This window comes from Muricoprocola aceti, assembly GCF_025567005.1.
In the GTDB taxonomy this organism is placed as follows: domain Bacteria; phylum Bacillota; class Clostridia; order Lachnospirales; family Lachnospiraceae; genus Marvinbryantia; species Marvinbryantia aceti.
On record NZ_JAOQKE010000003.1, the window covers coordinates 178,091 to 235,761 of the forward strand.

Consider the following 57,671-nt stretch of genomic DNA (forward strand, 5'->3'; position numbering starts at 1 on the left):
GATGGAACATATGGAAATGGTGGAAAAATTACGGGAAAAAGCCAATATCACAATTGAGGAAGCAAAAGTAGTTCTGGAGAAAAACAACTGGGATATGCTGGATGCGCTGATTGAACTGGAGCGTCAGGGAAAAATCGCAGATGGAGTGAAGATGTCCACGGAAAATCAGAACAGCGCCGCGTATGAAACGGTCAGTCCGACTGTCACCGGACAGGCATTTGAGGGGGAGGCAGAGGGAAGCACCGCGGAGAAAAAGAACAGAGGTAAAATCAAACGTACTCTGAAACAGATCCTTCGTATGAGCATTGATAACAGTTTTGTAGTAAAGCGAAATGGAGAAGTACTGGTTCGAGTGCCGGTGCTGATACCGATTGTATGTGCGGCAGCATCCTTCTGGATCACAGCCATTGTATTATTTGCAGGATTGATTTTTGGACTGAAATATTCTTTTGAAGGAAAAGAACTTGGAAAAGACACCATTAATGATACAATGGAAAAGGCAAGTGATTTTGCGCAGAATATTGTGGATGAGATCAAAGAATAAGGAGACAGGAATGGCTGCAATTTTAATTGTAGAAGATGAAGAGAAAATTGCACGTTTTGTGGAATTGGAACTACAGCATGAAGGATATGAAACAGGAAAGGCAACTGACGGGCTCAGTGGCCTTTCTCTTGCGGAAAGCGGCAAGTATGATCTGATGATTCTGGATATTATGCTTCCGGGCATTAACGGACTGGAAGTGCTGAGGCGTCTCCGGAAAACATCAGACATGCCGGTGATCCTGCTGACTGCCAGAGATGCCGTGATGGATAAAGTAAGCGGTCTGGAAATGGGAGCGGATGACTATATGACGAAGCCGTTTGCCATAGAAGAACTTCTGGCAAGAATCCGGGTTGCACTGAGAAAAGCAGCAAAACAGAAGGACAGGGCAGTGGAAACGGTGCTTTCCTGCAAGGGCGTGGAACTGCGCCCTGATGCCCATGAAGTGGCGGTGTGCGGAGAAAAAGTAGAACTGACTATCCGGGAGTTCACTTTACTGCAGACATTGTTGGAGCACAAGAATATTGTGCTGTCCAGAGATACACTGATTGATCAGGTATGGGGCTATGATTATTATGTGGAAACTAATATTGTAGATGTGTATATCCGGTATCTGCGTCATAAGATTGATGACCGGTTTCAGATTCATCTGATCAGTACAGTCAGAGGAATCGGCTATGTGATCAAGGAAGACTAATGGAGGAATGGTATGGAACAGAAGCCAAAGACATCATCGGTAATCTGGAAAATCAACCGTTCCATTCAGTGGAAAAGACTGAAAACCTATATTTTATGGGACATACTGTTTGGAATCGGAGCCATTCTGAGTGCATGTGCAGCGGCAGAGAGCAGGTATGGTGCACTGGAACTGGCAAGAGAGCGCAGCGCCACATGGAAAGGATATCTTCCATTCTGGCAGAGACTGGAAAGCTGGCAGTATGTGTGTAAGATTGGAAACCAGGATGTTACGGTGGAGATCGGACAGATGGCAGTGGTTGCCTGTACAGTGATTGGCGTGGTATTTTGTATACAGTTTTTAAGCTGGCTGATAGACTGGTCCTCCCAGAACCACCGACTGAGAGAATATATGCGCCCTATCGATGAACTGGCAATGACGGCGGAAAAACTGTCTGTGCAGGGCATTGATGAGGAACGTATTCAGAATCTGGAAGAAGCCATTGATCAGCTTACCGCATCAGAAAATAATATCAGTACCGGGGATTCGGATCTGAAGGGAATTGAGAATGCGATCAACAACCTGTTAAAGCGTCTACAGGCAAGTTACCGGGAGCAGACCCGTTTTGTGGATGATGCCAGTCATGAGCTGCGAACCCCGATTGCAGTGATTCAAGGGTATGCATCTATGCTGGAACGCTGGGGAATGAATGACCGTGCCACACTGGAAGAAGCGGTACATGCTATCAGCGAAGAATCTGCTCATATGAAAGAACTGGTGGATCAGCTCCTTTTCCTGGCGAGAGGAGACGGAGGACGGCAGCAGTTCCATCCGGAGCCGATTCAGGCAGAAGAGCTGATGAAGGAGATCTGTGAGGAATCAGAGATGATCGATCATCGACATCAGTATATGTTGGTACAGAAATGGGACGGATACATTCAGGCAGATGTGGCAATGATCAAACAGGCAATCCGGATACTGGTGGACAATGCAGCCAAATATACTCCGGAAGGAGGAAAAATCACCCTGCGCCTGGAGTTATGTGAGGATAGCAGGGCAGGTCTTGGTGTACAGGATGAAGGAATCGGACTGAAGGCAGAAGAGGCAGCCCATATGTTTGAACGTTTTTTCCGTGGAGATGCAGTTCGGGGAACCACACAGGGAAGCGGACTGGGACTGTCCATTGCCAAATGGATCGCAGACCGTCATCATGCAGTGATTGATGTGGTTAGTTTTAAAGGCGTGGGAAGCCGGATTACTGTAAAATTACCGATATATGATAAAGATAACAGAGACAGAGTTTAGAGGTATAAAATACTCTAAATGCTGTCTCTGTTTGTATTTTGCAGCCAGGCGCGCAATGGGGACGGAGTTTTCTGGCTCTTTAGAGCCAGAAAACTCCGTCCCCATTGGCCGAGGCATAACCGCCGGGTGTGTTTCTCGTTGTTTACAATTTAAAATTCAGGTTTTATAATAAACCTGTTGAAAAGGAGACTGATATTATGATAAATAAATGGCAGATTACGATTCCGGAGCTGTCCGGTGAAGAAAAACGCAACGTCTATCTTTATCTTCCGGAGTCTTATTCATACGAACAGGAAAAACGATATCCGGTATTATATATGTTTGATGGACATAATGTATTTTTTGATTCAGATGCAACCTATGGAAAATGCTGGGACATGAAGGAGTATATGGATCGTACCGGCAGACAGTTAATCATTGTTGCTGTGGAATGCAGTCATGATCCGGATAATGGGCGTCTTAAGGAGTATTCTCCGTTCCCGTTTACTGCACCGAATATTGGAAAAATCCCGGCATGGGGCAAACAGACCATGGAATGGATGATTCATACACTGAAAGCACAGATCGACCGAGATTACCGTACACTTCCAGATCGGGAGCATACATTTATTGCAGGAAGCTCCATGGGAGGACTGATGAGTCTCTACGCAGTGCTTGCTTATAATGACGTTTTTTCGAAGGCAGCAGCGCTGTCACCGTCTATCTGGACGAATATGACTCAGATTAATAAGCTGATTCGGGAAGCGGAAATTGTACCGGATACAACGGTCTATATGGATTATGGCGCTAATGAGATCAATTTCCATGCTGTGATGCGAAAACAGTTCCGCAAGGTAACAGATCTGTTACTTTCCAGAGACGTTCTGCTCACCAGCCGGATTGTGCCAAATGGGGATCACTGCGAAGCCTGCTGGGAAAAGCAGATTCCATATTTTATGGATGCCCTGTTTTATCCTGAGACCAGATAACAGAAAGAAGAATATAAGTATGAGAACACAGTATTTTAAAGAATATAGTCCCGCCCTTGGGCGGGAGATGGAATGGAAGGTCTATGGGCACGGCGGTCGACCGGTGTTGTATATTCCATGTCAGGATGGCAGATTTTTTGACTTTGAGGATTTTCATATGACGGATGTATGGGCACCGTGGATTGATGCGGGTCAGGTATGTGTATTTTCCATTGATACTATTGATCGTGAAACCTGGTCCGATACCTGGGGCAATGCAGAGTACCGCAGTCAGTTGTATGAAAACTGGATCCGCTATATTACAGATGAGATGGTACCGTTTATACGTAAGATGGTTAATGAGATGAACGGCTGGACCGGTTATCCGGGCATCATTGCATTCGGATGCAGCTTGGGTGCAGCCCATGCGGCAAATCTGTATTTCCGCAGACCGGATCTGTTTGACGGACTGCTGGCATTGAGTGGTGTATACAGCGCAGAATACGGATTTGGAACCTTCATGAACGATCTGGTGTACCAGAATTCACCAGTACATTACCTGTCTAACATGCCATACGACCATCCGTATATACAGCTTTACAATAAGAAAAAAGCCATTATCTGTACAGGACAGGGACCATGGGAACAACCGGAATATACCAGACAGCTTGATCGTATCCTACATGCAAAAGGCATCAACGTCTGGGTAGATTACTGGGGATACGACTGCTCCCACGACTGGCCATGGTGGTACAAACAGGTTACCTACTTTGTACCATATCTGTTAAATGTTTAAGAGGAGAATGATATTATGAAAAACTTTATCTTTATCTCACCAAACTTCCCGACAAATTATTGGATGTTTTGCCGGGAACTGAAGAAAAACGGGCTGAATGTCCTTGGAATCGGGGACCAGCCTTATGATGAACTGGATTATAATGTGAAAGAGAACCTGAATGAATATTATAAGGTCAGCACTCTGGAGAATTATGAGGAAGTGTACCGTGCGGTAGCATTTCTGATTTTCAAATATGGCCGTATTGACTGGCTGGAATCCAACAATGAATACTGGCTGGAGAGAGACGCCAGACTGCGTACAGAATTCCATATCACCAGTGGATTCCAGGAAAGTGATATCCCACGTATCAAGTTCAAATCTAAAATGAAAGATTATTATAAAAAAGCGGGAATTCCGACAGCACGTTTCCACATGGTAGATACGGAAGAGAATTGTCTGGCTTTTGCAAAAGAAGTGGGCTATCCGGTAGTAGCCAAGCCAGATAATGGAGTAGGAGCTTCCCATACCTTCAAGATTACATCCGATGAGGAAATGAAGACATTTTTTGAGGAAAAATGGCCGGATACGGTATACATTATGGAAGAATTTATCTGGGGCGAAGTAAATTCCTATGATGCCATTATCGATTCCCACGGAAAGCCGATGTTCGAGACTGGCAATGTTTCCCCGGTTTCCATTATGGATATTGTGAACGAACAACAGAGTTCCCTGTTCTATATTTTGAAAAAGCTGCCGGCAGATACCAGAAAAGCAGGGCGGGCTACCGTAAAAGCCTTTGGCGTAAAGAGCCGTTTTGTTCATTTTGAATTTTTCCGTCTGCAGAGAGATCAGGAAGGTCTGGGAAAAGCCGGGGATCTGGTGGCACTGGAAGTCAACATGCGCCCAAGCGGCGGCTTTACCCCGGATATGATTAACTTTGCACACAGCACGGATGTATACAAAATCTGGGCAGACATGATTGCTTTTGATGAGACCACAATGCCGGCAGGAGCAAGTGCTTACTGTGCATTTGTGGGACGCCGTGACGGAAAAGATTATGTGCTGGATGATGCTGCACTCAGCGGAAAATATTCCAAACAGATCTGCATGGAAGATCGTATGCCGGACGCACTTTCCGGAGCCATGGGAAATCGTATGTACATTGCTACATTTTCCACAGAAAAACAGATGGCAGCATTTTATAAGGACGCGTTGACCTGTAGATAGAATATGATATAATAGTTAGCGTATACTAACAAAATCGGAAGTGAGGTTATCATTTATGCATACAGAACAACTGGAACGCCATATCATTGACACCATCAAAGAATGGCAAATGAAGATTGGCTATAAAGAAGAAAATATGCGGCTGTATTACCCGGATGTATCCCTGATTGGGATGCTGGAGCTGCCGGATGGTACAACCGAAAAAGAACTGAAAAAGAATCTGGCCATTTTTGCAGAGATCGTCAGTGAACGTCTTGGCCAGATCGAGATCTCCAATGTGGGAGAGCGCTACTGTCTGAATGTTCCGCCAGAAGGCTGTAAGTACATTTCAGAAAAAATACCGGATTCAGAACTGTTAAAGAACCTCCTGGTAGTCTTGAACAGGCGGGAAAATGACATGGATCAGGTACGCAAAGTCTTTGAAGACTATGCAGCAGAGCATCAGGGAACCTGTGTGGAAGAAGACCATGAAAGTGAAGGACTGGGACTGGTATTCTACTACACATCCGAAGAAACAGATCCATATGTATACTGCATGGAGCAGGATGATTTCGGAATTACCTATCACCGATTCTCCAGACCAGACTATAACAAACTGGTCAGCGAAGACAATGAGATCAAGCATAATGCACAGGAATGTATTATGTGTAAGTAAACTTAGTCAGGTAACTATAAATGAGCAAATTTGAAAAATCACAGAAAACGATGTTACGTATTTCATAAAGTTGATAAGGATACATTGGTACTGAGGAAAGCCCGCAGTGCTTTGGGATTCCCAAATGCATCTTCAATCGGATGCAGAGCCTGTGACTCTGCATCCTGAATGTTGTACTCACAGTTTCCTTTAAAATAAAAATAGTCCTCCTAATATTTTTTCTTTGTATGTAAAATGAATAACATAATTAATAAAATAGCTGGAAAAATAAGACCAATTCCCATTCCGACCTGAATATTATTACCAGCACTCTGAGTGATATGACCTACAATACCTGGTCCAATACTACCGCCCAAATCTCCAGCCATAGCAAGCAATGCAAACATTGCTGTTCCTCCAATAGGAAATTCTTTAGATGAGATGCTTATTGTTCCAGGCCACATAATTCCTACAGAAAACCCACATACAATACAACCAATCAAACCAAGTATTGGATTCAATGATAATGCAGTAAGCAAGTAACAGATTACACATAAGATTCCGGAACTTGCCATAAATTTCATTAAATCTATTTGTTCTCCATATTTCCCGAAAATTACACGACTTATACCCATTGCGATAGCAAACATGCATGGACCAGCCAGATCACCTATTGTTTTTGATAACCCAAGTGCTGCTTCGGCATAGGCAGAAGCCCATTGTGCCATTGCAAGTTCTGATGCACCGGAACAGATCATCAGACAAATGGCAAGCCAGAATAAAGGTTTTCTAAATAGTTCAGTTACTTTCATTCCGCTTTCTTCATCTACCAGATATTCAATGGGACAGGTCGCAAAATTATAGATATTTACAATTGGAATAAGTGCCCATAATACAGCAAGCCATTTCCAATTTTCGATTCCCAATATTAGGAAAAATATGGTTGAGATCAATATGGTTCCTACAGCTCCCCAGCAATAAAAAGAATGAAGAAGGCTCATGGTTGCTTCTTTGTTATCAAATGGGCATGCTTCTATAATAGGACTGCAAAGCACTTCAATCAATCCGCTCCCCATTGCATATAAAATAACGCTGCACAGGATTCCGGCAAAAGGATTCGGGAGAATCTCCGGCAAAAATGCCAGTCCGATTAATCCAGCAGCAGAACACACTTCAGAAGCTACAACACAGACACGGTATCCGATTTTGTCAACAAATTTAGCACAGAACAGATCGATCAGAAGCTGGGTAAAAAAGAAACAGGTAGATATCCACGCAATATTTCCTAGCGAAATCTGATAATCATGATGAAATTTTAAAAATAACAGGGGTGCAAAATTAGCTGCAATAGCCTGAGTGATAAACCCAAGATAACATGCAATTTTTGTTTTTTGATAGTTTGGCGTTGTCATGATGATTCAAAAGTCCTTTCCTGGGATTTGTAACAGATCGTTATTACATTTTTGTCATCATACAAAAAGCAGCCTTCATAGTTTTCAGATATATAACATGGTTCATAATTAACAATAAATCCAGCATCCATCAAGGCTATCATCAATTCATTAACCATGTTTTTATTGTCTACATATATAGTCAGGCTTTTTCCTGATTTATATGGTTGAGTTGTTATTGTTGCATTATACATAAGCTAAAACCTTTCTGTAATAGATGGTGATCTGTAACTTTTATTGAATTATAAAGTATAAATAATGTATTTTCATTGCTATATATCTGATTTTTATTGTATAATATCGTAAATTACATACAAAGGAGTCAAGAATGGAAACAATAGAGCAAGCCTATAACAAGATCCTGACAGATGAAAATCTGATGGAATCGATTACTCACGGCACAAACAGATATCCATTTGATTTTTTCTATGATGATCTGGCATTATTTGATTTTAATTGTATTGAATGGCACTGGCACACAGAATTGGAGTTTGTTTATGTTGAATCTGGAACTGTAACTTTTTGGAGTGGAGAGAAACATTTTGTCCTTTCAGAAGGAAATGGAGTGTTCATTAACTCGAAAATTTTGCATCGATTTCATTCTCCTGATGGGGCAATTATTCCCAATTTTTTATGCATGCCTTGTTTCATTTCTCCTGAAGACAGTCTGATTTATTCAAAATATATCCAACCGGTTATTTCGTCTTCACTCACTTTTTAAGTTTTTATAAAGAAATTGTCTGGCAGGCAGAGATATTGGAAATTATAAAAAAAATTATTTCTGTTCAAGATGAGAAGAATGTTCGTGAACTGGCAACATCGGCTCTGATGCAAGAAATATGGCTGAATTTATGCAAACATGTAAATATCAAAAATGAGGATAATTATTCATACGTGTCGGCTTCTACGCAGGCAAGATTACAATTGATGATGCAGTATATTCAACAAAATTATCGTAGTAATATTTCATTAGATAATATTGCAGATTATGCAATGTTGAGCAAAAGTACAGTCCTGAATTATTTTCGGAAATATTTACATACGACGCCGATAAATTATTTGATAAACTATCGACTAAATGAGGCAGCAGTACTGCTCAGGAAAACAGAAAAGAAAATTATTACAGTTTCAAATGAAACCGGATTTAATAATGTTGATTATTTTTGCAAATTATTCAAAAAGCACTATCATCTTACACCGACTGAATATCGAAAAAAATAAAGATTATATTGTGAACGCAATCATCACTTCGGCATATCTTATGTACCGTACACAATAGGTCTGACAGGACTGACTCATGCAGACTTTCTACTGGGTAAGGAATATTAATTTTTAAAAACCACTTCAAATATCACCTTCGTGGCACCTGCAGCTCTGGCTGCGATGGTGCCATGATGTATTTCTACGATATTTTTGGCAATGGACAGTCCCAGTCCATAGCTACCGTCAGACTTCCGAGATTCGTCAGCCCGGTAGAATCGGTCGAAGATAGCAGAAAAATCGCAGTTCTCCACATCCGGGAAATCGTTCGTGATGGCCAGACGAATCTTGCTGTTTACAGTATGCAATTCCACATGGACTGTACCCGATTCTTCACAATACTTGGCAGCATTATCGATCAGAATCGAGATCAGTTCCCGTACCAGCTTGTTCATACGCTGTACCTGTCGGTCGATGCCGTCAAACCATTCACTGTCTCCATAGGTCATCCGGGCAAGTTCACTGTTGGCAGAGATGACAGTCAGTGGGGTCTTCAGTTCATGTCCCGCATCCGTAATAAACTGATGCTGTTTCTGATAGCTTTCGATCAATGGCTGAATCGCCCGTCGGGAAGCCATGATGATCAGCAGTAAAATGATGAGGAAAGTAGCCAGTCCGATGATCATGGAAATCACCAGCAGGGACATAATGGAATACAGAGTCGGTGATGCATTGATAAACGCAATACAGATCTGTTCATTTCCATCGGTGTCTTTATTAGTGATGACACGGTACTTTATAAACTGATTCCATCCGTGGTCTTTTCCTCTTTGCCGGATGACAGAAATATAGTTTCCCAGATCCTCGTCAGAAAAGGAATCCTCGATATTCTAACGCACAGTCTGAATGGTATAGTCACTGTCTAGAATTACGACACAGCAGGCAGAAGAACTCTGCATATTCTGGTGCAGCAGCGGGAAAATGTCAAAAGGTGAGGTGGTACGTTTTTTTCTCGGAGCTTCCGCAGTAGGAGCGTTTTCCTGTTTTGGCCTGTTCTTGATATCATCGTCTTTGCTGGTATGACGAATCAGCATGTCCTCCAGTTTGCTATCCAGGAGCTGATTGCATTGGTAAAGAAAGACACCGTTAATTGAAGCAGCCACAATCAGGATAACTGACAACAACGCCAGTGCTGCAATGCGGATAAAATTTCTCTGTAATTTTTTAATCATAGTTCCCTGCCCTCTATCTTGATTCTTCCATGCAGTATCCCACACCGCGGACAGCACGGATGGAGACGGAAGTATTCAGCTGCTGCAGCTTTTTGCGCAGATTAGAGATGTAGACCCAGATATTATTGACAGATACTTCACTGTCCCAGCCCCATACCTGTTCCATCAGAGTATCGGATGTGACGATGTCTGTCGGGGTACACATGAGCATTTCCATGATCTGATATTCCCGGCATCATAATATCCAGAATGATGCCATCGTACTGACCTCTGGACGCAAAGGCATAAGTATCCGTGCCATTATCCGTCTCATCTGCGGTATAATTATTCTTCTGAAGCAAAGCCACCAGAGCTCTGCGAATATCATTATCATCTTCTGCAATTAACAGTCGCATAAAAATCTCCTTTTCGTATCTGTTTCGTAACTGTTCAGAGCCAACCTCCAAAATGCTGCGCATTTCGTCGGTGTGGCATATCCGCCAAATAAAATTTGTCGGCTACAGTATAACATGGAATAAAAGTGGGAATAAAGCAAAAAGGGAACTTTCACAAAATCTTCAGATTTGATTTAGGCTGTTTTTAGGGTGGCATGGTAGCATAACAGGGTATCAGTTTGAACGGAAACAATATGAGGAGTGGGAATGAAGAAGATTACAGCAATTATCTTAGCGGTGGTGGTGTTGATCGGTGGATTTGGCGCAGGAAATGCATATCGTTCGATTTGCAAGGCTGAAGCGGTGACACAGGATAGCACAGAATCAGATGTAGAAAAAGAAGTAATATATAACAGTGATGATCAGCAGGGAGAAAAAGCCGGTTCTTATGAAGTAACAGAAATGGAATCTGAAACACAGTCGGAAACGGTGGCTGTGGGACTGGAGAGCACGCAGATTTCCGCAGAAGTGAAGAAAAGCAACAGCGCAACCCAGTTGACGGATTTTGATATTATCGAGCAGTACCCGGAACTGCCTACTGGATGTGAGATTACGGCGCTGACTATGGTGATGAATTATTATGGATATCAGGTGAATAAAGTGACCATGGCGCTGGACTATATGCCAAAAGTGCAGGCAGAATTTTACCGCAGTGAGGATGGCCGGCTGATGGGACCGGATCTGGAGAACTTTTTTGTGGGAGATCCAACGGAAGAGACGGGATATATCTGCGGAACCGGAGCAATCGTCACGGCGGCCAACGCCTATCTGACGGACGTGGGAAGTGATATGACTGCTGTGGCTATGAAAAATGCACAGCCAGAAGAACTTTATGATTTGATTGATCAGGGAACGCCGGTGGTGATCTGGTGCACGATCAATATGGAAGATCGTGCAGAGACAGACAGCTGGTACCGTGAGGATGGCACTTACATGGAATGGAGCACCAACGATCATGGAGCTGTGTTGATCGGATATGACGAAGATACGGTTACAGTAGCCGATCCGATCTACAGCCGTATTACCGTCAGCAGAGTACAGTTTGAAAAGATCTTTGCCGAGCGGGGTGGTCAGTGCGTGATCCTGACAGAATAAAATGAGTAAAAAGAAGTGAGAGATTTCACGGTCAGTTTTACTGTGTTACCGTATAGAAGTCAGTCAAAACCGGGAGTATGTTCGAAAATCGGACATCCTTCCGGTTTTGTTCATTGTAGAAAGTGAAAATAGCAGGTAAGATATGTGTATAAATCGGGAATAGTAAAAATGAAGTAACTGTTCAGAACCCACTGCCCCGCGAAGTGTTTTGGCATATATCAGTGCAGGGACTGAACGGATACGATTCACAGGAAAGGTGGACAATATTATGGCAAAGAAAAAACATTCTGCATTAGGCGTAGCAGTAGCAGCGGCAGCAGGTGCAGCCGTTCTTGCATCGAAGAATCGTAAAGAAAAGGAAAATGTAAAAGTTCACGCAGATCCAAATTACCGCAATACGGAACGTGGCAAACAGGAGAAGAATAGCAAAGGTATTTATTATACAAATGGAAATTATGAAGCATTTGCCCGTCCGGAAAAACCAGAAGGCGTAGATGATAAACATGCCTATCTGGTGGGAAGCGGCCTGGCTTCTCTGGCAGCAGCCTGCTTCCTGGTAAGGGATGCACAGATGCCGGGAGATCATATTCACATTCTGGAAGCAATGGATATCGCAGGTGGTGCCTGTGATGGTATTTTTGATCCGACCAGAGGGTATATTATGAGAGGCGGACGTGAGATGGAGAATCATTTCGAATGTCTGTGGGATCTGTTCCACAGTATTCCATCTCTGGAAAAACCGGGTGCATCCGTGCTGGATGAATATTACTGGCTGAATAAGCATGATCCGAACTATTCTCTGTGCCGTGCTACGGTAAAACAGGGACAGGATGCACATACTGACGGCAAGTTTAATTTAAGCCAGAAGGGCTGCATGGAGATCATGAAGCTGTTTTTCACTAAAGATGAAGATCTGTACGACAAGACGATTGAGGATGTATTTGATGAAGAGGTATTGAACTCCACATTCTGGTTATACTGGCGGACTATGTTTGCATTTGAAAACTGGCACAGTGCCCTGGAGATGAAGCTGTATATCCAGCGTTTCATTCACCATATTGGTGGGCTGCCTGATTTCAGTGCACTGAAGTTTACAAAATACAACCAGTATGAATCCCTGATTCTTCCGATGAAAAAATATCTGGAAGAGGCTGGTGTGGAATTCCGTTTTAATACGGAAGTAACGAATGTATTGTTTGATATTAAGGGTGGCAGAAAAGTGGCAACCCAGATCGAGTGCAAGGTGAAAGGTCAGGAAGAAAGAATCATGCTGACAGAGGATGATCTGGTATTTGTCACCAATGGAAGCTGCACCGAAGGCACCATTTACGGTGATCAGAACCATGCACCAAATGGGGATGCCGAAGTGCGTACCAGCGGATGCTGGAGCCTGTGGAAAAACATTGCAAAGCAGGATCCGTCTTTTGGACATCCGGAAAAATTCTGTTCCGATATCCAGAAGACCAACTGGGAATCTGCAACGATTACCACACTGGATGATAAGATCATTCCATATATCACTAACATCTGCAAACGTGATCCGAAGAGTGGCAAGGTAGTAACTGGTGGTATCGTCAGCTGCCAGGATTCCAGATGGCTGCTGAGCTGGACCATCAACCGTCAGGGACAGTTCAAGGATCAGGATAAAGACAAAGTCTGCGTATGGGTATACAGTCTGTTTACCGATGTGCCAGGCGATTATGTCAAGAAACCGATGAAAGACTGTACCGGTAAAGAGATCACAGAAGAATGGCTGTATCATCTGGGTGTGCCGACAGATCAGATCGAAGAACTGGCAGATCACAGTGCAGTCTGCGTACCGACCATGATGCCATACATCACCGCATTCTTCATGCCAAGAGCAAAAGGAGACAGACCGGATGTTATCCCGGATGGCTGCGTGAACTTCGCATTCCTTGGACAGTTCGCTGAGACACCGAGGGATACTATCTTCACCACAGAATATTCTGTACGTACAGCAATGGAAGCTGTTTACGGACTGCTGGGCGTAGATCGTGGCGTACCGGAGGTATGGGGCAGCGTATATGATGTGAGAGAACTTCTGGATGCCAGTGTGAAGCTGATGGATGGTGTATCTCCATTGGAGATTCCACTTCCGGGACCACTGAATCTGGTGAAGAAACCATTGCTGAAAGCGGTAAAAGGAACGGTAGTAGAAAAAGTACTGAGGGATCACAATGTGATCAAAGACTATATGATGAAATAAAATATGAAATAGAAATAAAAAAATATTCGAATGGGAGCTGTAAACTCCCATTCGAATATTATAAATTTAATATAACTGTGTAATAATATCCACACATTTGTCAATTCCCAGTGTTCCGCTGTCCAGGCACACATCGTAGTGTGCGGCATCGCCCCATTTACGGTCGGTGTAGAACTGGTAATAAGCAGCTCTTCGTTTATCCTTGTCTTTCAGACGTTTCTCAGATGGTACATCAGTTTCACCATATACTTTTACAATACGCTCTGCACGTTTTTCAAAGTCTGCATGGATGAACACTTTCAGACTGTCGGCATATTCTTCTTTTTCCAGAATAGCATCAGCACAGCGTCCTACGATGACACAGCTTTCTTTTTGCGCAATCTCCCGGATAATGTTGGTCTGGATAATCCACAGCTTATCCTGATTGCTCATACCATTGGCATAACGGGCTACAAATGCATTGGCAAGCCAGCCGCCAGGAACAGCATATTCACTGCCTTCTTTGATATAATCATGGCAAAATCCGCTCTGTTCTGCCATCTTGATAATAAGCTCCTGGTCATAGCATTTAATGCCAAGCTTTTCTGCTACATTTCTTCCGATGGTTCTTCCGCCGCTTCCGAACTGACGACTGATCGTAATAATTCTGTTTGCCATAATGATCCCTCCTATGCTGTTTCGTATCTGTTCAGTACCTTCACAGATACGATTTTTTCTTTAGTATAGCATATTTTGTATCATTTTTCATGTAGGAATTTTTACACTTCATGGTCATGAATCTTTATTGGCATAAGCAGATGACTCAGAAGAATATTGTATGCATCATTTCCGCGATGTTCCTTTAATGCGGCAAGATAAGCCTCATGTTCGGCAATGGTTTCTTCCAGACGGCCCTGTCTGGTCAGAGCTTCATTGGAAGTAAGACGTATCATATACATCAGACGTTGATACAGTTGCTCAAACTCAGAATTATCCATATATTCCACCAGTTTCAGATGAAAACTGTGGTCACAGTTAATAAATTCTCCCATAGCTTCATGGCTGATACCCGCATTTCGAGAATAGGCTCGCATTCGTATAATCAGATCTTCCAGAGTAGCAAGAAGTGCTTTCCCTTTTGGGGTGTCAATGGAAGATGCAATGGTGTGTGTGCAGAATCCTTCTATGGCACATCGCACCTGAATGCTTTCGGTCATATCTTTTTCATTCAGCTGACGAATCTGAAATCCTTTGCTTGGAACAATGGTAATGTAACCATCCTGACTCAGACACTGAAGCGCCTCTCTCATAGGTGTTCTGGAGATACCGACAGTGGCAGAAAGCTTGGTTTCAGAATAAAGAACATTTGGTTTAAATTCGCCGGAGAGAATCTTCCCTTTAATGTAATCGTATGCTTGCTGTTGCAGTAGGCTTTTCGCTTTCATATTATGTTTTGACTCCGATCTCAATAAAATAACGATACCAGGGTGAAAGATCGGGCAGGCTATACCTGTGAAAATGTGCAGTTTCGTTCCGCTTCCTTCAACTGGACATCAGTATAATGTTAGTATATTTTTTGACAAAGGTCAAGAAAAGATTGGAAATCAGAAAAATTGCAAAAAAATCTACTCAAATTTTTTTGAATATAGTATAATATTTATATATTGACAGAAAACCGATATACCGGTATACTGGTTATATCGAAAGGCCATTCGCCAGCATGGGAAAATGGTCATACTGTCAATAATAATCATTTATTTAAAACTTAAGAAACGGAGGATATTATTATGAACAGTGTTTATCAGATGGGAGATTTAAGAATTGTAGACTTAACAAAAGAACTCGATCCGGCTACTGAAACAAGAAGATGCCACATGTATCGTTTTAACACAGGCGGTCCTATTCCAGATTTCCACACAATCATGGACCTTACCAGCCACCTTGGAACCCATTGTGAGTGCCCTTATCATCATGATGACAATTGGCCAAGCGTTGCACAGCTTCCACTGACCACATTCCTTGGACGAGCTATTTATCTTGACTTCAAAGATACTGTTGCACCATATACTCATATCACAGCAGCAGATCTTGACAGAATCACAGAAGGAAAGATCAAAGAAGGCGACATCGTAATTCTTGATTCCGCTTATAAAATGACACCATTTACACCAGACACAAATACAGAAAAAGACCACAGACTTCTGATCAATGCAGAGGTAGCTGAATGGTTCCGTGATCACAAAGTAAAATGTGTTGGTTTCGGTGATGGTGTTTCTATCGAAAACAGCAACGAAGATGTTAAACCATTCCATGATATTCTGATGGCTGAGAATATTGTATTTCTGGAAGTATTAAAGAATCTGGAACAGCTGAAGAGCGACGTATTCTTCATGAGCTATTCTCCACTTCCAATCCATGGACTGGATTCCTGCCCGGTACGTGCATACGCAATCGAAGGACTTCCAGGATTCACAGAGTAAGACAGAGTTAATACAGACAGCAGAAGGTGCGCAGAAGAGGTGTGAGATACACGGTATGATGCGCACCTTATAATAAATAAAAACAATAAATAACAGAGGAGACTGGCTATGAAAATAGTAGTAATCGGAGCCGGAGCAATGGGTTCCATATATGGTGGACATCTTTCACAGAATAACGAAGTCTATATTGTAGATACCAACCAGAGCGTAGTAGATGCAATTAATGCGAACGGACTGCAGATTGATGAAAATGGTGTGACCAATACCTATCATCCAACAGCTGTTACCAGTACAGAAGGCATTACCGATGTAGATCTGGTAATTCTGTTTGTAAAGGCAATCTTCTCTAAGGTTGCACTGGAAGGCAATAAGAATATCATTGGAGAACATACTCATCTTCTTACCCTGCAGAACGGTGCTGGTCATGAACATCTGCTGATGGAATATGTACCAAAGGAAAGAGTCGTTATTGGTACCACTGAAGATAATGGTGCAGTACTTGGCATGGGCCATGTAAGACGTGGTGGCGTCGGCAAGACCAATGCAGGTATGCTGGTAGAAGATAAAGAAGGCTTCCTGGCAAAGATGAAGGAATCCTTTGACAGCTGTGGATTCACTCTGAATGTCTGTGATACCATTCAGCAGTTGATCTGGGATAAGCTGTTCACGAATGTATCTCTCAGCGCAGTAACTGGTATTCTGCAGGTAGATATGGGATACATTGCAGCCAATCCATATGCATGGAACCTTACCTGCAAGCTGATTCATGAAGCAGTAGAGGTTGCACATGCAATAGGTCTGAAAGCTGATGAAGAAGAGATTGTGAAGAAAGTAAAAGAAACTTCTGTAAACAATCCAAATGGATGTACCTCTATTCGTGCAGACCTGAGAGTACCAAGAAAGACAGAAGTAGATACCATCAGTGGTGCAGTGGTAAGAGCAGCAAAAGAAGTCGGAGTAGAAGTACCATGTCATGAATTTGTAGTAAATATGGTACATGCAATGGAAGGAAAGGACAAAGAGTAATGATTTTTTCATCAATTCATACATGTGATAACTATGCAGAATATCCAGAGGTAATCCGTAAAGTTATCGACTACTTAAAGAGTAATGATTTTGTAAATATGGAACCTGGAGTATACGAGATCCAGGGAAAAGACATCTACGCACAGGTATTTGATGCAGAGACAGGAAGCGTAGAAGAAAAAAGACCAGAATCTCATAAGAATTATCTGGATGTTCAGTTCCTGGCTTCCGGAGAAGAAAAGCTTGGTTTTACTCCACTGAAAGATGAATATGAAGTGGACGAGTATTTTGAAGGAAGAGACCTGATCTTCTACAAGAAAGTAGAAAACGAAGGTTTTGTATATGCAATACCTGGATGTTTCACCGTATTTTTCCCATGCGATGTTCACAGACCGGCAGTAGCTGCTGACAAACCAATGACAGTACGTAAAGTAGTAGTGAAAGTAAGAACTACACTGATCTAATTTGTACAGATTATGACAGATCCGGTGCCAACCAGGGCATCGGATTTTGTGTTTGCGAAAATAATTACTGATTATGAAAATGGATTTTGGAAGGGAGCACATATGCGAACAATAGATTTAACCGGAAAAACAGCGGTCGTAACAGGTGGAAGCGGAACCTTATGTTCTGTTATGGCCAGCGGTTTTGCAGAAAACGGAGCAAAAGTAGCGATTATTGGACGGAATAAAGAAAAACTGGTTAAAGTAGTGGAGCAGATTATTTCTGACGTAGAAAAAAAGAATGGTACAGCACCGGTTGTAAAAGGCTACAGCTGTGATGTGACAAATAAAGCAGAACTGGAAAAAACAGCAGAAGTCATCAGAGAAGAACTTGGCAGCTGCGACATTTTACTGAATGGGGCAGGGGGCAACCAGCCGGGAGCCATTACTTCTATTGAGATGCTTGGAAAAGAAGTAACAGAAGGAGAAGATTCCTTCTGGAATCTGGATGAAGACAAGATCAGAGATGTGGTAGAATTAAACTATATGGGTACACTGCTTCCGATTCAGGTATTTACCCAGGATATGCGGAAAAAGAGAAGTGGAAGCATTATCAATATCGCATCCGTTACAGCCATTCTTCCACTGACCAAGGTAATGGCTTATGGCAATGCCAAGAGTGCCATAGTAAATCTGACCCAGTGGCTGTCTACCCACTTTGGTGAGAGCAGAATTCGCTGTAATGCTATCGCTCCAGGATTCTATGCAGCAGAGCAGAATCATGACCTGCTGTTTCAGCCAGATGGAAGCTACACCCCAAGAGCCCATAAGATCATTACGGGAACTCCGATGGGACGCTTCGGTAATCCAGACGATCTGGTAGGAGCAGCACTGTTCCTGGCCAGTGATGACATGTCCAGATTCGTAAATGGAATCGTACTTCCGGTAGATGGCGGATACAGCGCATATAGTGGAGTGTAAAGATCAAAAAAGCCTGTCGGCACAAAACCGGCAGGCTTTTAAAGGTGATGTAATCGTTTATCCCTGTGCAGGCTGACGTTTATTATACAGGAACATAAACAGGGATGCTCCAATGATAAATACATAACCCACAAAGCTCAGTACATCCGGGATCTCACCAAAGAACAGGAATCCCAGGATAGCAGCGAAGATGATCTGGCTGTAATCGTAGATCGAGATCTCCCGTGCCGGTGCACATTTATAGGCAGCAGTAATGGAGAACTGTCCACAGGCGGCTCCCAGCCCTGCACCAATCAGGATCAGAATCTGCTTTGGTGTAGGCATTACAAAGTGAGCGGCGATCCATGGGATTACAATCAATGTGGAAAAGGCAGAAAAGTAAAATACAATTACAGGACCTTTTACACCCTGCATTCCCATTTTACGCACCATCGTATAGGCCAGACCTGCACACAGACCGCCAAAGACACCCATCAGAGCTGGAAATACAGATACATTTGCGAGCCCTGGCTTTACAATGCACAGACATCCGAAGAATGCCAGGATCAGGCAGAGGATCTGCAGCGGTTTGATCTTTTCTTTTAAGATAAAATAAGAAAAGATCACGGCAAAAAACGGAGACAGTTTGTTTAAAATATTTGCATTGGCCAGCAGAAGATGGTCAATAGCATAAAAGTTACAGAGAATGCCGGTGGTTCCGAACGCACAGCGAATAAATAAAGGAAAGCGGCATTCTTTTTTTATAGTAAGGGGAACTTTGTTACGAATCAGGACACCGGCGGCAAAGATCGCAGCTACCAGGTTACGGAAAAAGCTCTTTTCCACAGAAGGCAGATCGCCCGACAGGCGTACAAAGAAGCTCATAAATCCGAAGCCAACAGCGGCCAGAAGGATGAACAGAATACCTTTTACATAATTGTTATTGCTTGTTTCAGACATTTTAACACACACTTTCTAATAAAATTTTGCTCGATAACCAGTATACTACTGATTTTTGATAAAAGTCAATGAAACAGATCATTTACCGGATATCTTGTATTTTACAGCAGAATTTGTTAATATGAGTGGGGGCAAAAGACCCTGCAGAGCAATTAGCTCTGATTATAAAAAAGAGAGGAGATCGTTGTTATGAAAACGAAGTTTGGTATCAAAGAAGTCGTAGCGACCGGTATTGGAACTGCGCTGTTTGTTGTATTGACCACAGTTCAGATTCCACTGGGATTTATTCCGAACACTGCACTGCAGCCAAGAGCAGCACTGCTGGCATTTTTTGCAGCTGTATTCGGACCGGTAGTTGGCGGTATTATGGGGCTGTTGGGACATGCTCTTGGTGATGCGCTGTTTTATGGAAGCGTATGGTGGAGCTGGGTATTTCCGGATGCACTGTTTGGTGTCGTAATCGGTGCTTTTGCAGTACATTTTTCTATCAAAGAAGGTGGATTTGCCAAAAAAGAAGCGATTCGTTTCAATGTGATTCAGGTAATTGCCAATGCACTTGTATGGATCGTAGTAGCACCGCTGCTGGATATTTTAATCTATGCAGAACCGGCCAATAAGGTATTTACACAGGGATTTTTTGCATTCCTTGGTAACATTATTGTAGTAGGCATCCTTGGAACACTTCTGGCACTTGGTTATGCCAAAGTTGGTGGTAAGTCTTCCAGCCTGTCAAAAGAAGATTAGGAATAAACACATATGGAACCGATTATAGAATTTAAGGATTATTCATTTAAATATCGTGCCCAGAAAGAACCGACCCTGAAGAACATTAATCTGAAGATTTATCCAGGGGAAAAGGTACTGATCGTTGGCCCGTCAGGTTCCGGTAAATCGACACTGGCCCATTGTCTCAATGGGCTGGTGCCTTTTTCGTATCCGGGAGAATGCAGCGGGTCTCTGAAGATCAAAGGAAAAGATCCGAGAGAAGAAGGCATTTTCGGCATGTCGAAGCTGGTGGGAACGGTATTGCAGGATACGGACGGACAGTTTATCGGGCTGACCGTTGCAGAAGATATTGCCTTTGCATTAGAAAATGAGTGTACTTCACAGAAAGAAATGCATCAGAGTGTGGAAAAGACTGCGCAAGAACTGGATTTGGAAGATTTGCTGGATCATGCACCAGGAGAACTTTCCGGAGGGCAGAAGCAGAGAGTGTCTATGGCAGGGGTCATGATTGACCGGGTAGAGATCCTGTTGTTTGATGAGCCGTTGGCGAATCTGGATCCGGCCAGTGGAAAAAGAACCATTGATTTGATTGACCGGATTCAAAAAAATGATCATACAACAATTGTGATTATTGAGCATCGTCTGGAAGATGTGCTTTATCGGGATGTAGATCGTATTATTGTGATTGGAGATGGAAAAATAGCAGCGGATATGACGCCGGATGCTCTGCTTACCACGTCTGTTCTGGAAGCGGAAGGAATCCGTGAACCATTGTATCTGACTGCATGTAAATATATGAATATACCGGTGCTGGAGGAGCGTAAGCCACAGCATGTGGAGACCTTTGACCTGACTGGTATGGAAGGAAAAGCACAGAAATGGTATCAGGAAGCACCGGTGCAGTCACGTCATCAGGAAGGCGAAACACTGCTGGAGCTTCAACAGGTAGGTTTTGGTTATCTGCCAGGACAACAGGTACTTCAGAATATCAGTTTTCAGGTGAAAAAAGGCGAGATGTTGAGCATCGTTGGAAAGAACGGAGCGGGCAAGTCTACGATGTCAAGCCTGATCTGTGGTTTCCTGACACCGACAGAAGGACATATGATCTATCGTGGTCAGGATATGAAGAACTGGAGCATCAAAGAACGGGGAGAGAAGATTGGGTTTGTGATGCAGAGCCCGAATCAGATGATCTCGAAACCAATGATTTTTGATGAAGTGGCATTAGGTCTGGTCATTCGTCAGATCCCGGAAGCGGAGATCAAAGAGCGGGTAAATCAGGTATTGAAGATCTGCGGACTCTATGAGATGCGGAACTGGCCAGTCTCAGCATTAAGTTTTGGTCAGAAAAAGCGTGTGACCATTGCATCTATTCTGGTAATGGAGCCTGAGATGATGATTCTGGATGAACCGACAGCCGGGCAGGATTACCGGCATTATACAGAGATTATGGAATTCCTGAAGAGGCTGAATCAGGAAGCGGGGATTACCATTATGATGATTACCCATGATATGCATCTGATGCTGGAGTATACTGACCGTGCCATAGTACTGGCAGATGGGCAGATCCTGGCAGACGATACGCCGGCAGCGATCCTTACCAATGAGGAACTGGCGCAAAAGGCGAATCTGAAAAAGACTTCGCTGTACGATCTGGCAGTAAAATGTGGAATTACAGATGTTTCTGGTTTTGTAGAGCGATTTATCCAGTATGAGAGAAAGGAGAGAAGAGATGTCCACAATTCTGAAGTATGAACAAAAAGATACCTGGATTGACGAACTGACCGGTGTCACGAAGTTGCTGTTCTTTCTTCTCTGGTCGGTAGTCAGTATGATTACTTATGATACCAGGGTATTACTGGTAATGCTGGTACTCAGTGTGATCATCTTCCGAATGTCCAGAATCAGTTGGAAGCAGGTAGGGACAGTGTTTAAATTCATCCTTCTGTTTCTGTGTCTGAACCTGGTGATGGTATTCTTTTTCTCGCCTTTTCAGGGATGTAAGATCTATGGAAGCAGAACAGAACTGGGACATTTATTTGGGTCCTATTACATGACAAAAGAGCAGTTGTTCTATGAATTCAATATCATGATCAAGTATTTCACTGTGGCTCCGGCAGTGCTGATGTTCATCTGCACAACAAATCCGAGTGAATTTGCAGCTTCACTGAACCGCATTGGAATACCGTATCATGTGGGCTATTCTGTTGCGATTGCGCTCCGCTACATTCCGGATGTGCAGGAAGATTTTACACGGATAAAAAACGCCCAGGCAGCCAGAGGAATTGAGATGTCTTCTAAAGCATCCCTGTTTTCGCGAATCAAAAACACAGCGACCATTTTGCTGCCATTGATCTTCACTGGTATGGAGCGAATCGATACCATCAGCAATGCAATGGAACTGAGGAGATTTGGATTGCATAAAAAAAGAACCTGGTATTCCGGAAGACCACTGAAGACAGCCGATTATGCGGTTATGATCTTTTTAGTGGTGTTCAGTGTGGGAGCACTGATACTTACCTTCCAGAATGGAAGCAGGTTCTATAATCCATTCTAAGCCGATGGGGACGGTGTTTTCTGGCTCTTAAGAGCCAGAAAACACCGTCCCCAATGGTTTACACTTTCACTTCAAAATCTTTGTGACATTTTGGACAGTTAGTGATATGTTTTCCTTTTACTTTTGGAAGACGAATCGTTGTATGGCAGTACGGGCACTTGCGGTATACGTGAGTGTTGCGGTCCTGCCATTTTCTTTTCTGAAGACGGAAAAAGCGGGCAGCTTTATTGTACTGGTCCATGTAATAATTATTTTCTTTCTGTCTGGCTTCAAAGTTCCTGGACAGACAGCGATACAGGAAAAAGATCACAACGATCAGTCCCAGTGTGTAGAAAATACTGCTGCGTGTCACCAGGTTCAGTACGAAAAAGGCAAGATAGACAACAAATAATGCCTGACCAAGCTGATCCATGCCGTAACGCCCTTGAAGAAAGCGATTCAAAGTATCTTTTAATTTATTCATGATATAACGAATCCTCCTTACAAATATTCTTCCGGATCAATCTGAGCCGGATTACCCATTGCAGATTCCCCGACACTGGAATGTGAGGAATTATTATTTGGTACATTATAATAATAGCTGTTGTTTGGTGTGGTATTGTAGTAGCTTCCATAATTGCGGAAACCACAGCAGCCACCGCCACCACACAGCATACAGAACAGATTGATCACAATATAATACCAGCAGCAGCTGTGCGTGGTATGGAAGGTTCCACCAAAGTTCTGACTTTGTTCTGTAAAGACCCGTCCACCAGACTGTATCTGATTCAGCAGCTGACGGTATTGGGTATTGTTCGGTTCCATCTGAACAGCTGTTTTGATGTGAGACAAAGCTGTGACCTGATTGCCATTGTTGTAGTTGGCAATCGCACTTAAAAAATACCACTCAGCAGTTCTGTTGGAAATGGTACTTAGCACATGCAGCGCTTCGTCATAACAGTGATTGCGGATATAGTGGCGAACCGTATCAAATGGAGAAGGCTGACCGGAATTGTTGTTTTGCTGCTGCGACCAGTCGCCAAATCCACCAAAGGCTTCCCAGAAACTGCCAAATGGGTCGTCACCATAAGATCCACTGCCATAGGAACCGCCCTGATAGGAACCGCCTCCATAGGAGCGGCCACCGTAGGAAGAACTTCCACCATAAGAAGAACTGCTTCCGTAGGAAGAACTGTTCCCGTAAGAGGAACTTCCAGCTGTTCCATTTTTTATCTGATTATAAGCGGCATTGATTTCACTCATTTTTTTAGCAGCTTCTTCATCACCTGGATTCAGATCCGGATGATATTTCTTTGCCAGCTTACGATATGCTTTTGTGACTTCCTCTTCAGAGGCACCACGCGGTACGCCAAGTACCTCATAAGGATCCTGTGTCATTTTTTCTTTACACCCCTCTTTTTGTATAACTCGTACTTAATGAGAACTCCGGAAAACAGGATGTTCTCGATAATGGCACGGTCTTTTTGGAAATTCAGAGCCTGATAAGATGATACAACATCAGACATCAACATATGCAGTATATCATCAAATTCTGTTTTTTGACAGATCACAAGTGGATTATAGCTCTGTTTTTTTAAATCTTTTTTCAAATCCATGCAGGCATCCAGGATATAGATGTATTTTCCCAGCGCTTTGCCGAAGGTGCGGAGACGCACGTTCAGGGAATCTTCAAAAGGCACGAAGAGTTCTCCCATCAGATCGCCGAAGCAGTTGGCAGGGATATCTGGGATCAGTATGTTATCTTTTTCAATTTTGGAAAGTTCCTTCAGTTTTTGCTGAATCATCTGACACTGTCTTGGGTGGGCAGCCTCAGCCTTTTTGCATTCTTTTTCAAAAAGACGGGCTTCTCCCAGTGCTAACAGATTCTTATCGTCATTCCAGTCATCTAACATATTATAGTAGGACAGCACCACATTCATGTCTGCAGCATAGTCCAGGATCTCACTTTTCAGATATTGCTGCTTTTTGAATGGATGAATACGGCATTTCTGATCTTTCAAAGCCTCGGGAGCATCATATACAGCGGACAGAAACAGGGCAAGAAAGGTCATATCATAGGTCAGTGTCATTCGGCAGAGAGCGTTGTGCCGATCCCCCAGCGCTCTGCACAGACCACAGTAATAGGATTGATAACGATATCGGTCTTCAGGAATGAGTTGCTCCATATTTGCTAATATATATCCGAACATAAGAAATACTTACTCCTTCTTTTTTCGCCATGGCCGTTTTTTCTGTCCTGCGGCTTCACGACGCTTCTGATCTTCTTCTTCATACATCCTGGCCTCATATACGGCGCGGTCGATCTCTTCCTTGCTCAGATTGGAAGAAGCGGTAATGGTGATCTCCTGACTCTTTCCAGTTCCCAGATCCCTCGCAGATACATTGACAATTCCGTTGGCATCAATGGCAAAGGTAACCTCAATCTGTGGGACACCTCGCATAGCTCGTTTAATGTCCTTTAAATGAAATTCACCGATTAGTTTATTGTCTCTGGTCATCTGGCGTTCGCCCTGAAATACCTTGATATCTACCGTAGTCTGGAAGCTGGCTGCGGTGGTATAGATCTGACTTTTGGTAATCGGGATGGTGGTATTACGGTCAATAATTTTGGAATAGACGCCACCTACGGTCTCAATACCAAGAGAAAGCGGAGTCACATCCAGAAGCAGAAGCCCGGTCACTTCACCTGCCAGAACACCGCCCTGAAGGGAAGCTCCCATTGCGACACATTCGTCTGGGTTAATCCCCTTAAATGGCTCCTTTCCCATGAATTTGCGAATGGATTCCTGAACAGCCGGAATACGGCTTGATCCACCCACCAGAAGTACTTTGGAAATATCTGCGGGGGTCAGTCCAGCATCGCCTATTGCCTGGCGAACAGGATCCATGGTCTGGGCCACCAGATGAGAAGTCAGATAGTCAAACAGTCCGCGGGTCATAGAACTTTCATAATGAACAGGACCGTTTTTAGTCTGGGTCAGAAATGGTAGATTGACGGTAGTTTCTGTCATGGAACTCAGGTCAATCTTTGCAGTCTCTGCAGCCTCTTTTAACCTGGACAGAACTGCAATATCTTTTCGAACATCACATTTGTATTCTTTTTTAATCTCGGAGACAAAATGATCCACCAGTGCCTGGTCAAAATCATCGCCGCCCAGGTGGTTGTTACCGGCGGTGGCCAGCACTTCGATGACACCGCTGTTGATATCCAGGATGGAGACATCAAAGGTTCCGCCACCCAGGTCGAAGACCATGATCTTCTGCGGCGCTTCTTTGTCAATGCCATAAGCCAGAGCAGCAGCAGTAGGTTCGTTGATGATACGCTGTACGTTCAGTCCTGCGATGGTGCCTGCATCTTTGGTAGCCTGGCGCTGTGCATCTGTAAAATAAGCAGGTACCGTAATCACAGCATCCGTGACTTCTTCCCCGAGATAATCACAGGCATCGTTCTTCAGCTGCTGAAGAATCATGGCTGAGATCTCCTGAGGAGAATAGGATTTCCCATCAATGGTTACATGATAATCAGTGCCCATATGGCGCTTGATAGAACTGATCGTGCGATCTGGATTTACGACAGCCTGACGTTTGGCTGCCTGGCCAATCAGACGTTCTCCTGTTTTTGTAAAAGCGACAACAGAAGGTGTGGTTCTGTTGCCGCTTTCGTTAGGGATAATGACACTTTCTCCGCCTTCCATTACGGCTACGCAGGAGTTGGTAGTGCCTAAATCGATTCCAATAAGTTTTGACATATTCACGTTTCTCCTAAAATCTATTTAAGAATGTTTCTGGCATTTATAGTAACGTGAAATGCGGTAAAAAGTCAATATCAGGGCATAAACTGCCCATGAAATAAAAAGAAAAAAATTATAAAATATATTTTTGGGTAATACGCTGCATCTCTTCCCATTTTTCTTCCATGTCTGCTACCAGCTTGAACTGTGTACGGGCACGATCCAGATTATGGGTAGGATAATCTGTCTTGAAATAAACATCGCCGGAAAGATAATCCGTCAGGAAACGCATGCCACATTCGTAGGTCATCACCTTGGCACCCAGAGGGAGGCAGGCGATTTCTTCTTTTGTGAGAATTCCTTCGCAGCCTTCAACGAAGCCTTTTGTGTAGACATCAAATAGTCCCAGATCACAGGATATTTTGGAGAGATCTTTCTCATCCTCCGCACCGGTGCTGGCACCAAAACGGATGGAATCACCAAAGTCATTTACAGCAAGTCCTGGCATGACCGTATCCAGATCAATCACGCATAGCCCTTTTTTAGTAGTTTCGTCAATCAGGACATTATTAGACTTTGTATCATTGTGTGTAACACGAAGTGGAAGTGTACCATTTTCCAGAAGATCACCAAGCACACAGGCTACATCATAACGGCTTTTCACGAACTGGATTTCTTCTGCAACACCAGAAGCGCGCTGACATACATCCTTTTTCACGGCCTCTTCAAAGGTGGCAAAACGGGATCTGGTATCATGAAAACCGACAATAGTCTCATGAAGACTGTCAGCCGGGAAAGCAGCCAGCATTTTCTGAAAATGGCCGAAGGCAACAGCACTTTCGTAAAAATCTTCCGGGCCACTGAGTTCTTCCAGAGCATAGGCATGTTCAATAAAATGATAAGCTCGCCAGTATTCACCGTAGCTGTCTACAAAATATGGTTCACCGGTTCTGGCATGTACGAAGTCCAGTGTCTCTCTCTGTGGATCACCTCCCTGTTCCAGAATCTGTTCTTTTAAATAGTCTGTCACATGGAGAATATTTTCCATCAGTGCAATCGGATCCGTAAAAACTGTGCGGTTCATATGTTGAAGAGAATAACGACGAATCTGACCATCTTCTTCAAATTCCATGATAAAAGTATCATTAATGTGGCCATTCCCACATGGACGGCAGTCCAGAAAACATCCAGGGATATCAAATCCCGAGATGGCTTCCTGTCTTCCTGCGGCTAAGGTTTCCTGGTTCATTTACTGCTCCTCCCAGAGTTTCTGAGGATATAGGCCGGAATCTTTCAGCGACTGGATAGCTTTTACTACAAATGCTTTATCTTCTTTGTAGGTGACACCATACCATTTATCATCCGTTTTTAATACCTGAACGGTGGCTTTCCCTTCCTGAATCAGGTCATCCACTGCAAATGGAAGGAAATATTCACATTTCAGAGGATTTTTATCCAGGTTTGCTTTTAAGAATTCAGGAAATCCTTTTTTCAGCTCTTCCATAAGACTCTTCTGGAAGCCCCACATATTCATAGATACAATGCTGCCGGCCGGAATCTCATTCCAGGTAGCACCGTCATCTTCGGTATAGGCTGTGATATCGCCACGTTTTTCGATATGTGTACGCTCATGAATGGTCTGAAGAACGCCGTCCTTGTCTGTGACGCAGACACCTCTGGCCACATGGCCATTTTCTGTCAGCGTATTTTCCAGAATATATCCTACCATAGCGTAACGGTAAGTGGAATCATCCGGGTGAGAAGTCAGATAATCGTAGATCAGCTGATAAGCTTTGCTTCCATAATAGTCATCGGCATTGATAACAGCAAAAGGACCATCTATATATGGAAGTGCACAAAGTACGGCATGGGCAGTACCAAATGGTTTTACACGCCCTTCCGGAACGGTAAATCCTTCCGGAAGTTCCAGATTCTGATAGACATATTCAACTTCTACTAATTTGGAAATGCGGTCACCGATACGGGATTTGAAATCTGCCTCGATCTCTTTTTTGATGATAAAGATCACCTTCCGGAATCCTGCGCGGACTGCATCGTAAATGGAAAAATCCATAATAATATGACCCTGTTCATCTACAGGATCGATTTGTTTTAATCCACCGTAACGACTGCCCATACCGGCAGCCATAATGATTAATGTAGGTTTGTTCATAATAATCTCCTTTATATTCTGCAGAAGTCTGTCTGCAGAGTCTTTTTTATTCTAACACTGTAACGGTTATTTGTCTAGAAAAGAGAAAACAGAAAAAGTGAACCACAGGACGTTGGATGACCAGCTGGTTCACTTTTGTATAATCTTTATTTGTGAATATAGTTCTGAACGATTGCCTGCATCTGCGACCATTTGGATTCCATATCAGCCACCAGCTTAAACTGAGTGCGGGCACGATCCAGATTATGTTCAGGACGGTGAATCTTAAAATACGTATCACCTGAGAGATAATCTGTCAGAAAACGCATACCACATTCATAAGTCATAACCTTGGCACCAAGTGGAAGAGCAGCAATCTCATCGTCAGTCAGACGTCCATCGCAGCCTTCCAGAAATCCTCTGACGTAGGCTTCATATAATTCCATACTACAGCTGACTTTGGAAAGATCTGTTTCATCTTCCGCAGCAGTACTGGCACCAAAGCGGATAGAATCACCGAAATCATTCACTGACAGACCTGGCATCACCGTATCCAGATCAATGACACACAGACCCTTTCCGGTTGCTTCATCAATCAGAACATTGTTAGACTTTGTGTCATTATGGGTGACACGAAGCGGAAGCCGTCCCTGACTTTGAAGATCACACAGAGCACATGCTACATCGAAACGGGTTTTGACAAACTGGATCTCTTCCCGCACGCTTGCCACACGATGGCAGACGTCTTCGGCCACAGCCTTTTCAAAGGCTCCAAAGCGAACTGCGGTGTTGTGAAAGTTTGGAATGGTCTCATGCAGGGTATCAGCTGGAAAATCTGCCAGCATCTGCTGAAAGCGTCCAAAGGAGAGAGCACTCTGATAAAAGTCTTCCGTTTTTTTTACCTGATCCAGCGCATACACCTGATCAATATAATGATAAGCACGCCAGTATTCTCCAAATCCGTCTATAAAATATGGATTACCGTTGGAAGTAAAGACAAAATCCAGGGTCTCGCGGCGGGGATTGCCGCCAGCCGCAGCAATCTTTTTTTTCAGAAAGCTGGTTACTCCGATGATATTTTCCATCAGGGCTTCCGGATCGGTAAAAATGGTTTTGTTCATATGCTGCAGGATGTAAGGAACATCTGTGTCATCCTGCTGATAAGTCAGCAGGTAAGTGTCGTTGATATGACCGTTTCCGTAAGGAACACAGTCTTTGTAAGTGCCTTCAATCGCAAAGCCGTAGCAGGCCTGGGATAATCCGGCAGTTGTTTTATGATCCATAAAGGACTCCTTTCTCCCGGAAGGTGCTTAACCTTTGACACCACCGGATGTAAGGCCGCCGACCAGATTCTTTTCGATACCGATGAACAGTACTACGACCGGAACGATGGCATACAGAGAAGCTGCGAACAGATACTGCCATTCAATCATGTTGTAACCGTTGAAGATATTAATACCAACGGTCAGTGGCTTGAAGGTATCTGTGGAGATCAGGGTCAGTGCTACTGTGTATTCATTCCAGGCATTGATAAATACGAAAATCAGTGCCGTTACGATACCAGGTGCTGCAACTGGAAGCAGGATCTTGATCAGAGCCTGAACACGGTTGCATCCATCGATGGTAGCTGCCTGTTCCATTTCAGAGGAGATACTCATAAAAGTACCACGCAGCAGCCAGATCGCAAATGCCTGGTTAAATGCGGCATTGATAAAGATCAATCCTACGATACTGTTGGTCAGATGCAGCGACATCATGACTTTGTAGATTCCGATCAGAAGAACAACCGGCGCGAACATCTGGGAGACAATAACGAATCCCAGAAAAGCAGTCTGGCCTTTGAACTTCATTCTGGACAATGCGTATGCAGCAGGAATACCACAGAGCATGGCCAGAAGAGTGGAACCGCCGGCAATCAGAATAGAATTCAGCATATAACTGCTCATCGGCGCTTTGGACCAGACATCGGTCAGGTTGGACCAGATGGCATGAATCGGAAAGACAGTGCCAGAAGTAGAGAAAATTTCGGCACGACTCTTCAATGCAGTACAGATAGTAACAAAATACGGATATAAGGTAATCAGACAGATGATGATGACAACCAGATATAAAAATACCCGTGATATGATTTTTTTGTTGGATTTTGTACTTTCCATATCAGTCGTCTCCTTTCTTTAATACAGATACCATATAAATACTTGCACAGATGAACAGGATCAGAAATCCAATGACAGATACTGCTGCGGCATCGCCCTGTTTACCGTTGTAGAATGCAAGCTTATACAGATAGGTAACCAGTGTATCCGTCCGGTTCGCCGGATCACCCTTGGTGATGGTCCAGATAATCGGGAAGGAGTTGAATACATAAATAATATTCAGTACGGTACTTACGGTAAGAGAAGGACGTACCAGAGGAATGGTGATCTGGAACATTTTTTGCCAGTAGTTGGCACCGTCTACGGTAGCGGCTTCGTAGAAGCCTTCGTCAATACTCTGAAGACCAGACAGAACAGTAAATGTAACAAATGGAATGGTTACAAAGATACCGCAGGCAATTTCCCATGCAAAGTAAGCACCGGCAGTCGGGGTCCAGTTAATGGCATGGTCAATAATACCCAGTCTCATAAGAAGCGTATTTAAGGTTCCATAGTCAGTATCAATAATGAACTTCCATATGCTGGCCTGAACGATCAGAGTGGTAGCCCAGGGAAAAACCACAACGGCTCGGGCAATTTTGCGCCCTTTAAAGTTGTTATTCAGAATAATAGCCAGAATGAAGCCGAGAAGAGTAGATAATCCTACAACGGCTACAGTCCAGATAATTGTATTTTTGAGAACCATGGAAAATACCGGACTGTTCAGTACCTTATGGAAGTTGTCAAAACCGCAGAAGCCTTTGATCAGACCAGCTTTACTGATCTTGCTGAAAGACATGCGAAATACAAATCCAATAGGGATAACGATAAAGATCGCCATCAGAAGTACACTGGGAAGAATCCAGATGTATGGTTCTATTCTTTGAAATTTTTTCTTCACAGGAACACCTCATTTCTAATGTGATATAAAAATGTCACTGACATTTTTCGTATGTATGGACTGAAAAAATGGACCGGACCTAAACAGCCCGGCCCATTTTCTGCTCTCAGAAATATGGTTCTGACTTAACCTGCGATTTCTGCCTGAAGGTTATCCAGCTGCTCCTGAACGCTCTCACCAAGGAGTACATTCTGTTCTGCGCTGATAACACCCTGTTTTACATCTGCCCATTCTGCTTTTGCTGTTGGATAGAACTTGCAGCTTGCAAGAATGTCAATCCAGCTTGCCATATCAGGATCAGCGGCTGCAAGAGCTTCGCCACCTGTCTTAGTAGCTGGAAGGAAGCCTTCCATAGCTACCCAGTCAGTATAACGGTCATCATCATAGAAATAATCGAAGAATGTTGTGATCGCTGCTTTTTCTTCATCTGTGTATTCATTGTCGAAGCACATGAAGCGGTCCATAACACCTGCAGATACAGATTCGCCAGTGTTGCTTGGAATAGAAGCTACACCGTAGTTGACTTCATTTCCACCATCTGCGATATAAGTAGGTAAGCTGTTTGGAGCGATAACCATAGCGATCTTGCCGGCACCAAACATATCCTGCAGATCGTAACGTGTATCATTAGCAGGATCGCTGTTGGTGTAACCGTCATTTACGAGGCTGATAGCGTATTCAATCGCTTCTACATTTTCAGGGCTGTTCAGTGTCCAGTTGCCATCATCATCTACGAATCCGCCACCGTTGTTCCATGTGTAGTAAGCAAATGCTGCCTGACCTTCATCCGTTGTCATATCAATACCCCATGGATAAATGCTGTCATCATATTCTTTGATAGCTTTGCATGCTGCGGTCAGTTCATCCCATGTTGTAGGAACTTCTACGCCGGCGGCTTCCAGAATGTCCTTGTTGTAGTACAGAGCACGTGCGGAAGCAAGATCCGGGATAGCCCATACAGTGCCATCTACTTCGGACTGTGCAAGGAAAGCATCGTACATTTTGCTGTAGGTTTCTTCGGATACCACATCCTGAATAGGAAGTAACAGATCATCGGCCTGATAATCAGCGAATACGTCGATATTCAGAACGTCAGGAGCTTCTCCGTTGGCAATACGTGTATTTACTACTGTGTAAATATCATTCCAGGATACTACTTCTACGTTAAGGTTAATACCTGGATTGTCAGCATTGAAATCTTCTACAAACTTTGCCCACCAGTCTGCAGTGTTCTGACCGTACTGTGCAGCGATTACGTTTACATCTACTGCGTCACCTTCTGCCATTGCTCCCATAGATGCCATAGACAGAACCATTGCCATAGCTGCACCCGCGGTTAATACTTTTTTCATTTCAAAGCCCTCCTTAAATAAGTGTCGTCAAATCACCGTGTCGGTCTGTGATTTGTGTTATAGTAAAATTATACTATAATAATTATTTGAAGTCAATGAAAATTATTCATTATGATGATTTGAAAAAATGAATACTAAAGTTCTTTCGTGAAAAAAAGACAAGTTGACAGAAAAGAGGCTGGTAAGATAAGATAGAATTCGTAGGAAAAGCGAACGCAGAAAAAACGGCAACCTGGTAATATGTAAATATGTATAAGAAATGAGGAAAATAAATTATGAAACAATTCGGATTAAATATGGAAAACTATCAGAAACTTGCCAGACAGGCAGCGGCAGAGGGATGTGTACTTCTGGAAAACAGAAACCATGCACTGCCATTGGAAAAAGAAGAACGAATTGCCGTATATGGCAGAATCGCATTTACTTATTATAAAAGCGGGCTTGGCTCAGGAGGTCTGGTGAACACCGGGAAAGTAGATGGAATTCTGGATGCACTAAAAAAGGAGAATCTGAATCTGGATGAAAAACTGGAAGAAATCTATCGAAGCTGGATAGAAAAACATCCTTTTGATGAAGGCGAAGGATGGGGGAAAGTGCCATGGTCGCAAGAGGAGATGCCGGTTACAGAAGAGATGCTGGCCTGTGGAGAAAAGGCAGATGCAGCACTGATCGTGATTGGAAGAACAGCTGGAGAAGATCAGGATAATACAGACGCACCTGGCGGATATCGACTGACGAAGGAAGAAGAACAGCTGATTCAGCAGGTATGCCAGAGAAACCGCCGCAGTATTGTAGTATTAAATACCGGAAATATCATGGACATGAGTTGGGTGGAACGATATCATCCACAGGCGGTGCTCTATGTCTGGCAGGGAGGACAGGAAGGAGGACATGCGGCGGCAGATGTGCTGATGGGCAAAGTGAATCCTTCCGGAAGGCTGACAGATACGATTGCAAAGAAGATCAGTGATTATCCTTCTGATAGCTGTTTTGGAAGCGAAACGGAGAATGTATATCAGGAAGATATATATGTAGGTTATCGCTATTTTGAAACTTTTGCAAAAGAAAAAGTACAGTATCCATTTGGATATGGCCTGTCCTATACTACGTTTTCTATAGAAGGAAAACTGATTTCCCGGATCCGGGAGAAGAATGGAGAGATAAAGATCAGACTGGAAGCAAGGGTAACCAATACCGGTGAATGCGCAGGCCGGGAGGTTCTACAATGTTATGCACAGGTACCACAGGGAAAGCTGGGAAATCCACTGCGCCGACTGGTATATTTCTTTAAAACAGAGAAACTGCAGCCAGGTGAGAGCGTAAGTAAAATGATCGAAATTACCGGATATGATCTGGCTTCTTATGATGACGGCGGCGTGACGGGAAATCGTTCTGCTTATGTACTGGAGCAGGGAACTTATAGATTCTATATAGGAAGTGATGTAAGAAGTGCAGCTTATGCCGGGGAATGTCATCTGGAAGCCCAGGTGGCAGAACAGCTTCAGGAAGCTATGGCACCGGTGTCTGTTTTTCAGAGAATGAAACCGGAAAAAGAGAAAGATGGATATCAGCTTACCTGGGAAGAGGTGCCGGTACGTACAGTTGACCAGGAAGAGAGACGAAGAAAAGAGCGACCGGAGGGGTTGAAGATTACCGGAGATCAGGGATGGAAGCTGATAGATGTACTGGACGGAAAAATAACACTGGATGCGTTCACAGCGCAGTTATCAGAGGAAGATTTAACAGCAATCTTTCGCGGAGAAGGTATGTGCAGTCCGAAGGTCACAGCAGGAACAGCTGCGGCTTTTGGAGGCGTAACAGAGCATCTTCAGGAACTTGGCATACCGGCGGCATGCTGTGCGGACGGACCATCCGGCATTCGTATGGATTGTGGAACCAGAGCATTTTCACTGCCAAACGGAACAGCGCTTGGATGCACATTTGATGAGAAACTGGTAGAAGAATTATATACGATGGTGGGACAGGAGATTCGCCTGAATAAGATAGATTCCCTTCTGGGACCTGGCATTAATATTCACCGCCATCCATTGAATGGAAGAAATTTTGAATATATATCGGAAGATCCATATCTTACCGGGAAAATAGCAGCAGCACAGGTAAGAGGAATGGCCAAACATCAGATTGCCGGAACGATCAAGCATTTCTGTGCCAATAATCAGGAAACGGCTCGAAGCAGGGCAAATAGTGTGGTATCGGAACGTGCTTTAAGAGAAATCTATCTGAAGGGATTTGAGATTGCAGTAAAAGAAGGAGGAGCATGGTCTGTAATGACCACTTATGGTCCGGTAAATGGGGTGTGGACTGCTGGAAGTTATGATCTGTGCACCACTATTTTGCGAAAAGAATGGGGATTTTCCGGGATCGTAATGACTGACTGGTGGGCAATGGCCAATTATGAGGGAATGACCGCAGATAAGACAATGCGTGCGCCGATGGCAGCAGCACAGAATGACATTTTTATGGTGACTTCTGATGCAAAAGCCAGCATGGAGGAAGATGATATGCAAAAGCAGCTGGAATGTGGCTGGCTGACCTGCGGGGAATTGCAGAGGAATGCGGAAAATATTTTGGGATTTTTATTAAGAAGTCCGGCACTTCTGCATATGAACGGAAGGATCTGTCAGGAAGAGCTGGATGCCATGAACAGGAAAGAAGATGGAGATGTGCTGGCATCTGATCTGAAAAATCTTGACGAAGAAGAAAATGGCAGTATACTTATTTCCGGAGACCTGCTTCATCCGAAGTCTGGGAACGCAGACGTGTTCGGCATTCATTTGAAGAAAAAAGGAAGTTACCGGATTCATATGAAACTGCGCTCAGATCTTGGCGGACTGGCACAGATACCGGTTACGGTATATTGCAACAATACCCTGAAGACAATGGTATCAGTGCAGGGAAGTGAAGGCGGCTGGCTGGAGATTGATCGGAATCTGGATGTGCTCATGGCAGGAAATCATTATATCAAGTTTTATTACGGAGGAAATGGACTGGAGTTTGAAACAATCCGTATTTATCTGGAGGAAGAACATGACTGAAAAATTATTTTACGCAAATGCATATCAGAAAACATTCGAAGCAACAGTAACAGATTGTCGGGAAGGAAAAAAGGGATATGAAGTGATTCTGGATCGCAGTGCCTTTTATCCGGAAGGCGGCGGTCAGCCAGGAGATACTGGTATTCTTCAGTGTGCTGATCAGACAGTAGAAGTGACAGATACCCACGAAAAAGATGGGGAAATTCTTCATTTTTGTGGACAACCACTGGAAGTGGGAAGAAAGATAACAGGAACTGTCGATTGGGAGAGAAGATTTGACCTGATGCAGAATCATTCCGGGGAACATATTGTCAGCGGTCTGGTGCATCAGAAATTTGGTTATGATAATGTGGGATTCCATATGGGAAAGGATACCGTAACCATTGATTTTAACGGTGAGTTCACTGTGGAAGATATGCAAGAATTCGAACGGGCAGCAAACGAAAGAGTCTGGGCTAATGAGAAGGTAGATATCACCTCTTATACCGAAGAAGAAGTAAAAGCTGTGGAATACCGCAGTAAAAAAGAACTGCATGGCATGGTGCGTATTGTAACCTTCCCAAATGCAGATGTGTGTGCCTGCTGTGGAACGCATGTCAGTTATACAGGGGAAATCGGTCTGATTAAACTGATTTCTCTGCAGAAGTTTAAAGGCGGCATGAGAATGGAGATGCTTTCAGGAAGAAGAGCCATGGATTATGTGGCAGAGATTTGCAGGCAGAATCAGCAGATTTCGGTAGCACTGTCAGCGAAGCCGATGGAGACAGCAGAAGCAGTAGAACATTTGAAGAAAACACAGATGGATCAGCAGTTCCAGATGGGAGCATTGGAACAGAAACTGTTCCAGAATATGGCAAAACAGTATGAGGGCAGTGGCAGTGTACTGCTTTTTGAAGAAGACCTGGCGGCAGATAGTGTCCGAAAGCTGGCAGCAGAAATTATGGAGACCTGTGAGGGCCGCTGCGTTGTCTGCTCCGGAGACGACGAACATGGTTACAAGTATGCTATGGGTGAAAAAGACGGAGATCTGCGTGTACTTGTGAAAGAATTCAACACAGTACTGAATGGCCGTGGAGGTGGAAAGCCATTCTTTGCACAGGGAAGTGTAAATGCAACAAGAAAAGAGATTGAAGAATTTTTGAAATAGACAGAAGATGCTGCTGGCCAGACATGGTCAGCAGCATAATTTTTGCAAAAATATGCAACATGCTATTGACAAACAAAAACATATTATATATAATAACATCACTTACCGATTCTGATAAGTATCTGTCATATCGACAATGAATTCACTTTTACAAAAGCATAACAGACAATGAAGTTGTAACCCTGGTGTTTTGACATCCAAATCATTTTATTCGAAAAAGGAGACGAGGATATATGAGAATTGTTTGTCTGGTCAGCATTGGTGGTCTGGCTGTTCTTTGGGATTTTTATTCCCGGCGTATTCCGAACCAGTTGACAGGAACTGGATTTCTGGCTGCATTAGCATGGCAATGGAGTGCCAATGGGCCACCCGGGATATTCGATTTTTTAGCGGGGGCCATTACACCGGTAATTGTGTTGGGAATTTTGCATTATTTTAAAATGCTTGGATCTGGAGACCTGAAGTATTTTATGGTGATCGGAGGATTTCTGGATCCGAGACGAAGTCTGAAGTGTATCTGCGTTTCATTTCTGATTGCTGCTATGATTTCTCTGGCAGTGATTATCAAATATCGTATCTTAAAAAAACGTCTATATCTATTGATTCATTATGTAAAAAAATATATTAGCACAGGGGTCTGGGAGCCATATATTGCAGAAACGGAGAATCCTGCATATCTGCATATGTCACTGCCAATATTCCTGGGAAGTTTGCTGGTAACAGGAGGATGGATTTGAAGAAACTTAATTTTGCAATATGTGATCTGGAGGCTACGTATGCCTGCAGGCTGATGAACTATATTACGGAGAAACAACACATACCTTTTGAGATTCTGGTATTTTCAGGAATTGAAAGTCTGCGGGAATTTACGAGGGAAAATCGTGTGGAATTGCTGCTGATTTCATCCAGAATGATGTGTGAGGAAATCAGTAATATGAATATTAACCGAATTGTTATGCTTTCAGAGGGTGAGGTGGCACCACAGTATGTGGATTATCCTACCGTCTATAAGTACCAGTCATCGAATAATCTGGTGGCTGAGGTGATGAATTTTTATGCCAGTGACACGAATGGACAGGTGCCATATTTTATGAAGCGTAATGCGCAGATCATCGGCATTTATTCTCCGGTAAAACGGTGTGGAAAGACTTGTTTCGCATTGACTCTTGGACAGATACTTGCGAAAAAGCAGCCTGTTTTGTATCTGAATTTAGAGGAATGTGCAGGTTTCCCGACACTGACTGGACAGGACTACGGAGCGGACATTACGGATGTAATGTATTTTGTACGACAGAATAAGGGAAATGTAATTTTTAAGGTTCAGGCCATTGTGCAGCATCTGGGAAATATGGCTTATATACCGCCGGCCTATTCAGCAGGAGATCTGCGTGAAGTAGGGCAGGAAGAGTGGATGCGTCTGCTGGAGGCCGTGACTTCGCTGGGTGGTTATGAGACGGTTATTCTGGATCTGGATGGAGCAGTGGAAGAACAGCTTCCGCTGCTGTCAGCCTGTACAAAAATCTACAGTCCGATTTGCGAAGGGGTGGTGGCAAAAGCGAAAGTGACGCATTATGAAAAGCTGCTAAAAGAGATGGACTGTGAAGAAATCTTAAAAGAAACATCATATCTTCAGCTGCCGTTTGCTGAACCTGCATCGCAGGGAGAATATGCTCTGGAGCAACTGGTAAACGGAGAGATGGGAAATTATGTCAGGACATTACTGCGCAGTGAGGAATAAAACATGAACAGAGAACAGACAGAGTTTGCAGAATTACAGCAAAAGTTGATGAACCGGCTGGATACGTCCAGAGAATTGAAGGATGAGGAAATTTGCGAACAGATTGACCGTCTGCTAATGGAGAAAAGCAGTGGACACTATTACAGTCTGAAAAGGAGGGCACAGCTTAGAACAGAGCTTTTTAATGCAGTCAGAAAGCTGGATATTTTGCAGGAACTGGTAGATAACGATCAGGTGACAGAGATCATGGTAAATGGTCTGGATGGAATCTTCATTGAAGAGAAGGGGCACATTCGAAAATGGGAAAAAGGATTCCAGAACAGGGAAAAGATCGAGGATCTGGTGCAGAGTATTGCAGCAAAAAGTAACCGAATAGTAAATGCTACAGTACCAATTGTAGATGCCAGACTGGAAAATGGAGCAAGGGTCAGTATGGTATTGCCTCCGATAGCATTGAACGGACCGATTATTACGGTGCGTCAGTTTCCGGTACATCCAATCGAAATGGAGCAGTTGATTGCCTGGGGAGCCGTAACGGAGGAGGCGGTACATTTTCTGGAGAAGCTGGTGAAGTCTGGATACAATATTTTTATCAGTGGAGGGACCGGTTCGGGAAAGACCACATTTTTAAATGCACTTTCTAATTATATACCAAAAGATGAGAGGATTATCACTATTGAGGATAACGCAGAGCTGCAGATCCGCGGAGTGGACAATCTGGTGCGTCTGGAGGCGAGAAAAGGCAATACACAGGGAGACCATGAGATAACAATCAGAGATCTGATCAAGGCCAGTTTGCGGATGCGGCCAGATCGGGTGATTGTGGGAGAAGTGCGAGGGGAAGAGACAATAGATATGATTCAGGCCATTATATGTACTATATAATAATTATATATATAATGTATATAAGGATGGAAAATATAGATTAGAGGGAGAGACATAGGAACGATATGAACATTAAGTATAGGTTATTGTGTAAAAGGTTAATAGAGGAACGGAAGAGAGTAGGTGTCATTCAATATTATAATGTACTGTTCATAATGGAGTTAGTGTCAGATAAAGACATATGGTCTTTAGAACAGTGGGTGAATGGTATAAATAACATATATATGAAAGATATACATAATTGGTGTAGAACACATTTTGTTAAATATCACACTGTATTTGTTTACAGGAAAGAGTATCCGGTAAAAGCAAATATTTGGAATGGGTATTCATATATAAGGTGGCGGATGGAGCGGATGATGAATTTGGGATAAGATAACATAGTGATTGCATGAAAGAGAGCCTTAAAGCATGGTGTTCTTTTGAAAGTATGGATAGAATAAAGGCTGAAGGCTCTGCGCTATTCGTTTGGCAGAGCCTGAGTATTCTCTTGATCCGTAGAAAATAAATCTAACTGACCTTCTGGAGTGGAACTTTGACCGGATTCATCTTCAGTTGATGGTTCTCTTTTTTTGGGTGTTTTATGAGTGTATAATTTCTCAAAAGGAAGTGAATACTTGGATTTTTTATTGTATTCTAGTAAAAGAGCTTCTGCGAATCCTAATGAACCGGCACGACGTTCTCTGGCAGTACGACTGATTTCTCTGACAGAGACACGCCCAACTTTTTCTTTAAAGGTGTCATCTTTCATTGTTTCTCCATAAGCATTATCCAAACGGGCAATAGCATTAAGCATATTGGAACTAAAGGACATAGGCGCACCTTCCCATGTGGCAACACAAAGGCGTAAAACACGATCAAGAGTGTGAAAACCATATTTTTCATAGATATTAATTAAAGTGGATACAGCACATATACCTCCGGGGCGAGAGGAAGAAGTAATAGTGAGATCATATGATTCAACAAGGTCACGAATAATAAGTTCTCTATCATTACCAGCTTCAATATTAGCCATGAATATTTCATAAGGTAATAACGATTTGACATATTTCATCTGATTTGCAAAAATATCTGCTTCTTGGGTGTAAACAAGATCATCATAAACCATACACCAGACAGGAGTTTCTCTTGATCCAGAGACGAGAGCAACAATCTCTATAGTGTGTTGTCCGTTGAACACATAATTTATCCCATCACGTCTACTTACTTTTACAGGGTTTATCTGATAAAGGTCAAAATTAGCTGCAGCACGCTGAACGTGTTTGATGGAAAGATTACGTTGATAATCTTGATTTGAACATAAATTTTTAATAGGTATTTGCTCAAAATGCACTTGGGGAACAAACTTTTGTAAATCTTCGGTATTTCCATCCATAATTATATTTCCTCCAATTTTTTTAAAATATTATTTGTTGTTGATATTAGGCACATAAGCTGATATTTAAGCTTATATTTTGCTGTATCAGATGCAATTTTAAAATCTGAAACTTTTAATACTCTTTCGATAGAACTGTTCCACGAGGGAATCGTCAATGTAAGACTTGCAATTTCCGCATCTGGATCAAATTGTGGCAGGTTGCGTATTGAAGGAATAGAAACGGAAGATTCTTTCCTTAACATCGGTTTGGCGTAATTATTCCATAGTAATTCCCTTTTCATATCATGATAACTGAGATGTTCTATCTTTTCGGCAAGAAGGTAGTTATTTAGGCTTAAAAGCTGCTCTTTTGATAATCCTGAAAGCTCAATAATATTAGCTTGGGAAATCCAGAGCTGACCAGAACGAACTCGTTTGACAAAATCGGGAACTTTTTCATCAATTATATCTAGTGCACTACTGTAAGCAGAATATTTGTAAACGGTAGCCATTGCTACATTACATTCTTCGGATATTTTTTTCGCTGCGATGCTTGCACCGGAAATATGAGATTTATTCGTAGATGAAAGTTGTCTTGAAACTAAAATTTTTTCAGCATCATATTTTTTCCCAATCAGGTATTTTTTATTGATATTGGTTAAATCCTCTCGTTTAAGTTGGTCAGTACATATCCATGAAATTACATCTTCTTTACTGGAAAAATGGAGTCTTTTTATTCGGAAAGGAATACTGTGTTTACGAAATAATTCATACGCTTCTATACCATTAATGACAATACCATTCCATGTGCAGATTGGGGTGTGATAGGAATGACATAATATCTGTTGTTCAAGTTGTTTATAATCTTTTTCACTGAGATATTGATACAAATTGGTGAATTCTAGTTTTGTTTTTAATGTATATATACTATAATTGCGCATACTCATCTCCCATTATTTCTGATTTGAATTCTGGTTGTGGCAGTTTTGTGATGATGTTATCCATGGAAAATAGAGCTATTTTCTTATCTGGGTAAATATTGCCTTCTAAACGAAAAATGTTAAATTTCTCCCAAGAAAGGTTAAGCTGGGAAAGTGAATATAGTAATTCTCGGCTGTACAATTCATAACTGTTACCATTGATGACAAAATAATCCTTAACTTTATGTGCCAATTTATCCTCTGCACAACTAGCCTTTATACCTATCATTTTTTGATCAGGATTAACAAGAAGTTGAATATATTCTGGGTTACCAATTTGACGGAGTGTATTGCGGTGGATTCGTATACGATTCTTTTTAAAGTCAATACATATTAGTGGATGGGAAGAGTGTTTGTTGTTCATAGGATTTTTCCTCACTTTCTGTTGTTGATGGTTCTTTTGCTTTTTCTATGGATTTATCAGTTGCCTTCTTCTTTTCTTGTATGTCAAATACTGCGTAGCCTTCAAATATATTGACTTGCATTGATTTTTGATGTTCTTCCACTGGAATACCGAACTGATTCTTCCATTCTTCAGGATAAGAAGGTGTCCTAGCAGTGGTTACAGTTCCATTGTCTTTTAGTGTACGAGGAAATATTTCAGGTGAAGTTAAATCGAAAATGAACAGTATTTCATTGCCAGAACGAATTAGTTTGCCGAGAATCTTGTACCGATAATTAGGATTCCAGTCCATGAGAGATATCACTTTAGCAAAGAAAATTCGACAGGTGATTTGTTTTGGCGAACGCTTTTTTCCAGAGGAACACCAACGAAAAGAGTCTTTTTCTTCTTCTCGACAGGGACGGACAGCCAGTTTTTTTTCAATGGGATTGACTAATATTTGCACATATTCGACATCGGGTAGTTTTTTTATGCAGGCGGTATTTACAGATACCTTGTAGTTATTAAACGTAAACGAAGGTTCGTAAATATGAGCGAAGAATTCGCCACGTACAACTTGATAACCGTCATAGCTGAAAGAATCATCGTCAATGACTTCCATTTGATTTGAGGGGCTGGGTGCGACTGTTATTGGCATAGGTGTGTTGATTTTCATCATATCAGAAGGTTCTGTAGTCATATTCCATTGATTTATAGGTTGCTCGCTCATTGGGTGTCTCCTTTAATTTCTGTAATAATATTCTTTATATTTTGTATAATGGTTTCTTTGGGAGTGGTTTGTAGCTCGGGTTCTTTATAAGGTTTACTTTCTGAAGCAGTCTGCCAGTTTTTGTCCGCTGTAAATTCTGTTAATTCTGGCGCTTGAGACTGAGTATAGTAATTATTACCGAAGCTATTCATCCAGTCGGCAGGATAAGCTAACACACTCTTAGAATCAGATATTGTATCAGACGTGTTATTGTTGAGGGCGGATACGTCGTTGGTATTTGTCGGTATTCGTATTTCTGTATCGTCCATGTTGAAAATAAGGACATTTTCATTGTCTTTTTGGTGGGCAACTCCTAATATTCTATATTTGCATTTTTTGTCCCATTTAAATATCTCGTATAATGTTGGCAAAAATGCAGCGCCGGAAATTGGTTTTGGAATAAGTTGACCATCTTTGAGACGTGACCACTGCACTTTATTTTTTGTTTCAGAGGAACATGGTCGGATAGCAAGTAGTTTTGAGCTTGGGTGTATTAGCAGTTCGACAAATTTTATGTTTGGAAATTTCCGTATAGCATCTTTGTTAAAAGAGATCTGTTTATATGAAAAAGAAACAGAAATCCGACCAACAGAGGAGAAAAATTGTCCTCTGGCAACTTCATAGTCTCTTAAATCGAAGGAACCGGCGGAAGCAGTAATTGTATCAGGTACATTCATATTTGCCGGTTTAAGGACGCTTTGAGATGCTTCAAAGTAGTCTCTGGCTTTAAATCCAGACCATCTTGGATTAATGCTTATAAATCCACTTAGAGAGCCTTCTTGTATCACATGTAATTCTGGTAAAATCTCTTTATTTCCATATTTCGCATTTGTAATTAATTTTTGAACAGCTATGAAATCATCTCGGGAGATAATAGCTTCGTGATGTCCGACTTTTCTGTATTGATTACGGTCTTGATTGTTTTTCCTTGATTTATGGTCAAGATAATTTGGAGTCCATGTTTTTCTCGCCAGAACATCCCCACAATGGCGTTCATTTTGAAGGATTTGTAGTATGGTACTGGATGACCAGACATCATTATTCTTTTTTGTTTTACAACCGAGTTCTGTCAAAGAATCAGCAATTTGTTGAGTACTGCTTCCATTCAGATACATATAAAAAATAAGCTGCACAATTTTAGCTTCATGTGGATTGATTACAAGATCTCCATTTTCGTCTTGGTCATATCCGAGCAGAGGAGGTGTAAGGAATATTCCCCGACGAAAACGCATTTCAATGGAAGAATTCATAATTTCACTTTTGGTATGACTTTCTTCTTGCGCAAGTGTTGACATGAATGACAGAATCATTTCGCTTTTGGGATCAAGAGTATTTAAATGCTCTGTTTCAAAAAATACACCGACGGGTGGACGGAGTGAAGAAAGCTCTCGTACATATCGGATACAGTCAACAACGTTTCTTGCAAATCGGGATACACTTTTTGTTATGATTAAATCAATTTTTCCGGATTCACAATCTTCAATCATTTTTTTGAATGCATCTCTATGTTGAAGCGAAGTGCCGGAAATGCCTTCGTCGGCATATATTTCTACAAGCATCCAATTCGGATTTTTATTTACTACATCCTGATAATGATTTTTCTGCAATTCATATGAGGATGTTTGGCGTGGATCATCCGTAGATACCCTTGCATATACAGCTACTCGTAGTTTTTTTTCTGTTTTAAAAATATCCTCTGGTGGAAGTGCCGGAATTACTTCCAGTTCTTCTGGATCAATACCTTTGTATCTTTGCCGGATTCTGGCTTTCTGTTCATCAATATTACTGCTTCGTTCTTCACTTTCTTTCATCAATAGCGACATCCTTTATAGTTGATATAACTATCATAGAATTTTTGGATTGAAAAAGACATAAACCATCGGTTAAGTGATTAACGGATGGTTTATGTAGAAATAGATATTTGATTGTTATTGAATGATTTAATAATCATTCAGGTTATCAGCATCGTAATTGTGTTTTGAGGATAGATGCCAATCATTGATTCGTAAAATGTTTTTTATGGCTGAAAGAACCTCGAATATGTAACGTTTTTCAGTGCTGGTACAATCTGCCATTAATAAATCAATGTCAGTTTGATATTCAGTAGGATTGTATAACAAGTTCCCATAGAGTAATTCATCAATAGTAATTTCAAGTGCATTGCTAATTTTGATTAAAGATTCTAAACTGGGTTTACGCTTGGCATTTTCTATATAGCTTATATAAACAGTAGAAAGATCAGCAATTTCAGCCAGCTCCTCGGCAGATAATCCTCGTTGTTTGCGGGTTTCTCTTATACGTTTGCCTATAAGTGCATAATTTATTTCCATGTCCTCACCTCCTTTCCATCACAACTTGACTTTTTTGTGTTGTAGATAGAAAAAATGGTGAGCTACACAACAGCAATTGGTTGTATAAAGAGAAGTATATCATATGTATATAGCAAAAAGAAGATTGTCGATTGATGGGAGAAAAAGGCGATGAGTTGTAATTGAACAACAGTGAAAAAAGGGTTATCATTTATGTATTAAAAATTATGTCTGGGAGGAAAATACATGGCAGATAAAGAGGAAATCAAAACACTGAAGGAATTAGAGGAAAAAGGAAGAATACTGCGGGGAGTACAAAGAAAAATTCCGGCAGATGTGCCAAGAAAATAAAATGATAAAGGGTTCGACAGTGCTGAAACTATATGATAAAATTGAAGAAATACAAAGAGAATATGAGCATTTAGATAATAAGCTGGCATTAATGGAATACAACTTTATATAGTTCTATTTTTTTTGTTTTAATACTACTGTTTCCCTTAGTAAATACTTGTAAGATACATCTCTAATATTTTTTCGGATTTCTAGTTACAATTAAGGTAACTACTATCGGAAAGAGGTGTATTTACTTGCGTACAGAGGATTATATTGCGGACAATATTATAGCTTTATGTAAAAAACGTGATATGAGTAAATATCGGCTGTCACAATTGACTGGTATATCTCAATCTTCGATTGGAAAAATTATTGCTAAAGAAAGTTTACCCACTATGCCTACTGTAGAAAAGATATGTGATGCACTGGGAGTAACAATGGCACAATTCTTTGCCGGAATGGATGTTCCAGTAAGCTTATCAGAATCACAACAAGAGGTTCTGAATATTTGGAATAATCTTGATGAAAAAGAACAGAATGTAGTGATACAAATGCTCCGGGGACTTCAAAAATAAAGGAAACAGTTGTAACGAAAATGTTGACTGTTTCTTTTTTTATGGAGTTGGGAGATTATGGTGATTGAAAAGAAATATTATGATATTGCACAGCGTGAATTGGAAGAAATGCAAAGAGAAATTAATGCAGAAAAAGCGCAAATGTCAGAAGAAGAGATACTAGAGGATAAAAAATGGCATGATGAACAATTGGAAACAATTATAAAAAAGGCAGAAGCTCATATGCGTCGTTTTAAGAAAGTTCCAGATCCTCAAAAAGTAGTGAAATTCACTTTTTTACAAAAAGATGCATTGGAAATTGCCCGAAATATGCAGATGAATATAAAAACTGAGCGTAAAGAAGATGATTTATGGGGGACGATAGAAATGTCATTTAATAATATGTGGTTTTTAGATTCGGCTCCTAGTGAATGGAAAGATATTTGGAATAACTTGATGAAAGAAGCTCAGAGAGTGTATATAGAAGCAAAAGATAACATGATCATGTATCAATATTATTATGATTTGGCGGTAGAAGTTCCTTGTGTGTAGACAAAATACAAATAATGATATATGAATGCTGTTCTGTAATAATTTTATGATATACTGTGGATATGATATGTAAAAATAGTCGGAGAAAGATTTGTGAATGTACGATTATTTAGGAGGAAAAAGCATGACAGATGCAGAACAAAGAGAGGCTGCCCGTCAATTTGTAAACCGATGGATGGGAAAAGGGAAAGAAGATGAAGATGGACGTTCTTATTGGATTGATTTATTGACGAATGTTTTGGGAATGGATAATGTGACAGAACGTTTGAACTTTGAAAAGAAAGTTGTAATTGATGGAAATACAAAACGTATTGATGTATATATTCCTGAAACACGAGTAATTATTGAACAGAAGAGTCTTGGAAAAGCATTGGATCAGAAAATCAGGAATTCAGGAGATGTTGATCTTACTCCATTTGAACAGGCAGACAGATATAATGGGAAGCTGACTTTTGATGAAAGAGCTCGGTGGATTGTTACGTCAAATTTTGCTGAAATTTGGATTTATGATATGAACCAGAAACAGCCAGAACCGACAAAGATTGCTTTAGATGAATTACAAAGCAAATATCCATTGTTGGACTTCTTGGTGAAAAAGGAAGTAAAGACAATATCGCATGAAATGGAAGTATCAATAAAAGCAGGAGGTATTGTTGGGCTTCTTTATGATGCGTTTTTAAAACAATATCGTATACCAGATATTAAGGAAAAGGATGAAACATTTGAGCAGAAAGAAAAAAGAGAGCATAAACTAAAGAGCCTGAATGCTTTATGTGTGCGAATTGTTTTTTGCTTGTATGCAGAAGATGCTGGTATTTTTGGAAAGAGAAATATGTTCCATGATTATTTGGAAACATATGAAGTAAAGGATTGCCGGAGAGCTTTAATAGAATTATTTAAGATATTGGATACACCTGTATCAGAGCGAGACGAGTATTTGGAGGAAGAACTTGCTCAGTTCCCGTATGTAAATGGTGGGTTATTTGCTGATGAAACTATTGAGATACCACCTTTTACAGAGGAAATTAAAGAATTACTTCTTACAAAAGCGTCAGAAGATTTTGATTGGAGTGATATTTCTCCAACTATATTTGGAGCGGTATTTGAATCTACATTAAATCCTGAGACCAGACGTTCAGGAGGAATGCATTATACATCTATTGAAAATATTCATAAAGTTATTAGTCCGCTTTTTTTGGAAGATTTGCAAAAGGAATTTGATAGTATTAGAGCAATTCAAGTGAAGCGTACCAGAGATAAAAAATTGGAAGAATTCCAAAATAAATTGGCATCACTTACATTTTTTGATCCTGCGTGTGGTTCCGGAAATTTCCTTACAGAAACATACCTGTCGCTTCGTCGTTTGGAGAATGAGGTGATAAAGGAAAAAGTTGGCGGACAAATGACATTGGTAGAGGTAAATAATCCAATTAGAGTTTCTATTCAGCAATTTTATGGAATAGAGATTAACGATTTTGCAGTTACAGTTGCAAAAACGGCTTTATGGATTGCAGAATCTCAAATGTTGGAAGAAACGAAAAATATTGTGTATGGATTTAATGATGATTTTCTTCCTTTAAAGACATATGTAAATATCACAGAAGGAAATGCATTAAGAGTTGATTGGAATGATGTAATTCCTGCAGAAAAATTATCGTTTATAATGGGAAATCCGCCATTTGTAGGAGCACGTTGGATGGCGTCGGAGCAGAAGGAAGATGTTGAGAAGATATTTGAAGGATGGAAGAGTATAGGAAATCTTGATTATGTTAGTTGCTGGTATAAAAAAGCAGCTGACTATATGGGAAATTATAATATCAGAGCAGCATTGGTATCAACTAATTCAATTACACAAGGAGAAAGTGTTTCGATTCTCTGGAAACCGCTTTTTGAATCAGGTGTACATATTGATTTTGCATACAGAACATTTATATGGGATAGTGAAGCGTCAATAAAAGCGCATGTTCATTGTGTAATTGTTGGCTTTAGCAGAGCTGTAAATAATAAGCAGAAAATAATTTATTCAGGTGAGAACGCAATTCCGGCGAATAATATTAATGGATATTTGCTTGATGCAGAAAATATATTCATTGAAAAAAGAATGAAACCATTGTGTAATGTTCCTGAAATAGCATTAGGTGGGCAAGCAATAGATGGTGGATTTTTAATATTGACGGAAGAGGAAAAGGAAGAGTTTTTGGAAAAAGAACCACAAGCTTCTCCGTTTTTTAGACATTATATGATGGGAAAAGATTTTATTGATCGAAAGCCGAGATATTGTATTTGGCTTGTTGGAGCTGATCCTGGATTATTAAAAAAATGTCCGATGATATTAGAACGGGTGAATAAAGTACGTGAATTTAGACTTAGTAGTACAAGAGCGAACACAAAAAAAGCGGCTGAGAATCCAACTTTATTTGCATCAATACTTGAACATAAAAATCAATATATTGCGATTCCCAAAGTTTCTTCTCAGAATCGTAGATATATTCCAATGGATTATTTAGATGGTGAAATTATTCCGGGAGACAAATTATTCACTATGCCAAATGCATCATTTTATGAATTTGGTGTATTGATGTCGAATGTTCATATGGCATGGATGCGAGCAGTGTGTGGAAGATTAAAAAGTGATTATAGTTATTCAAACACAATAGTGTATAACAATTTCCCGTGGCCTGTAGTAACGGAGAAGAATCGGGAACAAATTGAAAAATCGGCACAGGAAATTTTGAAAGCAAGAACATTATATCCTAATAGTAATCTTGCGGCTTTATATGATCCTTTAACAATGCCAGCCGAGTTACGGCGAGCACATACTGCAAATGATAAAGCTGTTATGGCTGCGTATGGCTTTAGTACAAAAATGACGGAAGCAGATTGTGTGGGAGAGTTGATGAAATTATACCAGAAAATGCAATGATAAAAGTTTATAGAGCTGTTTTTTGCTCAAAGTAAAATCTTTGAAAACATAGAATATTCCAAATCCATAAAAGATGAATGAAAACCAATATGGGAATTTTACAGGTGGTACAAAATTTGTAAAATTTTCATATTGGTTTTTTGGTAATCTGTAAAAATTATAAATTTTGGATATCAAGTAAGGTTTCGGATTTTTGATTTTTATGTATTTTTCAATTTTGGATATGGCTCCGAAATTGGCAATTTTGCGGAAGTGTATCCACACTTCCTGTCCTTGCTGTTTTTATAATCACATGGTGATTTCACAGGGATATAGGGCTGTTTAGCCTATTTTTTCTCCCTGTGCTGTGACCGAAGAAATTCGAGGAACCAATTATATATTTATGCTGAATGTGAGGAACTGGGGAGCACAATCCTCAGCAAGAATCCTACGTCCGGAAAATATCATATTGCTAAAATAGCGATATGGTATTACCGGGGTGGATCTTGCTCTAGTGTATACTGAGACCTCGGCATAAATAGAAAAATGGGTTTGGGGAATCCCCAGCAAGATGAAAACCTGATAAGAGAATATTGTGATGAAAGACAATATTGTTAAACACAGGTGGATCTTGCTCTGGGGTAAGAAAGAAGTATCTTTATATTATCAAAATGATATTTGGAGTTTATGTTGTTGGAAAGTCGTAAGCAGGAAGATAACTTCAAGTTGTTGGTGCAAATATAATGAATAGAAGTGTCCAGTACATTTTTGGTGATGGGTATTTTGGTGGAATCCATTTTTATTTATTTTTGAATAATAAAATTTTGAATCTGCAGCCGATTCTGCCTGCCGGACAATGTTTTTAGATATCTGTAAACGTCACGGACTGGAACTTGATGAAGAACCATCGGATGATGGAAGAAAGTATTTGGAAACACGATAGAAGCAAACGCTGTACTTATCGTCTTGTCTGGCAGGGAAGATTATTAGGGATTAACCAGAGAGATATCGGCAGAGAAAACAGAAGTGATAGACAATGATATTTGTTAGATATGCTTCTTGTCGTTGGCTGCATCATATTAAAACGCTTTTTACGTTAAAAAAGTGCTGTGATCACAAGGCTTTTTGCAAGCAAAAATGAAAAGGCTATATATAGGTAGCCTGTGAAACTGGAAGTGCCCATTTTGGGCCTGATTTAAAGAATAATGTTCTGACAGAGACCAATGGAATGACTCTCTGCTGGGGCTCCAAAAGAAAGGAAAAATGATTATGGAAAAAATGATGAATACAAAAACAGAGGGTAACACATTTACAAAGAAAATCGGGCAGACAGTCTATGTTGTCCGTTATCATTTCAATGAAAATGCAAAGGAAACAATGCAGGAGAAGATTAACCGGATGCTGGTTACAGAAGCAAGTCGACAGGCAGTGTATTAAAATTAGGTGGATGTAATTGAAGAAAAAATATGATATCATGTGAGTAACAAACTGGAATTTAAAGAGGAGGAATAATGCAATGAACTTCTTTGAAAATACTCGTAAGCCACAAGGCTTCGGCGGAAAATTGATGACGAAGATGATGAACATCGGTCACGCCAAGTTATCACAATGGGGATTCTCAAATATCTCAGTGAATCCGGACGCTACGGTACTGGATGTTGGTTGCGGAGGCGGTGCAAATATTGTAGCCTGGTTGGGCAAATGCGGAAATGGACATGTGACAGGAATGGATTATTCGGAGGTCAGCGTGGCAGAATCTCAAAAACTGAACGCCACCGCCATTAAACAAGGGAAATGTTGCGTGGTTCAAGGTGATGTATCTGCTATCCCTTTTCCTGATGCGGTTTTTGATTATGTATCTGCTTTCGAGACAGTTTACTTCTGGCCTGGATTGGAAAAATGTTTTTTTGAGGTAAATCGGGTTCTGAAAAACGGAGGGACATTCCTGATTTGTAACGAATCTGACGGAACGAATGCCGCAGATGAAAAATGGACAAAGTTGATTGATGGTATGAAGATTTACACCTCTGATCAACTCATTGCTGCTTTGAAAGAAGCAGGTTTTACAGAGATAAAAATGTATTCAAATACAAAAAATCATTGGATAAGTATTGTTGCAACGAAATAGCTAATTTCCTGTTTGTAGAATTCAAAAATTTAATATGAAATGTGAGATAGAGCGTATGGAAATAATCTATACGTTCTATTTTTTGCCTTTTTTGAAAAAGTGATTCAAAAACTATTGACATTTTGTTACTGGTAGAAGCAGATGGTTATAAAAAGCTTTTGATAACTATGAGTGCAAAAACAGATAGCTGCGAAAATTTATTATGAGCTAATAGCAAAATTTGATATTTTGTGATATTGAGGGTATGGGGAATCGTAATCTCCATCAAGTTTGTCAGAGAATCATAATCCAGAAATGGAATTTTGAGTTACTCTAGGCGATACTTACTTTAGAAAAATGATTAGCCATAATGAGTTGGAACGTGGGAGGAGGAAGTGCAAAAAAAAGAGAGAGCCATAAGTAACTCTCTCTGTGATAAAATCAAAAAGTTATAGTATCAGTGGTTCGGTAAGATTACAAAAATCCTTAACAGGAATATTTTCTTTAAGTGGTAAAGCTGTCTCTAAAAAGGTTTCGTCTGCAAATCTTTCGAGTTCAGAATCAAAATGTATAATTGAAGCATTTGTATTTAATTGATATGGCGGAATTGTAACAAAATAATCATAATCTTCGTAAGAAGGAGTGGCGCAAGAAACTTTGATTTTTCCGCCCAATTTCAATTTTGCAAATTCTCCATAAATGGCAGTTAAGGCTTTTTTTCTTTCTTCATCAGAAATAATTCTATCTACATATCTAATGTACCAATAATCTATATTTCCCTCTTTTAATTCAATTAAATAATCGTATGATCTGGGTGTTCCGGATTTTATTGTCCATTCAACTTTATGCAGACTTGTCATCATGGAAAGTCCACGCATTAAGGTAGAAAAAAATTTTTCATGCACCTGAACAGTAGAGAGATCCAGAGAAAATCCATTGTCTGCAATTATCTTTTTCCGTTCCCGTATTTTCTTAGAAGAATATCCCGTTGCATCATATAATTCTTGGATAAGTTCTGGATCATCAATGGCTTTTGCAATTTTATCAATAGTGCTTTTATATGGTCTTCCAGATCGGGCACCGTTGAGCATTCGTGAAATGGTTGCATTATTTAAGCCTGTTTGTTCAGATAATTCTTTTTGTGTTTTTTTCTGTAAAATGATTTGAAGTATATTGATGAATCTTTCCTGATCGTAAACGCTGTCAGGATTTATTAGTGTGCCTGAATTTGATATAAATTCGTTCATTCAAATCTCCTCTTGACTTCTTTGACTTTGTATAAATTGACTTCTTGTATTTTATCTTATCAATTATATCCCTAAAAATCAATTTAAAACATAAAGAAATCAAAAAATGCTTTATTGATATTCCTTTAAAAGTCAAAGAAGTCAAAAACGTAATTGACATTTTGACATCTTTGTGTATAATGTAAATCAAGAAGTCAAAGAAGTCAAACAAATCAAAAAGAAAGGAAGGAGGGCTGTGGATTGAAATATAGGGTTGTTTCGGTTTTGAAAGATAATAGACCACGTTTTTTGATTACTTCTGATATTGAAGAAATTGAAATCCTTCCATCAAAGTATTTGAAGCATCTGGATCAGATTAATGCTTCTCCGAATACTGTAAAATCCGCCGCCTTCGCACTTTCATATTATTACAATTATCTGCAGGAGCAAACGATAGGATTGGATGAGATTACATTGTTATCCTATTCAGAGCAGAATAAACATTTTATCGATTTCTTGTATTGGGTTAAGAGTGGAAAGCATACTGAGCATAATACACAGACGAGTAATAAGACCTGCAATATGTATCTTGGTGCAGTCTTCAGATACTACCAGTTTTTGGCACTGGAAGATGTTGTGCCAATGCTTAAAGTCTTACGAGTAAAAAAAGTATCGTATTTTGACAGTATGGGAGTAAATCATCAAAATGCAGTGAATTCGTTTAAAGGTTTCTTCAAAGAAGAAGAACCTAATCTGGAAGAAATAACATCCGAAGAAATACAGGAGCTGATAAATGCCTGTTCGAATGATAGAGATCGATTGCTGATAGCAATGATGGCAGAAACCGGTCTTAGATTAGGGGAAATTCTGGGAATCCATTATACCGAAGATATTGATTTTAAAAGAAGGACGGTTCGGGTAAGGTATCGTGAATCCAATACCAACTTGGCAAGAGCAAAAAATGCAGAATATAGAATGGCTTTGTTAAGTAATACAACTTTTGAGTTCTTGGTTAAGTACATTTCTGATAACCGAAAAAGTCTGATGAACTCGGAGTATCTATTTACAAAATTGACTGGAAAAAACAAAGGAGAGCCATTAGATGCGGATTCTGTGTATAGCATGTTGAAAAGGCTATCCAAAAAAACGGATATCAATTCCCATCCGCATCAGCTCCGACACTATTTTGCGGAGGAAAGAAGAAAAGAAGGATGGGATTTGAATGACATTCGTTTTGCCCTGGGGCATAAGAAAGTTGAAACTACCATTAAATACTTGGGTGAAAATAATGAACGATTGATAGAAGCGACAGATCAATACTACTCAAATAATGAAGATTTATACCAAATTGCAGATTTTCTGTAAAAGGAAGGAGGGATTACCTTGGCAATATTAAAAATTGTTCCTAAGTTATATCAGGAAAAAATATCCGAGAAATTAAAGGAAGAAATATCTTTAGTTACGAATGGAGAAGCAAAATACTATAACCGGTTATACAAATTTTTCCAGTATACAGATATACAGTGTACTGCAGATATTAACTATGAAACGAGAAAAATGTATATGGATTCTCTTGAAAAAGAGGATATTTCAGAAAAATATAAAGCGGAATTAATGAGCTTATTTGATCGTTTAAAAATAGAAAATATGCCGGATGTCTATTCACAAGGAAATCCCTTCTTTGTAGAACAGGAGTTTTTTAAGCAAGACAAATTGTTTTTGCTGTATGTCCCCAATAAGAAGAAAGCACAATCTTTTCGTCAGGTGGTCGATAAGAATGATTTGTTATGGGACTTAACGAGGATACATTCATCACAGTTGGTGCGACAGACAAAAATATTGCTGTGTGAAATTCTGAATATGGATAAGGTACAAAGACATCGAAGATATTTTTTAGAACCATTAAAAGCACTTATACGGTTTTGCGATAAGTACGGAATAGATGATATTGAAGAAATGGAACAGGCAGACGAAAACAGATTTTATCTGTATTTAAACAAGGAGTCGGAAATTATAAAAAAACAGGCTTCTAAGATTGTTGAGTTTGCGAGAAGAACGTTATTTCTAACAGATTCAGAGACAAATTGGCGAGCGTGTATCTGGTATATGGATAGGTTTCAGTTTGATAAATCGAGAATCAATGCCAGTTCACCTGTTAAAAGCCTTTCGTTTATTAATATTTACGAAAAAGAAAATCGTTGGTATTTACAATTATACGCAAAATATTTGGTCGGGATATCTGATCTGTCTTTATCAAATATCCGAAATACAATAAGTTTTATTTCACAATTTTTAAAATATCTGGATGGACAGAGTAAGAAAGTAACTGAACTGGAGATGCAAGATATAGCGGATTATGTGTCTGTTTTGGATGAGTCCGATATTAAGTATTCCACTTTTAACCGATATATCACACATATGCATACATTTCTACAGTTTTTGAAAATGAAAAATATTGAAGTGTTGAAGTTTTATCCGGAACGATTTTTAAAAAAAGGTTTTTCGGAACACAATGAAAGAAGTGTTCCAGAAAAAACAATTGCTCATCTAATTAAGGAGCTGCCGGCATTCCCAGAGCATTTACAGTTGATGTATTTGATTTTGTTTTGCACAGGAATTAGGAAAAGCGAGGTTTGTACAATAAAATCGGGAGCCTTTTATTCACAAGGCAATGAGAATTGGATGCGCATATATCAAAGCAAAATGCGGAGAGAAAAAGTCATTCCTGTTCCCAGTTTATTGGTTGGACTGGTGAATGATTATGAAAAAAAGTACGGAATAAAAAATGGGGAGTATTTATTCAAAAATAAAAAGGGTGGTGCATTTAATGGACAGACATTTTCAAATCAGATGATTCGGGAGTGTAAGGCTCGTGGGATTGCCTGCGGAGATTATATCTTTAGAGCACACGATTACAGACATAACCTTGCAACTTCAATGTACGGAAATGGGGTTTCTATACAAGGGGTACGAGATTATCTAGGACATTCAAGTGAGAATATGACAAAACAGTACATTGATTTCATGCCGGAACGTATTGTATCGGCTGAAGATAAATATTTCTCTAAAAATCAGTCATTTAAATTGAAAGGAGCAGAAGATGATGAAAGGTAATATTAATTTGATTTCGTATGACTGTTATCAACAAGCTACAGAAAAACAGTTGGCAGGACTGAAATGGAAGGAAAACAGGGTGTACTACATATCAGAGATTCATAATGAAAAGATGCAGGATGAGATTTATGGGTATATCGATGATAGATGTAGACGTTTGTCATTATCAACAGTAGTAAATGATATTTACAGATTTGATCTGTTGAAAGAATTTCTGAATGAGAAGTGTACAAGTTGTAGCAGCATCACTGATAAAAAATGGGAAGAACTGGAGAGAAGTTATAAAGCATTTTTATATAAAAAAGGATTGGCGCTGTATGTTAGAAGAAATAGACCAGATAGGCGGAATGTTGAGCAACAAAGTAGCGCTCAGGTTTCTTTTCTGAAAATGTATTATGAGTATGTTGTGAAGTGTAAAACAGCAGGTATTCCAGAAAACGAAAAAGATGTATGGGATATGAGAAAGTTGGATATTGTGCCAAGGAGTAATCCGATTCGTGGAAGATATAGATTAGATTTTCGTGAGATCAGGCAGAAAGAATTTAAAGAGATAATAAAGAAAATATTGTATAGCCACTGCCAGACAAAAGCAATGGGTAGTATAAAAGGTGAATTGCGTGGATTCCGTCGGTTTGCTAGTTTCATGTATGATCGATTTCCAGAAGTAAAGCACTTTACAGAAATTAGCAGGGATATGATAGAAGATTATCTGGTTTATATAAAAACGGATACCGGTCTTACATCAGTCAGTTACACGACAGAGCTGTCGGTTTTGGATAATCTGTTGGATGAAATAGGGCGTGAACTGGAAATAGGAAATATATGCAACCTTTTTCTATCCAGTGATTGCAGAGCATATGACAACGCTTTACCAGAAGCGTATTCAGATGCAGAAATCAGAAGATTTAATTGTGCATTAACAAAATTAAAGCCCCAGTTAGGCAGATGTTTAATAATACATCAGATGCTCGGTACAAGAATAGAGGATACGTTGACTTTGCGAAGGGATTGCTTATCTGAGAAATCTGGACATTATTTTATAACTATTATCCAGCAGAAAACAAGGAAATACAAAAGACCAGTTAGCGATCAGCTGGCAGAATTGATTAGA

General features: G+C 40.9%; 56 protein-coding genes and 1 pseudogene (1 of these 57 cut by a window edge). 31 read left to right on the plus strand and 26 right to left on the minus strand.

Annotated features, from left to right (window positions below; all coding sequences use genetic code 11):
- The 7 genes from OCV47_RS04675 to OCV47_RS04705 all read left to right on the plus strand — a co-directional run.
- Positions 1 to 544 (plus strand): UBA domain-containing protein (locus tag OCV47_RS04675; protein ID WP_117449450.1); only part of this gene is annotated, 544 nt, incomplete at its 5' end.
- A 10-nt stretch (positions 545 to 554) separates the two neighbouring features.
- A complete protein-coding gene (locus OCV47_RS04680) occupies positions 555 to 1,238 on the plus strand; it encodes a response regulator transcription factor (RefSeq protein ID WP_117449451.1) in 684 nt (227 codons plus the stop codon).
- Positions 1,239 to 1,250: 12 nt separating this feature from the next.
- Positions 1,251 to 2,522, plus strand: coding sequence for a sensor histidine kinase (locus OCV47_RS04685; RefSeq protein ID WP_262654117.1), 1,272 nt, complete (start codon positions 1,251 to 1,253; stop codon positions 2,520 to 2,522).
- A gap of 197 nt (positions 2,523 to 2,719) precedes the next feature.
- On the plus strand, positions 2,720 to 3,490 hold the full coding sequence (locus OCV47_RS04690) for an alpha/beta hydrolase (RefSeq protein ID WP_262654118.1): 771 nt from the start codon (positions 2,720 to 2,722) through the stop codon (positions 3,488 to 3,490).
- A gap of 19 nt (positions 3,491 to 3,509) precedes the next feature.
- Positions 3,510 to 4,265: an esterase family protein gene (locus OCV47_RS04695; RefSeq protein ID WP_262654119.1), complete on the plus strand. Its 756-nt coding sequence runs from the start codon at positions 3,510 to 3,512 to the stop codon at positions 4,263 to 4,265.
- A gap of 15 nt (positions 4,266 to 4,280) precedes the next feature.
- Positions 4,281 to 5,474 (plus strand): ATP-grasp domain-containing protein, encoded by a 1,194-nt coding sequence (locus OCV47_RS04700; protein ID WP_262654120.1) that lies wholly within the window; start codon positions 4,281 to 4,283, stop codon positions 5,472 to 5,474.
- A gap of 55 nt (positions 5,475 to 5,529) precedes the next feature.
- Positions 5,530 to 6,129, plus strand: coding sequence for a DUF3877 family protein (locus OCV47_RS04705; protein ID WP_256300061.1), 600 nt, complete (start codon positions 5,530 to 5,532; stop codon positions 6,127 to 6,129).
- 209 nt (positions 6,130 to 6,338) lie between these two features.
- Here OCV47_RS04705 and OCV47_RS04710 read toward each other — a convergent pair whose 3' ends face one another.
- Together OCV47_RS04710 and OCV47_RS04715 are read right to left on the minus strand one after the other, a co-directional pair.
- Complete coding sequence (locus OCV47_RS04710; protein WP_262654121.1) at positions 6,339 to 7,520, minus strand: MFS transporter; 1,182 nt, start codon at positions 7,518 to 7,520, stop codon at positions 6,339 to 6,341.
- Complete coding sequence (locus tag OCV47_RS04715; protein ID WP_117449463.1) at positions 7,517 to 7,753, minus strand: hypothetical protein; 237 nt, start codon at positions 7,751 to 7,753, stop codon at positions 7,517 to 7,519. Before OCV47_RS04715 ends, OCV47_RS04710 begins: the two co-directional genes overlap by 4 nt.
- 134 nt (positions 7,754 to 7,887) lie before the next feature.
- Here OCV47_RS04715 and OCV47_RS04720 point away from each other — a divergent pair, with 134 nt between their 5' ends.
- Positions 7,888 to 8,280: a cupin domain-containing protein gene (locus tag OCV47_RS04720; protein WP_262654122.1), complete on the plus strand. Its 393-nt coding sequence runs from the start codon at positions 7,888 to 7,890 to the stop codon at positions 8,278 to 8,280.
- Positions 8,281 to 8,315: 35 nt separating this feature from the next.
- The gene (locus tag OCV47_RS04725; RefSeq protein ID WP_262654123.1) at positions 8,316 to 8,780 is read left to right on the plus strand and encodes a helix-turn-helix transcriptional regulator; all 465 of its coding nucleotides are present in this window, start codon (positions 8,316 to 8,318) and stop codon (positions 8,778 to 8,780) included.
- A gap of 104 nt (positions 8,781 to 8,884) precedes the next feature.
- Here the strand turns inward: OCV47_RS04725 and OCV47_RS04730 are convergent, their stop codons facing one another.
- The 4 genes from OCV47_RS04730 to OCV47_RS04740 form a co-directional block, all read right to left on the minus strand.
- Positions 8,885 to 9,445 (minus strand): sensor histidine kinase, encoded by a 561-nt coding sequence (locus OCV47_RS04730; protein ID WP_262654124.1) that lies wholly within the window; start codon positions 9,443 to 9,445, stop codon positions 8,885 to 8,887.
- Between the two features lie 204 nt (positions 9,446 to 9,649).
- Positions 9,650 to 9,991 carry a hypothetical protein gene (locus tag OCV47_RS04735; RefSeq protein ID WP_262654125.1) on the minus strand — a complete coding sequence of 114 codons (342 nt, stop codon included), beginning with the start codon at positions 9,989 to 9,991 and terminating at the stop codon, positions 9,650 to 9,652.
- Between the two features lie 13 nt (positions 9,992 to 10,004).
- Entirely contained in the window at positions 10,005 to 10,208 is a 204-nt protein-coding gene (locus OCV47_RS15990) for a winged helix-turn-helix domain-containing protein (RefSeq protein ID WP_317244135.1), read from the minus strand.
- Positions 10,129 to 10,386, minus strand: a complete 258-nt coding sequence (locus OCV47_RS04740) for a response regulator (protein WP_317244136.1) — start codon at positions 10,384 to 10,386, stop codon at positions 10,129 to 10,131. Before OCV47_RS04740 ends, OCV47_RS15990 begins: the two co-directional genes overlap by 80 nt.
- A gap of 246 nt (positions 10,387 to 10,632) precedes the next feature.
- Between OCV47_RS04740 and OCV47_RS04745 the strand changes: the two genes are divergently transcribed.
- Together OCV47_RS04745 and OCV47_RS04750 are read left to right on the plus strand one after the other, a co-directional pair.
- On the plus strand, positions 10,633 to 11,520 hold the full coding sequence (locus OCV47_RS04745) for a C39 family peptidase (RefSeq protein WP_262654126.1): 888 nt from the start codon (positions 10,633 to 10,635) through the stop codon (positions 11,518 to 11,520).
- Positions 11,521 to 11,788: 268 nt separating this feature from the next.
- The gene (locus OCV47_RS04750) at positions 11,789 to 13,747 is read left to right on the plus strand and encodes an oleate hydratase (RefSeq protein ID WP_262654127.1); all 1,959 of its coding nucleotides are present in this window, start codon (positions 11,789 to 11,791) and stop codon (positions 13,745 to 13,747) included.
- A gap of 66 nt (positions 13,748 to 13,813) precedes the next feature.
- Here the strand turns inward: OCV47_RS04750 and OCV47_RS04755 are convergent, their stop codons facing one another.
- The gene (locus OCV47_RS04755; protein ID WP_256300075.1) at positions 13,814 to 14,404 is read right to left on the minus strand and encodes a cytidylate kinase-like family protein; all 591 of its coding nucleotides are present in this window, start codon (positions 14,402 to 14,404) and stop codon (positions 13,814 to 13,816) included.
- A gap of 101 nt (positions 14,405 to 14,505) precedes the next feature.
- Positions 14,506 to 15,171 carry a GntR family transcriptional regulator gene (locus OCV47_RS04760; protein ID WP_262654128.1) on the minus strand — a complete coding sequence of 222 codons (666 nt, stop codon included), beginning with the start codon at positions 15,169 to 15,171 and terminating at the stop codon, positions 14,506 to 14,508.
- A gap of 342 nt (positions 15,172 to 15,513) precedes the next feature.
- Here OCV47_RS04760 and OCV47_RS04765 point away from each other — a divergent pair, with 342 nt between their 5' ends.
- The 4 genes from OCV47_RS04765 to OCV47_RS04780 all read left to right on the plus strand — a co-directional run bounded on the left by OCV47_RS04765 (position 15,514) and on the right by OCV47_RS04780 (position 18,656).
- Positions 15,514 to 16,206 carry a cyclase family protein gene (locus OCV47_RS04765; RefSeq protein ID WP_256300079.1) on the plus strand — a complete coding sequence of 231 codons (693 nt, stop codon included), beginning with the start codon at positions 15,514 to 15,516 and terminating at the stop codon, positions 16,204 to 16,206.
- 108 nt (positions 16,207 to 16,314) lie between these two features.
- Positions 16,315 to 17,232, plus strand: coding sequence for a ketopantoate reductase family protein (locus OCV47_RS04770; RefSeq protein ID WP_262654129.1), 918 nt, complete (start codon positions 16,315 to 16,317; stop codon positions 17,230 to 17,232).
- Complete coding sequence (locus OCV47_RS04775) at positions 17,232 to 17,696, plus strand: NanQ anomerase/TabA/YiaL family protein (RefSeq protein WP_262654130.1); 465 nt, start codon at positions 17,232 to 17,234, stop codon at positions 17,694 to 17,696. Before OCV47_RS04770 ends, OCV47_RS04775 begins: the two co-directional genes overlap by 1 nt.
- A gap of 102 nt (positions 17,697 to 17,798) precedes the next feature.
- Complete coding sequence (locus tag OCV47_RS04780) at positions 17,799 to 18,656, plus strand: SDR family oxidoreductase (protein WP_262654132.1); 858 nt, start codon at positions 17,799 to 17,801, stop codon at positions 18,654 to 18,656.
- A gap of 57 nt (positions 18,657 to 18,713) precedes the next feature.
- Here the strand turns inward: OCV47_RS04780 and OCV47_RS04785 are convergent, their stop codons facing one another.
- Positions 18,714 to 19,595 carry a DMT family transporter gene (locus tag OCV47_RS04785; protein WP_262654133.1) on the minus strand — a complete coding sequence of 294 codons (882 nt, stop codon included), beginning with the start codon at positions 19,593 to 19,595 and terminating at the stop codon, positions 18,714 to 18,716.
- 189 nt (positions 19,596 to 19,784) lie between these two features.
- On the opposite strand from OCV47_RS04785, the gene OCV47_RS04790 reads away from it, so the two are divergent.
- Genes OCV47_RS04790 through OCV47_RS04800 form a run of 3 tightly spaced genes read left to right on the plus strand, consistent with a single transcriptional unit; the run spans position 19,785 to position 22,878 of the window.
- A complete protein-coding gene (locus OCV47_RS04790; RefSeq protein ID WP_262654134.1) occupies positions 19,785 to 20,339 on the plus strand; it encodes an ECF-type riboflavin transporter substrate-binding protein in 555 nt (184 codons plus the stop codon).
- Between the two features lie 12 nt (positions 20,340 to 20,351).
- Positions 20,352 to 22,076, plus strand: coding sequence for an ABC transporter ATP-binding protein (locus tag OCV47_RS04795; protein WP_262654136.1), 1,725 nt, complete (start codon positions 20,352 to 20,354; stop codon positions 22,074 to 22,076).
- Positions 22,054 to 22,878, plus strand: coding sequence for an energy-coupling factor transporter transmembrane component T family protein (locus OCV47_RS04800; protein ID WP_262654138.1), 825 nt, complete (start codon positions 22,054 to 22,056; stop codon positions 22,876 to 22,878). The genes OCV47_RS04795 and OCV47_RS04800 overlap by 23 nt, the downstream gene beginning before the upstream one ends.
- Before the next feature lie 58 nt (positions 22,879 to 22,936).
- Here the strand turns inward: OCV47_RS04800 and OCV47_RS04805 are convergent, their stop codons facing one another.
- From OCV47_RS04805 to OCV47_RS04850, 10 genes and pseudogenes are all read right to left on the minus strand, one after another.
- Positions 22,937 to 23,341 carry a hypothetical protein gene (locus OCV47_RS04805; RefSeq protein WP_256300116.1) on the minus strand — a complete coding sequence of 135 codons (405 nt, stop codon included), beginning with the start codon at positions 23,339 to 23,341 and terminating at the stop codon, positions 22,937 to 22,939.
- A gap of 17 nt (positions 23,342 to 23,358) precedes the next feature.
- Positions 23,359 to 24,255 (minus strand): DnaJ domain-containing protein, encoded by an 897-nt coding sequence (locus OCV47_RS04810; protein ID WP_117449199.1) that lies wholly within the window; start codon positions 24,253 to 24,255, stop codon positions 23,359 to 23,361.
- Positions 24,252 to 25,067: a DUF5685 family protein gene (locus OCV47_RS04815; protein ID WP_256300118.1), complete on the minus strand. Its 816-nt coding sequence runs from the start codon at positions 25,065 to 25,067 to the stop codon at positions 24,252 to 24,254. Before OCV47_RS04815 ends, OCV47_RS04810 begins: the two co-directional genes overlap by 4 nt.
- 51 nt (positions 25,068 to 25,118) lie before the next feature.
- Positions 25,119 to 26,627: pseudogene (dnaK, locus tag OCV47_RS04820) on the minus strand (molecular chaperone DnaK); the annotation flags it as partial.
- Positions 26,628 to 26,742: 115 nt separating this feature from the next.
- Entirely contained in the window at positions 26,743 to 27,858 is a 1,116-nt protein-coding gene (locus tag OCV47_RS04825; RefSeq protein WP_262654140.1) for a phosphotransferase enzyme family protein, read from the minus strand.
- Positions 27,859 to 28,782, minus strand: coding sequence for a nucleotidyltransferase family protein (locus OCV47_RS04830; protein ID WP_262654141.1), 924 nt, complete (start codon positions 28,780 to 28,782; stop codon positions 27,859 to 27,861).
- 146 nt (positions 28,783 to 28,928) lie between these two features.
- Positions 28,929 to 30,044, minus strand: coding sequence for a phosphotransferase enzyme family protein (locus OCV47_RS04835; RefSeq protein WP_262654142.1), 1,116 nt, complete (start codon positions 30,042 to 30,044; stop codon positions 28,929 to 28,931).
- A 27-nt stretch (positions 30,045 to 30,071) separates the two neighbouring features.
- Entirely contained in the window at positions 30,072 to 30,917 is an 846-nt protein-coding gene (locus OCV47_RS04840) for a carbohydrate ABC transporter permease (RefSeq protein WP_117449194.1), read from the minus strand.
- A 1-nt stretch (position 30,918) separates the two neighbouring features.
- On the minus strand, positions 30,919 to 31,797 hold the full coding sequence (locus OCV47_RS04845) for a carbohydrate ABC transporter permease (RefSeq protein WP_262654143.1): 879 nt from the start codon (positions 31,795 to 31,797) through the stop codon (positions 30,919 to 30,921).
- 125 nt (positions 31,798 to 31,922) lie between these two features.
- Entirely contained in the window at positions 31,923 to 33,149 is a 1,227-nt protein-coding gene (locus OCV47_RS04850) for an ABC transporter substrate-binding protein (protein WP_262654144.1), read from the minus strand.
- Positions 33,150 to 33,424: 275 nt separating this feature from the next.
- Here OCV47_RS04850 and OCV47_RS04855 point away from each other — a divergent pair, with 275 nt between their 5' ends.
- The 5 genes from OCV47_RS04855 to OCV47_RS04875 all read left to right on the plus strand — a co-directional run bounded on the left by OCV47_RS04855 (position 33,425) and on the right by OCV47_RS04875 (position 39,975).
- Positions 33,425 to 36,205, plus strand: coding sequence for a glycoside hydrolase family 3 protein (locus OCV47_RS04855; RefSeq protein WP_262654146.1), 2,781 nt, complete (start codon positions 33,425 to 33,427; stop codon positions 36,203 to 36,205).
- Entirely contained in the window at positions 36,198 to 37,352 is a 1,155-nt protein-coding gene (locus OCV47_RS04860; protein WP_262654147.1) for an alanyl-tRNA editing protein, read from the plus strand. Before OCV47_RS04855 ends, OCV47_RS04860 begins: the two co-directional genes overlap by 8 nt.
- Before the next feature lie 233 nt (positions 37,353 to 37,585).
- The gene (locus OCV47_RS04865; protein WP_262654148.1) at positions 37,586 to 38,089 is read left to right on the plus strand and encodes an A24 family peptidase; all 504 of its coding nucleotides are present in this window, start codon (positions 37,586 to 37,588) and stop codon (positions 38,087 to 38,089) included.
- Complete coding sequence (locus OCV47_RS04870) at positions 38,086 to 39,090, plus strand: P-loop NTPase family protein (RefSeq protein ID WP_256300146.1); 1,005 nt, start codon at positions 38,086 to 38,088, stop codon at positions 39,088 to 39,090. Before OCV47_RS04865 ends, OCV47_RS04870 begins: the two co-directional genes overlap by 4 nt.
- Positions 39,091 to 39,093: 3 nt before the next feature.
- On the plus strand, positions 39,094 to 39,975 hold the full coding sequence (locus OCV47_RS04875; RefSeq protein ID WP_262654149.1) for a TadA family conjugal transfer-associated ATPase: 882 nt from the start codon (positions 39,094 to 39,096) through the stop codon (positions 39,973 to 39,975).
- Between the two features lie 460 nt (positions 39,976 to 40,435).
- Here OCV47_RS04875 and OCV47_RS04880 read toward each other — a convergent pair whose 3' ends face one another.
- From OCV47_RS04880 to OCV47_RS04905, 6 genes are all read right to left on the minus strand, one after another.
- On the minus strand, positions 40,436 to 41,350 hold the full coding sequence (locus OCV47_RS04880) for a DUF6551 family protein (protein ID WP_055155695.1): 915 nt from the start codon (positions 41,348 to 41,350) through the stop codon (positions 40,436 to 40,438).
- A gap of 2 nt (positions 41,351 to 41,352) precedes the next feature.
- Positions 41,353 to 42,273 (minus strand): hypothetical protein, encoded by a 921-nt coding sequence (locus OCV47_RS04885; RefSeq protein WP_055196442.1) that lies wholly within the window; start codon positions 42,271 to 42,273, stop codon positions 41,353 to 41,355.
- Positions 42,260 to 42,676 (minus strand): hypothetical protein, encoded by a 417-nt coding sequence (locus tag OCV47_RS04890; RefSeq protein WP_055196441.1) that lies wholly within the window; start codon positions 42,674 to 42,676, stop codon positions 42,260 to 42,262. Before OCV47_RS04890 ends, OCV47_RS04885 begins: the two co-directional genes overlap by 14 nt.
- The gene (locus tag OCV47_RS04895; protein WP_055177523.1) at positions 42,636 to 43,424 is read right to left on the minus strand and encodes a hypothetical protein; all 789 of its coding nucleotides are present in this window, start codon (positions 43,422 to 43,424) and stop codon (positions 42,636 to 42,638) included. Before OCV47_RS04895 ends, OCV47_RS04890 begins: the two co-directional genes overlap by 41 nt.
- Positions 43,421 to 45,274 carry a recombinase family protein gene (locus OCV47_RS04900; protein WP_055196440.1) on the minus strand — a complete coding sequence of 618 codons (1,854 nt, stop codon included), beginning with the start codon at positions 45,272 to 45,274 and terminating at the stop codon, positions 43,421 to 43,423. Before OCV47_RS04900 ends, OCV47_RS04895 begins: the two co-directional genes overlap by 4 nt.
- Before the next feature lie 129 nt (positions 45,275 to 45,403).
- Complete coding sequence (locus OCV47_RS04905) at positions 45,404 to 45,793, minus strand: helix-turn-helix domain-containing protein (RefSeq protein WP_055177530.1); 390 nt, start codon at positions 45,791 to 45,793, stop codon at positions 45,404 to 45,406.
- A 566-nt stretch (positions 45,794 to 46,359) separates the two neighbouring features.
- Here OCV47_RS04905 and OCV47_RS04910 point away from each other — a divergent pair.
- The 5 genes from OCV47_RS04910 (at position 46,360) to OCV47_RS04930 (ending at position 52,241) form a co-directional block, all read left to right on the plus strand.
- On the plus strand, positions 46,360 to 46,680 hold the full coding sequence (locus tag OCV47_RS04910; RefSeq protein ID WP_013976760.1) for a helix-turn-helix domain-containing protein: 321 nt from the start codon (positions 46,360 to 46,362) through the stop codon (positions 46,678 to 46,680).
- Between the two features lie 57 nt (positions 46,681 to 46,737).
- The gene (locus OCV47_RS04915) at positions 46,738 to 47,211 is read left to right on the plus strand and encodes a hypothetical protein (RefSeq protein ID WP_015513591.1); all 474 of its coding nucleotides are present in this window, start codon (positions 46,738 to 46,740) and stop codon (positions 47,209 to 47,211) included.
- Positions 47,212 to 47,335: 124 nt separating this feature from the next.
- Positions 47,336 to 50,134, plus strand: coding sequence for a DNA methyltransferase (locus tag OCV47_RS04920; protein WP_055196439.1), 2,799 nt, complete (start codon positions 47,336 to 47,338; stop codon positions 50,132 to 50,134).
- A gap of 1,248 nt (positions 50,135 to 51,382) precedes the next feature.
- On the plus strand, positions 51,383 to 51,550 hold the full coding sequence (locus tag OCV47_RS04925) for a transposon-encoded TnpW family protein (RefSeq protein ID WP_015513594.1): 168 nt from the start codon (positions 51,383 to 51,385) through the stop codon (positions 51,548 to 51,550).
- 79 nt (positions 51,551 to 51,629) lie between these two features.
- A complete protein-coding gene (locus tag OCV47_RS04930; protein ID WP_055196438.1) occupies positions 51,630 to 52,241 on the plus strand; it encodes a class I SAM-dependent methyltransferase in 612 nt (203 codons plus the stop codon).
- A gap of 428 nt (positions 52,242 to 52,669) precedes the next feature.
- Here OCV47_RS04930 and OCV47_RS04935 read toward each other — a convergent pair whose 3' ends face one another.
- A complete protein-coding gene (locus OCV47_RS04935) occupies positions 52,670 to 53,467 on the minus strand; it encodes a helix-turn-helix domain-containing protein (protein ID WP_055196437.1) in 798 nt (265 codons plus the stop codon).
- Between the two features lie 240 nt (positions 53,468 to 53,707).
- Between OCV47_RS04935 and OCV47_RS04940 the strand changes: the two genes are divergently transcribed.
- The 3 genes in view from OCV47_RS04940 to OCV47_RS04950 are tightly spaced (at most 18 nt apart) and all read left to right on the plus strand, a layout consistent with a single transcriptional unit that may run on beyond the window.
- The gene (locus tag OCV47_RS04940) at positions 53,708 to 54,811 is read left to right on the plus strand and encodes a tyrosine-type recombinase/integrase (RefSeq protein WP_055196436.1); all 1,104 of its coding nucleotides are present in this window, start codon (positions 53,708 to 53,710) and stop codon (positions 54,809 to 54,811) included.
- Positions 54,812 to 54,829: 18 nt separating this feature from the next.
- Complete coding sequence (locus OCV47_RS04945) at positions 54,830 to 56,560, plus strand: tyrosine-type recombinase/integrase (protein ID WP_055196435.1); 1,731 nt, start codon at positions 54,830 to 54,832, stop codon at positions 56,558 to 56,560.
- Positions 56,547 to 57,671, plus strand: the 5' portion of a protein-coding gene (locus OCV47_RS04950) for a tyrosine-type recombinase/integrase (RefSeq protein WP_226819361.1). Its footprint extends 384 nt past the window's final position; the window shows 1,125 of its 1,509 coding nt (coding positions 1-1,125); it begins with the start codon at positions 56,547 to 56,549; its stop codon lies beyond the right edge, outside the window. Before OCV47_RS04945 ends, OCV47_RS04950 begins: the two co-directional genes overlap by 14 nt.

What these genes read in the sequence shown, in the direction of transcription:
- OCV47_RS04680 (WP_117449451.1), top strand. Translation starts at nt 555, where the DNA reads ATGGCTGCAATTTTAATTGTAGAAGATGAAGAGAAAATTGCACGTTTT.
- OCV47_RS04685 (WP_262654117.1), top strand. Translation starts at nt 1,251, where the DNA reads ATGGAACAGAAGCCAAAGACATCATCGGTAATCTGGAAAATCAACCGT.
- OCV47_RS04690 (WP_262654118.1), top strand. Translation starts at nt 2,720, where the DNA reads ATGATAAATAAATGGCAGATTACGATTCCGGAGCTGTCCGGTGAAGAA.
- OCV47_RS04695 (WP_262654119.1), top strand. Translation starts at nt 3,510, where the DNA reads ATGAGAACACAGTATTTTAAAGAATATAGTCCCGCCCTTGGGCGGGAG.
- OCV47_RS04700 (WP_262654120.1), top strand. Translation starts at nt 4,281, where the DNA reads ATGAAAAACTTTATCTTTATCTCACCAAACTTCCCGACAAATTATTGG.
- OCV47_RS04705 (WP_256300061.1), top strand. Translation starts at nt 5,530, where the DNA reads ATGCATACAGAACAACTGGAACGCCATATCATTGACACCATCAAAGAA.
- OCV47_RS04710 (WP_262654121.1), bottom strand. Translation starts at nt 7,520, where the DNA reads ATGACAACGCCAAACTATCAAAAAACAAAAATTGCATGTTATCTTGGG.
- OCV47_RS04715 (WP_117449463.1), bottom strand. Translation starts at nt 7,753, where the DNA reads ATGTATAATGCAACAATAACAACTCAACCATATAAATCAGGAAAAAGC.
- OCV47_RS04720 (WP_262654122.1), top strand. Translation starts at nt 7,888, where the DNA reads ATGGAAACAATAGAGCAAGCCTATAACAAGATCCTGACAGATGAAAAT.
- OCV47_RS04730 (WP_262654124.1), bottom strand. Translation starts at nt 9,445, where the DNA reads ATGATCATCGGACTGGCTACTTTCCTCATCATTTTACTGCTGATCATC.
- OCV47_RS04735 (WP_262654125.1), bottom strand. Translation starts at nt 9,991, where the DNA reads ATGATTAAAAAATTACAGAGAAATTTTATCCGCATTGCAGCACTGGCG.
- OCV47_RS15990 (WP_317244135.1), bottom strand. Translation starts at nt 10,208, where the DNA reads ATGGAAATGCTCATGTGTACCCCGACAGACATCGTCACATCCGATACT.
- OCV47_RS04740 (WP_317244136.1), bottom strand. Translation starts at nt 10,386, where the DNA reads ATGCGACTGTTAATTGCAGAAGATGATAATGATATTCGCAGAGCTCTG.
- OCV47_RS04745 (WP_262654126.1), top strand. Translation starts at nt 10,633, where the DNA reads ATGAAGAAGATTACAGCAATTATCTTAGCGGTGGTGGTGTTGATCGGT.
- OCV47_RS04750 (WP_262654127.1), top strand. Translation starts at nt 11,789, where the DNA reads ATGGCAAAGAAAAAACATTCTGCATTAGGCGTAGCAGTAGCAGCGGCA.
- OCV47_RS04755 (WP_256300075.1), bottom strand. Translation starts at nt 14,404, where the DNA reads ATGGCAAACAGAATTATTACGATCAGTCGTCAGTTCGGAAGCGGCGGA.
- OCV47_RS04760 (WP_262654128.1), bottom strand. Translation starts at nt 15,171, where the DNA reads ATGAAAGCGAAAAGCCTACTGCAACAGCAAGCATACGATTACATTAAA.
- OCV47_RS04765 (WP_256300079.1), top strand. Translation starts at nt 15,514, where the DNA reads ATGAACAGTGTTTATCAGATGGGAGATTTAAGAATTGTAGACTTAACA.
- OCV47_RS04770 (WP_262654129.1), top strand. Translation starts at nt 16,315, where the DNA reads ATGAAAATAGTAGTAATCGGAGCCGGAGCAATGGGTTCCATATATGGT.
- OCV47_RS04775 (WP_262654130.1), top strand. Translation starts at nt 17,232, where the DNA reads ATGATTTTTTCATCAATTCATACATGTGATAACTATGCAGAATATCCA.
- OCV47_RS04780 (WP_262654132.1), top strand. Translation starts at nt 17,799, where the DNA reads ATGCGAACAATAGATTTAACCGGAAAAACAGCGGTCGTAACAGGTGGA.
- OCV47_RS04785 (WP_262654133.1), bottom strand. Translation starts at nt 19,595, where the DNA reads ATGTCTGAAACAAGCAATAACAATTATGTAAAAGGTATTCTGTTCATC.
- OCV47_RS04790 (WP_262654134.1), top strand. Translation starts at nt 19,785, where the DNA reads ATGAAAACGAAGTTTGGTATCAAAGAAGTCGTAGCGACCGGTATTGGA.
- OCV47_RS04795 (WP_262654136.1), top strand. Translation starts at nt 20,352, where the DNA reads ATGGAACCGATTATAGAATTTAAGGATTATTCATTTAAATATCGTGCC.
- OCV47_RS04800 (WP_262654138.1), top strand. Translation starts at nt 22,054, where the DNA reads ATGTCCACAATTCTGAAGTATGAACAAAAAGATACCTGGATTGACGAA.
- OCV47_RS04805 (WP_256300116.1), bottom strand. Translation starts at nt 23,341, where the DNA reads ATGAATAAATTAAAAGATACTTTGAATCGCTTTCTTCAAGGGCGTTAC.
- OCV47_RS04810 (WP_117449199.1), bottom strand. Translation starts at nt 24,255, where the DNA reads ATGACACAGGATCCTTATGAGGTACTTGGCGTACCGCGTGGTGCCTCT.
- OCV47_RS04815 (WP_256300118.1), bottom strand. Translation starts at nt 25,067, where the DNA reads ATGTTCGGATATATATTAGCAAATATGGAGCAACTCATTCCTGAAGAC.
- OCV47_RS04825 (WP_262654140.1), bottom strand. Translation starts at nt 27,858, where the DNA reads ATGAACCAGGAAACCTTAGCCGCAGGAAGACAGGAAGCCATCTCGGGA.
- OCV47_RS04830 (WP_262654141.1), bottom strand. Translation starts at nt 28,782, where the DNA reads ATGAACAAACCTACATTAATCATTATGGCTGCCGGTATGGGCAGTCGT.
- OCV47_RS04835 (WP_262654142.1), bottom strand. Translation starts at nt 30,044, where the DNA reads ATGGATCATAAAACAACTGCCGGATTATCCCAGGCCTGCTACGGCTTT.
- OCV47_RS04840 (WP_117449194.1), bottom strand. Translation starts at nt 30,917, where the DNA reads ATGGAAAGTACAAAATCCAACAAAAAAATCATATCACGGGTATTTTTA.
- OCV47_RS04850 (WP_262654144.1), bottom strand. Translation starts at nt 33,149, where the DNA reads ATGAAAAAAGTATTAACCGCGGGTGCAGCTATGGCAATGGTTCTGTCT.
- OCV47_RS04855 (WP_262654146.1), top strand. Translation starts at nt 33,425, where the DNA reads ATGAAACAATTCGGATTAAATATGGAAAACTATCAGAAACTTGCCAGA.
- OCV47_RS04860 (WP_262654147.1), top strand. Translation starts at nt 36,198, where the DNA reads ATGACTGAAAAATTATTTTACGCAAATGCATATCAGAAAACATTCGAA.
- OCV47_RS04865 (WP_262654148.1), top strand. Translation starts at nt 37,586, where the DNA reads ATGAGAATTGTTTGTCTGGTCAGCATTGGTGGTCTGGCTGTTCTTTGG.
- OCV47_RS04875 (WP_262654149.1), top strand. Translation starts at nt 39,094, where the DNA reads ATGAACAGAGAACAGACAGAGTTTGCAGAATTACAGCAAAAGTTGATG.
- OCV47_RS04880 (WP_055155695.1), bottom strand. Translation starts at nt 41,350, where the DNA reads ATGGATGGAAATACCGAAGATTTACAAAAGTTTGTTCCCCAAGTGCAT.
- OCV47_RS04885 (WP_055196442.1), bottom strand. Translation starts at nt 42,273, where the DNA reads ATGCGCAATTATAGTATATATACATTAAAAACAAAACTAGAATTCACC.
- OCV47_RS04890 (WP_055196441.1), bottom strand. Translation starts at nt 42,676, where the DNA reads ATGAACAACAAACACTCTTCCCATCCACTAATATGTATTGACTTTAAA.
- OCV47_RS04895 (WP_055177523.1), bottom strand. Translation starts at nt 43,424, where the DNA reads ATGAGCGAGCAACCTATAAATCAATGGAATATGACTACAGAACCTTCT.
- OCV47_RS04900 (WP_055196440.1), bottom strand. Translation starts at nt 45,274, where the DNA reads ATGAAAGAAAGTGAAGAACGAAGCAGTAATATTGATGAACAGAAAGCC.
- OCV47_RS04905 (WP_055177530.1), bottom strand. Translation starts at nt 45,793, where the DNA reads ATGGAAATAAATTATGCACTTATAGGCAAACGTATAAGAGAAACCCGC.
- OCV47_RS04915 (WP_015513591.1), top strand. Translation starts at nt 46,738, where the DNA reads ATGGTGATTGAAAAGAAATATTATGATATTGCACAGCGTGAATTGGAA.
- OCV47_RS04920 (WP_055196439.1), top strand. Translation starts at nt 47,336, where the DNA reads ATGACAGATGCAGAACAAAGAGAGGCTGCCCGTCAATTTGTAAACCGA.
- OCV47_RS04925 (WP_015513594.1), top strand. Translation starts at nt 51,383, where the DNA reads ATGGAAAAAATGATGAATACAAAAACAGAGGGTAACACATTTACAAAG.
- OCV47_RS04930 (WP_055196438.1), top strand. Translation starts at nt 51,630, where the DNA reads ATGAACTTCTTTGAAAATACTCGTAAGCCACAAGGCTTCGGCGGAAAA.
- OCV47_RS04935 (WP_055196437.1), bottom strand. Translation starts at nt 53,467, where the DNA reads ATGAACGAATTTATATCAAATTCAGGCACACTAATAAATCCTGACAGC.